The organism is Paracoccus sp. N5 (assembly GCF_000371965.1).
Lineage (GTDB): Bacteria > Pseudomonadota > Alphaproteobacteria > Rhodobacterales > Rhodobacteraceae > Paracoccus.
In genome coordinates this window covers 1,363,768-1,416,226 of sequence record NZ_AQUO01000001.1, presented here as the reverse complement: position 1 = coordinate 1,416,226, position 52,459 = coordinate 1,363,768, and the positions used below count along the sequence as shown (strand labels likewise).

The window sequence follows — 52,459 nt, the reverse complement described above, 5'->3', positions numbered from 1 at the left end:
TGCTGCCCTTGGGCGGCCGCGATGCCGAAGAGGCGCTGGCCGCCCTGCGCCGCAACGCGCCCGAGCTGCGCCACTTGGTCGCCAAGGCGATGACGCTGAAATACGCGCCGCAGCTGCGCTTCGTGCTGGACGAGACCTTCGACCGCATGGACGACACCCGCCGCATGTTCGCCGACGAGCGCGTGCGCCGCGACCTGGACCATGACGACGCCGATGATGAGGATTGAGCTGAAGCGCCGGCTGGGCCTGGCGATCGGCGCGCTGATCGCCATGACCCTGCCCGCCGTGGCCGGGATCTGCGAAAGGCGCGACTTCGACGGCCAGGGCTATGTCGTCTGCACGCTCGACGCCGCGCAGGAGCCGGGGCTGAAGCTGTGGCTGAACGGGCCCGACGGCAAGGTGCTGGGCGATTTCACCGCCGTCCGCCGCACCCTGGCCCCGGGCGAAACCTTGGCTTTCGCCATGAACGCCGGCATGTATCACGCCGATTACACCCCGGTCGGGCTTTACCTCAGCAATGGCGACAAGGCCCATGACCTCGTCACCGGCGCCAGCAACGACAATTTCGGCATGTTGCCGAACGGCGTGTTCTGCACCGGCGGCGCGCGGCCGTTTCAGGTGATCGAAAGCCGCGCCTTCGCCAAGGCGCCGCCGCAATGCCGCCTTGCCACGCAATCCGGGCCGATGCTGGTGATCGACGGCGCGCTGCATCCGCGATTCCTGGTCGATTCGGACAGCCGCTATGTGCGGAACGGCGTCGGCGTCTCGCCCGATGGCCAGACGGCCTGGTTCGCGATTTCGGACCGCGCGGTCACATTCCACGAATTCGGCCGGCTGTTCCGCGACGGGTTGGGCGCCCGCGATGCGCTTTACTTTGACGGCTCGGTCTCCAGGCTGTATGCCCCCGCGCTCAACCGCGCCGATTTCGGGCGCCGGCTGGGACCGATCATCGGCTATACGGAACAGGAATAATGGCACGGAAAAAAGGGCGCGAGATCCACGGTTGGCTGATCGTGGACAAGCCCGCGGGCGTGGGCTCGACCGACGTGGTGGGCAAGGTCCGCTGGGCGCTGGACGCGAAGAAGGCCGGCCATGCCGGCACGCTGGACCCGGATGCGACCGGGGTGCTGGCCATCGCGCTAGGTGAGGCGACCAAGACCGTGCCGATCCTGACCGAGGCGCTGAAGGCCTATGACTTCACGGTGACCTGGGGCGCCGAGACCGCCAGCGACGACGCTTCGGGCGCGGTGCTGAAAACCAGCGACATCCGGCCGGATGCGGCCGCGATCCGCGCCGCCCTGCCGGCCTTCACCGGCGAGATCATGCAGGTGCCGCCCAATGTCTCGGCCGTCAAGGTCGATGGCGAGCGCGCCTATGACCTTGCCCGCGAAGGCGAGGCGGTCGACCTGGCCGCCCGCCCGCTGTGGGTGGAATCGCTGGAACTGCTGGGCACGACGCCCGACACGGCCGAGTTGCGCATGGTCTGCGGCAAGGGCGGCTATGTCCGCAGCATCGCCCGCGACCTCGGGCGCAAGCTGGGCTGCCTGGGCCATGTCGCCCGGCTGCGGCGGATCTGGTCCGGCCCCTTCGACGCCGAGGACGGCATCGGTTTCGACCGCATCGACCGCGCCAACCAGGCCGAGATCGAGGCGGCGCTCTTGCCCCTGCAAGCCGCGCTCGCCGACCTGCCGCAGCTGCAAGCGACCGAGCTTGGCGCCACGCGCATCCTGAACGGCAACCCCGGCCAGGTGCTGGGCCATGCCGAATTCGGCGAGGAAGTCTGGGTCAGCCGCGAAGGCCGGGCGCTGTGCATCGGCCGCTACATGGGCGGCGAGGTGCATCCCAGCCGGGTCTTCAACCTTCAGCCGAACTGATAGGTCGCCGGCACATAGCGATAGCTGCCGGCGCTGTTCGGCGCGATGAAGCCCAGTGCCGGGAACGGCATGTGATAGCCGACAAAGGGGATCATCTCGCTGGCAAGCCGCACCAGCACCCGCTTGCGGGTCGCGGCACCGGCCTCCTTGTCCACGTCGAAACGCACATGCCATTCGGGCCGTTCGACCGAATAGACATAGTGGTTGAAACTGTCCCCGGTCAGCAGCAGCTTTTGCCCCTCGCTCTCCAGCAGATAGGTGGTATGGCCGGGCGTATGGCCATGCGCCGCCTCGGCACGGATGCCGGGCAGGATCTCGCCATCCTCCTCAAACAGCCGCGCCTTGTCGATCAGCGGCTTCACCTTGGCATTATAGGCATCGCCCGGATTGGCCGCCCAGTAATCCGCCTCGGGGCGCGAGGCGACCAGTTCGGCATTGGCAAAGACCGGCGTCTCGCCGTCCATCAACCCGCCGATGTGGTCGCCATGCATATGCGTCAGCACGACATGGGTGACATCCTCGGGCTTGACCCCGGCCACGGCCAGCGAGGCCACGGTATTTGCGGGCACCATGCCGGTGTCGAACAGCACCAGCGCATCGGCGGTGCGCAGCAGCGTGGGCGTATAGGACCCGCCCGTGCGGTCCGAGGGAATGAAATTCGCCTTGCTCACCGCCTCGAACTCGGCCGGCTCGGCATTCACCCCGAAGGTCGCGATCGGATTGTCGCTGCTGCCGGTCCCGCCCAGCACGGTGGTCAGTTCGAACCCGCCCAGGCGAATGCCATGCACCCGGCCGGCAAAGCTCGGCTTTTCTGCCTCGGGCGCGGTCTGGGCGGCGGCGGGCAGGGCCATCAGCAAGGGCAGCCCACCCCCCGCCAGCAAGGCTCCGCGACGACTGAAGCGCACTCTGTCCATCTCGCTCTCCCTTTGCTGACTGCCGTTCAACCCGCAGCGGCAGGGCCGGTTCCCACCGCCCGTCACTTTCACCGTTTTCCAAATACCCGAACCGGCCGTGCCACAGGGGGCAAGCGGCTCAGAAGGGGACAGGCGCGTTGAAGCCCAGCATCACCCCGCTTTCGGGATGCTTGAAGCGCAGGCTCTCGGCATGCAGCATCAGCCGGGGGAAATCGGCGGCGGCGCCGGTCGCGTAAAGCGGATCGCCCAGGATCGGGTGGCCCAGCGCCGCCATATGCACGCGCAGCTGATGGCTGCGCCCGGTCAGCGGTGTCAGCCGCACCCGGGTCTCGGCATCCGAGGCCTTCATCACCCGCCAATCGGTCTGCGCCGGCCGGCCCTCGGCATGGTCGACCTTCTGGCGCGGCCGGTTCGGCCAGTCGACGATCAGCGGCAGATCGACAGTGCCGGATTTCGGCTCGAGCCGGCCCCACAGCCGGGCGACATAGGTCTTTTTCGTCCGCCGCTCCTCGAACTGCTTCGACAGGTGCCGCTGCGCATGCGGCGTCAGGCCGAAGACCATGACGCCCGACGTGTCCATGTCCAGCCGATGCACCAGCAGCACGGTCGGAAAGGCGCCGCGCAGCCGCTCGATCAGGCAATCGGCGCGGTCCTCGCCGCGGCCCGGCACGGACAGCAGCCCGGCGGGCTTGTCCACCACCAGCACCTCGTGATCGGCATGGATCACGCGGGGCTGCGCCTCGGTCGGCTGATAGACGAAGCTCATTTCCAGACCAGCCGCAGCGCCAGCCCGGCGAACAGGACCGAGGCGAGGCGGTTCACCACCCGCATCCGCGCCGCCATCGCCCGGCCGGCCAGCCCGGCGGCCATGCCGTAGCCCATGGTGACCAGCGTGCCCGAGCAGACGAAGATCAGCCCCAGCGCCAGCACCTGCTGGCCCACCGGCCCGTATTCCGGCCGGGTGAACTGCGGCAGAAAGGCCAGCAGGAACAGGATCGGCTTGGGGTTCAGCAGATTGGCCAGCGCCCCGCGCCCGACCAGGGCGCCGGGGCTGCGGGCGGGTTGCGCGGCGCTGTCAAGCGCCGTCGCGTGCCAGCTTTTCCAGGCCAGGATCAGCAGATAGACCGCGCCCAGAGACTTGATCGCGGCCAGCGCGCCGGGTTGGGCCGCCACCAGCGCCCCCAGCCCCAGCGCGCAAAAGGCCACATGCACCGACCCGCCGATGCCGACGCCCAGGCCCGCCAGCGCACCGGCCCTGGGCCCGTCCTGGATGCCGCAGGCGCTGGCGAAAAGCACGTCCTGTCCGGGCGTCAGGTTCAGGACCAGCGCCCCGGCCATGAAGGCCAGCAATTGCTGCGCGGGAAATTGCGCCAGCGTGTCCCAGATCATCGTTCAGCCTCGCTTTGGCGCGGATATGCTATGCGGGCCGGGCGGCGTCAATTCTCGCCCGGATCCTGCGGCAGGCCGTCGGCGATGGCGTAGTAATCGCCCTTGTCGGCGGTGAAGATATGGCCCTGCAATTGCAAGCCGGTCGGGGCGTCGATGGCCCCCGCCGCCACGTCGATCACCTCGGACCCGTCGCGCTGCCAGAACAACGACGACCCGCAGGTGCCGCAAAAGCCGCGCCGGGCGAAATCCGAGGCGCGATACCACAGCGGCTCGCCCTCGATCTGCAGCGATGTCGGCAGGATCGCGGCCCAGACATGGCCGGACCAGCGCCGGCACTGGCTGCAATGGCAGGCCTTCAGGTCATGCGTCGCGTCATAGGTGCCGCGAAACCGGACCCTGCCGCACAGGCAATGGCCGGTGAATTCAACTGCGTCCGAAGCACTCATCCAGGATCTCCCGCAGCCGCTGGGCGTCTTCTGCCGTGAAAGCGTCGGGCTGGTTGCTGTCGATGTCAAGCACGCCGATCAGCCGCTCGCCGGGGCCGAGGACCGGGATCACCAGCTCGGACCGGGTCGCGCTGGCGCAGGCGATATGGCCCGGAAAGGCATCGACATCGGGCACCAGCTGGACCTGCCGCGTCCGCGCCGCCGCGCCGCAGACCCCGCGCGAGAAGGGAATGACCAGGCAGCCGTGGCCGCCTTGGTAGGGGCCGATCTTCAGCGTCTCGGGCGCGGTGACGCGATAGAAGCCGGTCCAGTCGAAACGGTCGTCCGAATGGTGGATCTCGCAGGCGAGCGTCGCCATCAGCGCGACCTCGTCGGTCTCGTCGTGGGTCAGGGCGCGGATGCGGGCGGTCAGGTCGTCGTAATCGGGCATGCGCCGAACCTAGCCTTGCCGCGCGGCGCTGTCACCCCGCGACGCGCCAATAGCTGCTGGGCGTGTGCATCAGCGGCAGCAGCGCAAAGCCGGCGGCCGCGAGGCACATCAGCGCGCTGAGGTTCAGACCGGCGAAACGGGCCGCGAAAAGCTGGCAGGCCATGAAGAGACCGCATCCGGCCAGCATCGGCGCCCAGCCCTCGCAGCGCGAGCGCAGGGCCAGGACCGCGCCCAGAGCCGCCAGCGCCAGCATGGCCCAGGACAGGGCGGAGATCCCCGGTTGCAGCCGGTTCAGCGGCAGGCCGCCAAGCGAAAGGGCAAGGAGATAGCCGGCCATGACGGCAAAGGACAGGCCGCAAAGGATCGAAAGCACGCGCATAAGCAACAAACCTCGTGCAGGGAAACAACATGCTCTTGTACGGGCTTTTTCTGGCGCAGGACCGCCGACCGGGCAAGGGTCCCGACGATTTTAATCCAATTTGTCGGCGATTTCTTTCTTAGGTTGTATTTGCGCAACAATGGCCGGCAGATCCCGGCGCAGCAGGGACAGGCCGCCGGGGCGCCAGCCCAAGGCCTGCAAGCGTCGGCTCAGCGGCCGGCGCAGCGGACGCGGGTCGCCGGGCGGCGGCAGCGGGGTGGTGCAGCCGGTCAGGCGCGCGACCTCGGCCAAGAGGCCGCGGCGGTCCAGAACCAGGTCGCCCACATTATAACTGCCTGACATCGCGGGATCTTCCAGCACGGCCAAGGCGGCGCGGCCCAGGTCGGCGCCATGCACCTCGGTCGCGACAGCGGGGGCGGGGGTGGTGCCGGCCAGGAAATCCGCGATCAACCCGGCCCATTTCTGCGGCAGGCCGGGGCCATAGACTCCGGTCGGGCGCAGGCTGGCGGTGCGGAAATCGGAGGTCGCGAGGGCGGCCAGGGCGGTTTCTGCCTGGGCCTTCACTTCGCCGTAAAGGCTTGTCGGCGCAGGGGAAAGTTCATCCGGCAGGTCCATGCCGTCGGGGTGGCCGTCGTGGACGGCGCGGCTGGAGAGGAACAGCACGCGGGCGACGCCTTGCGCGCGGGCGGCCTGGAACAGCGCCAGCGAGCCGTCGAGATTGGCGCGGATGAAGCCTTGCGGATCGTCGCCCTCGCCGCCGCGATAGCGGCCGGGGATGTGCTGGAAGGCGGCGTGGATCAGCGCATCTTTTCCTGACAGATCAACGGGCTGGCCCAGGCGCCAGCCGGGCAGGGGGTCGAGGTCGTGGCCGGCCTCGACGGCGGCACGGGCGATCCAGCGGCCGACGAGGCCCGAGGCGCCGGTCAGGGCGAGTTTCATGGCTGCGGCGGGTCCGGCAGGTCGCGCGGATCGGGCACCGGGCCGTCGCCGGCATGGGCCTGCCAAAGCTCGATCAGGGGGCGCAGCGCATCGGCCTTGGCGTGGTTTTGCCAAGGTTTTTCATACTGATAGTGCAGGACGCGGATGTCCTGCCAGCGCCAGAGTCCGGGCAGGTTCAGCCAGACATATTGCAGCATATTGTCGAAAACCGGCAAGCCGTGCCAGTTCGGGAAGAAATCTTCGAGGAAAGTCTGGTCGGTGCGGCGCCAGAAGCGGCCGGGCTGGTCGAGTTCGGACAGCATCCGCGCGAAGGTTTCCGGCGACGGGCGCGCCGTGAACACCCCGGAATTCAGGCGGTGGAAATCCGCGAGGCTCTCGTAAACATTTGGCGCGGCTGAGAATTCCGGATAGTCGAATAGCCGGTCGATGTTTTGCAAGACCAGCGCGTCGGCGTCGATGAAGACCACGCAGGCATAGTCGAGCTGCCAGAGCCGCAGCTTGACGAAATTGTCCAGCGGCGTGTGGAAGGGCGGCTTTTCGCCCTTGGTGAAGGGGGCGATGCCATGCACCCGGTCGCGGGCATGCAAGGCGTTGAAATCGCTGGAAGTGGACAGCAGATCCGCGTGCACCGCGCGTACACCGAGCGTACACAGATCGTCGATCAGATTTTCCGGCAGCTCGGTATAGAGCAGCACCAGGTCGGCCGTGGTGCCGGTGCGGATCAGCGACTTGAACAGCGCCCGCGCCCCGGTGACGTAATCCGGGTTGGTCGCCAGCGTGACAAAGGCGCGGTCGGACCGCGCCTTGCCAGTGAGGTGCAGGCCCTCGGTCATGGGCGGGCTCACGATACGGAACGCAGCCTGCGGCCCTCGGGATCGTGCTCGACGCGCTTGGCGATGTCGCGGGTCCAGGCCGAGACCGCCGGCACGCGCGAGCGGTCGATGCGATGGGCGTATTTCTTCGCCACCTCGACGACCTCGGACAAGAGCCCCTCGGCCAGGGTGATCGGTTGCAGGCCCAGCGCCAGGAACTGGTCGTTCTTGACGATCAGGTCGTTCTCCTCGGCCTCCTTGCGGGGGTTGGGCAGATAGGCGACCTCGGCCCTGGTCAGGCGGGCGACCAGCTCGGCCAGGTCGCGGACGCGGTGGGTCTCGGTCATCTGGTTGAAGATCCGCACCCGCTCGCCCGCCACGGGCGCGTCCTTCAGCGCCAGCTCGATGCAGCGCACCGAATCCTGGATATGGATGAAGGCGCGGGTCTGGCCGCCGGTGCCATGCACGGTCAGCGGATAGCCGATGGCGGCCTGGATCAGGAAACGGTTCAGCACCGTGCCATAATCGCCGTCATAGTCGAAGCGGTTGATGAGCTGTTCGTGCCGGCGGGTCTGGTCGGTATGCGTGCCCCAGACGATGCCCTGATGCAGGTCGGTGATGCGCAGCCCGTCGTTCTGGGCATAGAACTGGAACAGGATCTGATCGAGGCTCTTGGTCATGTGATAGACCGAGCCGGGCCGCGTCGGATACAGAATCTGCTGCTGGCGCGCGCCGGCGGGCGTGTCGATCTGCACGTCCAGATAGCCTTCGGGGATCGGCGCGCCGACCGAGGAATAGCCATAGACGCCCATGGTGCCCAGGTGGACCAGATGCGCATCGATGCCGGTTTCCACCAGCGCCGCCAAGAGGTTATGCGTGGCGTTGGTGTTGTTGTTGACGGTATAGACCTTGTGGCGGTCGGTCTTCATCGAATAGGGCGCGGCGCGCTGCTCGGCGAAATGGATCACCGCGTCGGGGCGGATGTCGCTGAGCCAGGACTTGAGACGCTCATATTCCGTCGCCAGGTTCAGCAGGTGGAAATGGATGCGCCGCCCGGTTTCCTGATGCCAGATCCGGCAGCGTTCCTGGATGGAATCCATCGGCGTCAGCGACTGCACGCCCAGCTCGGTGTCGATCCAGCGCCGCGACAGGTTGTCGAGGATATGGACCTCGTGGCCCAGGTTCGACAAATGCAGGGCGGTGGGCCAGCCGACGAACCCGTCTCCACCCAGAACGGCAATGCGCATGGTGATCTCCCCTTGGTGCTGCGCGGCAGGAATGCGCGGCCAATGTGTCAAAACTATGACTTTCTGGCGAAGGTTCCATGGCGATGCCAGAGGGGCGCGCGAAATCTTGCCGAAGAGATTGCATGATGTGGCGGGCAAGACTAAGGATTCGTTATGATCTCGCAGAAGACGAAATACGCCATCAAGGCCCTGCTGGCGCTGGCCGACGAGGTCGCCGCGGGCGGCCATGCGCTGACGATCGAGGAGATCGCCCAGCGTTCCGGCGCGCCGAAGCGTTTTCTGGAGCATATCATGCTGGAGCTGCGCAACGCGGGCTATGTCGGTTCGCGCCGCGGCCGGGCCGGCGGCTATGTGCTGATCAAGCGGCCGAAGGAGATTTCCATCGGCGAGCTGCTGCGCCAGGTCGACGGGCCGATCGCGCCCCTGCCCTGCCTGTCGCGGCGGTCCTATCAGCGCTGCGAGGATTGCGAGGACGAGGCCAGCTGCCGGCTGCGGCGCATGTTCGGCCAGGTGTTCTGGTCCTATCTGCTGCTGATCGAATCGCTGACGCTGGAGGACCTGGTGGCCGAGGGCGACCTGCCCGAGATGGGCGCGATCTGAGGCCAGGCACAGCCGGGGGTTGCATTCCTGCCATGGCGCGGGGACGGCCGGGGCGATACGTCTTGACCCCGGCTCGGGCCATCTGCACTTGTCGGTTCAACAGGAACCGGCCGGGGTCCGCGCGCCCCGGTTGCCAGACGCGCAAGGTAGGCCATGCCCGAGACCGACTCCGCCGCCCCCCGCAACACGCCGCTTGCCGCGGTGCTGGGCTGGCCCATCGCCCATTCCCGCTCGCCCCGGCTGCACGGGCATTGGTTGCAACGCTATGGCATCGCCGGGCATTACGTGCCCTTGCCGGTGATGCCCGAGCATCTGGCCGAGGTGCTGCGCGCCATGCCGCGCATGGGTTTCGTCGGCGCCAATGTCACCATCCCGCACAAGGAAAGCGTGCTGGCGCTGGCCGATGTTGTCACCGACCGCGCCGCGCTGATCGGCGCCGCGAATACGCTGATCTTTCGCCCCGACGGCAAGATCCATGCCGACAACACCGACGGTTACGGCTTCATCGCCAATATCCGCCAGATGGCGCCGGACTGGATCCCCGACCTGGGGCCGGCGGCGGTGATCGGCGCCGGCGGCGCGGCGCGGGCCGTGGTCGCCTCGCTTCTGGAAAGCGGCGTGCCCGAGTTGCGCATCGCCAACCGCACCCGCATCCGGGCCGAGCAGATCAAGGCCGAGTTCGGCGCCAAGGTCGTGGTCTATGACTGGGCGCAGGCCGGCAACATGCTGGAGGGGGCGCTGACCGTGGTGAACGCCACCTCGATGGGCATGGCGGGCAAGGAGGCGCTGCGGGTGCCGCTGGACGCGCTGTCGCCCGACGCGCTGGCCACCGACCTGGTCTATACGCCGCTGATGACGCCCTTCCTGGTCGAGGCGCAGGCGCGCGGCTGCCGGGTGGTGGACGGGCTGGGGATGCTGCTGCATCAGGCCGCGCCGGGGTTCGAGCGCTGGTTCGGCCGCCGCCCCGAGGTGGACGACGCCCTGCGCGCGGCCGTGCTGGCATGAGCTTCCTGCTGGGCCTGACCGGCGGCATCGGCATGGGGAAGTCCACCGCCTCGGCGATCTTTCGCGCGCTGGGGCATCCGGTCTGGGACGCGGATGCGGCGGTGCACCGGCTTTACGCCCCGGGCGGGGCGGCGGTGGCCCCGGTCGCCGCGGCCTTTCCCGGCGTGCTGCGCGACGGCGGCATCGACCGCGCCGCGCTGAAGGCGCAGCTGGCGGCCGACCCGGACGGGTTCGCCCGGCTGGAGGCCATCGTGCATCCGCTGGTCGCCGCCGACCGCGCCGCTTTCGTCGCCGCGCAGGCCGATGCGCCCATCGTGGTGCTGGACATCCCGCTGCTGTTCGAGGGCAACTCGCACGCGCAGATGGACGGGGTGGCGGTGGTCTCGGCCCCGCCCGAGGTGCAGCGGGCGCGGGTGCTGGCCCGGCCGGGCATGGACGCGGCGGGGCTCGCGATGATCCTGGCCCGGCAGATGCCGGATGCGGAAAAGCGCGCGCGGGCCGATTGGGTGATCCCGTCCGAGACGCTTGACGGCGCGCGGGCGGCGATCATGGACATCTGCGCCGAGATCATGGCAAGACGGCCGCATGCGTGAGATCGTTCTGGATACCGAGACCACCGGCTTCGACCCCGACAGCGGCGACCGCATCGTCGAGATCGGCGCGCTGGAGCTGATGAACCACCTGCCCACGGGCCGGACCTTCCATGTCTACATCAACCCCGAGCGCCCGATGCCGCAGGAGGCCTTCGAGGTGCATGGGTTGGGCGACGACTTCCTGCGCGACAAGCCGCGCTTTGCCGAGGTGGCCGCCGATTTCGTCGCCTTCATCGGCGAGGACGCCCGGCTGGTGATCCACAACGCCCAGTTCGACATGAAATTCCTGAACTGGGAGCTGAAGGCGGCGGGCTATCCGGCGATGCCCCACAGCCGCGCGGTGGACACGCTGGAAATCGCCCGGATGCAGTTCCCGGGGGCGCAGAACTCGCTGGACGCCTTGTGCCGGCGGTTCCGGGTCGACAATTCGGGGCGGACGCTGCACGGCGCGCTGCTGGACAGCGAGCTGCTGGCCGAGGTCTATCTGGCGCTGCGCGGCGGCCGCCAGCCCGGGCTGGTGCTGGAAAGCGCCGGGCAGAGCGTGGTGGTCGCGAACGCGGTGGCCGCGCCCCTGGCGCCGCGCGGGCCGCGGCCGCGGGCGCTGGCGCCGCGCCTGACCGCCGACGAGGCCGAGGCCCATGCCGCCTTCGTCGCGAAACTGGGCGAAAAGGCGGTGTGGCTGCGCTACAGCGCCGGCGAAAACCGCTAGGATCCGGAACCTTTCTGGCGGCCCGGGCGGTTTTCCTGCCAGGATGGCCAGGACGCGATGCGAGGACGGGAATGTGATCAGGGATTGGTGGCTGTTCCTTCAGGCGATCTTCGAGCGCATGGACAAGATCCACATGACCCTGATCGCGGCGGGCGTGGCCTTCTATGCCATGTTCGCGGTCTTCCCGGGCCTGGCGGCGCTGTTCGCGCTGTGGGGGCTGTGGTACGACCCGCAGCAGCTGGAGCAATACGTCCATGCCACCGACGAATTCATCCCCTCGGGCGCGGCGGATATCATCTATGGCCAGATCAATTCGCTGATCGCCGCCGGGCGCACGCAGCTGGGCTGGACCACGGCGATTTCCTTCCTGATCGCGACGATCTCGGCCCGGCAGGGGGTCGGAGGGCTGATCCAGGGGCTGAACGCGGCGCATGGCGTGCGCTCGCACCCGACGATCTGGGGCTTCATCCTGGCCTATCTGCTGACGCTGGTCATCGTCGGCGTGATCGCGCTGGGGCTGGCGACGATCATCGTGGTGCCCATCGCCTTCAACTTCCTGCCCGACGTGCCGCTGCGGAACTGGCTGATCGGCTCGGTGCCCTGGATGGCAATCTTCTTCATCGTGCTCTTGGTGATCGGCATCATCTATCGCTATGGGCCGAACGTGAAGACGCCGCGCACGCCGATCTTCACCTGGGGTTCGGTCTTTGCGGCGCTGGCTTGGGCGGGGGTGTCCTATGGCTTCTCGGCCTATCTGGCGAGCTTCAACAGCTACAACCGCATCTATGGCTCGATCGGGGCGGTGATCGCGCTGCTGATGTGGTTCTACCTGGGCGGGTTCACCGTGCTGTTGGGCGCCATGCTGAACCTGGAGCTGGCCCGGCGGCGGCGGTTCCTGGCGGCGCGGAAGCTGCGGCAGGCGGCGAAAGAGGCGGCGGGGGAGTGAGGGCGAGATAATGACGACTCAGAGCCTTGCTTCACTGGCTCCGCTGCTCAAAGAATTGATTGCGCAACCCTAGGTCATGTTGACAAATGGCGGAGCCAGAGGCGGATCGACGTGATGTCGATGAAGCCCAGGAAGCTTTCGGCGGTCTTGTCGTAGCGGGTGGCGACGCGACGGGCATTGTTGAGCTTGTTGAAGCACCGCTCAACGAGATTGCGCAGGCGGTAGAGCCTGCGGTCAACGGCGACCCGTAGCTTCCGGGTTTTGCGCATGGGGATGACCGGCACCACGTCGCGCACCTCCATGGTCTTGCGGATGTTGTCGGAGTCGTAGCCGCGGTCTGCGAGCAGAACGCTTGGCTCGGGCAGGTTGTCAGCCATGACCAGATCGAAGCCGAGGTAGTCCGATGTCTGCCCGGCCGTGATCTCGGTTCTCATGGGCAGGCCTGCCGCATTGACCCGCAGATGGATCTTGGTCGTGAAGCCACCTCGCGAGCGGCCGAAACCTTGGCGCGGAGTCCCCCTTTTGCGCCCGCTGCCTGATGATGAGCGCGAACCACGGTGCTGTCGATCATCTGCAGCGCATCCGGCACGATCCGGCTCTCGTTCAGCGCCTCCAGGATCTGTTCCCACAGCCCCGCCAACGTCCAGCGCCGGAACTGCCGATAGACAGACGACCATTTGCCGAACTCTTCCGGCAGGTCGCGCCAGGGCGACCCCGTTCGGGCGATCCAGAAAATCCCATCCAGAACAAGCCGATGGTTCGTGGGCTTGCGGCCGTTCGGAGAACGGACAGCCAGGATGAAGCGTTCAAAGAACGCCCACTCGTCGTTCGACATCAGGTTTCGTGCCACGCTGGTCTCCATTGCAGATACCAGCTTGAATCACGATCACCGCGCCCGGTGAATCCCTTTTGTCAACACGCCCTAGAGGATTCGACATTAATCAATAGACACTCCGTATAGTTTAAGTGACCAAGGTAAAAAACAACTTCCTTGGGTTTCTTCCTTAGAACACCATTGAGTTGTCAGGTTTTTTGAATCTTTCAATCGGATTTCCACACCGCTCTCCTCGCCAGGCTTAACAGTTACATTGATAGAGTCTTCCCAAACAAGCCCAAAAGAACTGTACTCTATCTTGGTCTCTGCGCGAGTTACATAAAATTCGTAGGATTTGTTGACAACTTTGAGATAAGCCTCAGTATCAAAAAATTGATCTGGACGAAGTTCCATAGTGCTAGTTATGGTAGACGATTCTAGAAGTTGTTCGTGCTGCTTCATGCAGTAATTCGCCAATTCTTCTTTGGTTTCATCATTGATTTTGTTAATTTCGACGCAGTTATAGACCCCGCGAATAGTTCCCTTGTTCATGAAATCATTGTAGTAATTTTGACCAGCTCTAGGCCCTACGATAAAATAAACGGCGGCTAGCAAAATTGTACCGCTTCCTACAGCCCCTACGATAAATTTTGCCTGTGTCATGTTGAGCTTTCAAATACGGTTCAGCAATTAACTCGCCACCAATAGGCAAACTTGCGCCTGCAAGTCAATGCTGCCAAGATAGGTTCTTGGCAGCATTGTGGCCCGCTACCTCACCACACCCATAGCGGGTACTGTAACGGTGCTTCTAACCCCATCTCCGGTCTCGGGAAGTGGCCCAGGCGACCATGGAGAGCGGCTCCCAATAGCGAATCATCCGCCACCATCTGGACCCCGGACGGTGGCCCAATCCCTCATGCATCATAAATGCTGTCGCCTGCCTATCAAATGTGACGCAAGACACTCCCATGGGCCCCCTAATGCCGCGCCCCCGGGCGCGAGGCCGAGGTCAGCACCACCGCGCCCGGCGTGCCGGTTTCGCGTTTTGCCAGGTTCTCGACCCGGAAGCGCAGCCGCAGCAGGTAGTGACGGTCGTCCGCCTCTTGCGTCGCATCGCCTTCCAGCTGCATGGCGAAGGCCTCGATCAGCTGGCTGCCGAGGCCGGTGCTTTCGGCAAGGCTGGCGGCGCCGACCGAGTTCTCGACCTCCAGCACGGCGTGCTGCGGCCCGTCCATGCCCAGCCGCACCCGCACCCAGGGCCGGGACTGCGGATCGGCCACGCCGGAATATTTCAGCGCATTGGTAAAGGCCTCGGTCGCCAGCAGCGTCAGCGGCACCGCCTGGTCGGGCATCAGCACCAGGGGCTCGAGCTGGGTCTCGATGCGCAGCCCGCCGCCGGGCCCGACCGAGGCATTGGCCATCTGGTTGATGATGTCGCTGATCAGCCGGTCGGCCTCGACCGAATCCAGGTGCTCGGCCTGGTAGAGATTGCGATAGATCGTCGCCAGCGACGCCACCCGGTCCTGGACCGAGCGCAGCACCCGGCGCGCGTCGTCGTGGTCGATCATGCGGATCTGCATGTTGATGATCGAGGCGATCAGCTGCAGGTTGTTCTTGACCCGGTGATGCACCTCTTTCAGCAGCACGGTCTTTTCGTTGACCGAAGCCTCCATCGCCTCTTCGTCGCGGATCAGGATGCGGGCCATGTTGTGGAAGGTCTGGCTCATGTCCTCGATCTCGGCCGGGGCGTCGGTCAGCACCGGCGGCGGGGCCGAGCGGTCGCCGATGGCGAAGCGGCGCATCTGGCCGCGCAGTTCGCGGATATGGCGCAGCACCAGGCGGTAGACCGCGAAATAGGCCACCACCAGCGAGGCCGCCCACAGGATCAGGGGCAGGATCAGCGCCGTGCGCCGGGTGATGTCGATGCCGGCGATGCCGCTGTCGGCACGGTTCCACGAGCCCAGCGCATAGACCAGGCCCGGCACCACCGGCACGACGCTGAACACCCGCCGCTCGCCCGCGCTGGTATAGTCGCGGAAGGTGGTCTCGCTGCGCGACAGAAGCGAGGTCAGCGACTTGTCGCGCGGCAGCACCTCGTCGAAATCCGCCAGGGGCTCGCTGTCCGAGGACAGCACCTGGCCCTGGTTGTTGAAGGTCAGGATGCGGGCGCCGTCGGTCCCCAGCTCGGCGACATGGGTCGAGCGCAGCATGTCATGCGACAGTGAGACGCTGATATAGCCCAAGAGATCGACGCCGCGATAAAGCGGCTGGATCACCACCACCACCGGCAGGCCGCTGACCGCGCCCACCGGGCTGCTGGTGACCAGGGTGCCGGGGCTGTCGCGGAACTGGCGATAGGCCGGATCGTCCGAGACGTCATGCACCCCCGGCACCGAGGAGCATTCCGTGACCCCGTCCAGCCGGGTGAAGCTGGCATAGACGAAGCTGACCGTGCGCTGCACGAAGCCGCGCATGATGTCGGAACAGGCCTGCGGCCGGTCCATGGTTTCCAGCACCGCCGGGCCCAGCGCGTCGGCGGTGCCGAGCGCGCCCTGCAAAAGCGCGCGTTCGCCGGCGGCGGCGGTGGCGGTGCGGCCCAGCAGCGCGATTTCCGAACTGCGTTCGTATTCGCGCGACAGGTGCAGGGTCTGGATGACCGAGATCAGCCCGATCGGCAGGATCGCCACCGACAAAAGGCCGCCCAGCCGGAAGCCCAGGCCCTTGGTGAATTCCATCCGGTCGAACAATCGCCGCAGCACGGGCGGGGCTCAGCGCAGGACGGGGTTGTTCTGCGCCATCACCGCCAGCGTGGCGCGGTCGGTCATCTCGAGCTCCTCGCCCTCTTCCAGGTGCAGCAGCTCGGCCAGGCGGCGGCGGCCGCGGTTGGCGCGCGACTTGACCGTGCCGACGGCGACGCCGGTCATCGAGGCGGCTTCCTCGTAGGAAAAGCCCGAGGCCCCGACCAGGATCAGCGCCTCGCGCTGCTCGTCGGGCAGCTTCTCGAAGGCGTGGCGGAAATCGTTCAGGGCCAGGCGGCCGTCATGTTCGGGCCGGGCGGCCTGGCGGGCGGCATGGATGCCGTCGGTGTCGCTGACCTCGCGCCGGGTCTTGCGCCGGGCGGAATAGAAGGTGTTGCGCAGGATGGTGAAGAGCCAGGCCCGCAGGTTGGTGCCGGGCTGGAACTTGTCGATATGGGTCCAGGCCTTGACGATGGTGTCCTGCACCAGGTCGTCGGCCGAGGCGCCCTCGCGCGTGAGCGACAGCGCAAAGGCCCGCAGCGCCGGCAGATGGTCCACCAATTCGTCCCGAGGGTCGCCATGGCCTTCGGAGCGGGCGGCTTTCGCCGGTTTCTGAAAGGTCATGCGGATTACTCCTGCTCGCGCAATTTGTCGAGCAACTGCAAGAACTTGTCGGGGATTTGCTGGGTGGCTTCCTGTTCATAGACACGCCGCAGATTCTCGTCGATCTGCTTCTCGATCGCGGCCCGCCTGCGTTCTTCCCGCCTCGTATTCATTTTTTAGTTATTCCCGAAAATCTTGTGCGCACCTTGCCTAACCGCTACGTATCCGGTCAAGTTCCAAACAGGAACGTATTTTTCGAGGAAGCCATGTCCGCAGCGGATCTCGCCCAATCCATCAGCCGAGAGCTGCCCTATCTTCGCCGCTATGCGCGTGCGCTGACCGGCAGCCAGACAGCCGGCGACAATTATGCCGCCGCCACGCTCGAGGCCATCCTGGCCGACCGCAGCGCCATGCAGGGCGATGACACCCGCATCGGCCTGTTCCGCACCTTCCACGCCATCTGGCAAAGCTCGGGCCAGCCGGTCGAGGCCGAGGCGCAGACCCCGCGCGAGGCCCGCGCCCAGGCGCATCTGCGCGGGTTGACGCCGAATTCGCGCGAGGCGCTGCTTTTGCGCACCATCGAGGAGCTGCGCTATGACCAGATCGCGCAGGTCATGCAATGCCCGCAGGCCGAGGCCGAGGAGCTGGTGCAGATCGCGCTGAGCGAGATGAGCCAGACGCTGTCCGGCAAGGTCATAGTGATCGAGGACGAGACCATCATCGCCATGGACCTGAAGGGCATCGTCCAGGCCATGGGCCATGACGTGACCGGCATCGCCCGCACCCACAAGGCCGCGGTCGAGCTGGCGCATCAGAAGCGGCCGGACCTGATCCTGGCCGATATCCAGCTGGCCGACGGTTCCTCGGGCATCGACGCGGTGAACGAGCTGCTGGCCGACATGGGCGACATTCCGGTGATCTTCATCACCGCCTTCCCCGAGCGGCTGCTGACCGGCGACCGGCCGGAGCCGGCCTTCCTGATCTCGAAACCCTATTCCGAGGAGCAGGTGCGCTCGGCGGTGTCGCAGGCGATGTTCTTTGCCTCGACCGAGGGGCTGGCGGTCAGCTGAGCCCTGGGCGCCGGTTGCGGCGTCGCCGGGGTATTTGAAGAGCAAAGAAGCCGCGGGCCCTGGGCGCGCGGCTTTTTGGGTATTTGGGACGGTGAAACGCGCTTAGTCGGCGCAGAGCGCGCGGCGCGCGGCGGCATATTCGGTGGCCAGGCGGTCGATGAGTTCGGCGGCGGGCCTCACGGATTTCACCGCGCCGATGCCCTGGCCCGAGCCCCAGATCTGGCTCCAGGCCTTGGGCTTGCCGCCCGAGGTGGCCTTGTCGAAATCCATCGCCGTGGCATCGGCCGTCGCGAGGTTTTCCGGGTCGAGCCCGGCCGCGCGGATCGAGGGCGCGAGGTAATTGCCCGAGACGCCGGTGAAGAGGGAGGAGGTGACGATATCCTCGGCGCCGCTTTCGGCGATCATGCGCTTGTATTCCGGCTGGGCGCTGGATTCGGTGGTGGCGATGAAGGGGCTGCCGATATAGGCGAGGTCGGCGCCCATGGCCTGCGCCGCCAGCACCGCGCGGCCGGTGGCGATGGCGCCCGAGAGCAGCAGCGGGCCGTCGAACCAGGCCCGGATCTCCTGGACCAGCGCGAAGGGCGATTGCGGGCCGGCATGGCCGCCGGCGCCCGCCGCCACCGCGATCAGCCCGTCGGCGCCCTTGTCGATGGCCTTGCGGGCGAAGCTGTTGTTGATCACGTCATGCAGCGCGATGCCGCCGCAGTCATGCGCGGCGGCGTTCACCTCGGGCCGGGCGCCCAGGCTGGTGATCCAGATCGGCACCTTGTGGCGGTGGCAGATCTCGATGTCGCGTTCCAGCCGCGCGTTCGAGCGATGCACGATCTGGTTCACCGCGAAGGGCGCGGCCGGGCGGTCGGGATTGGCCTGGTTGTGGCGGTCGAGTTCCTCGGCGATGCGGGTCAGCCAGGCGTCGAGCAGCGGGGCCTCGCCGGGTTTCTCGCGGGCGTTCAGCGCCGGGAAGCTGCCGACGATGCCGGCCTTGCATTGCGCGATGACCAGGTCGGGCCCCGAGACGATGAACATGGGCGAGGCGACGACGGGGATGCGCAGGTCGGCAAGGATGGGCGGCAGCATGGTTTCTTCTCCGGTCGGGACGCGGGCAGATTGCCCGCCCCCGGCGGCGCTGCCAACGGTTCCGTCGCGTCGGCTCAATAGGGCATGGGATGGGCGCGGTGCAGCCGGTCGATGCGGCGCAGCGCCTCGTCGGACAGCACCAGGTCCAGGCCGGCGAGCAGGTGGTCGAGCTGCGCCGTATCGGTGGCGCCGATGATCGGGATCGACGGGAACGGCCGCTGCCGGGTGAAGGCGATGGCCATGTGGACCGGGTCCAGCCCCAGCTCGGCCGCCAGTTCCAGCCATGCCGCGACCGCCTCGATGGCCCGGTCGGTGCGGCGGCCGCCCAGGTTGCCCTGGCCGCCGGTCCCGGCATCGACCGCCGCGCGGCTGCCCGGCGGGTTGCCGCCATCCTGGTATTTGCCGGTCAGTAGCCCCGCCGCCAGCGGCGAATAGGCGAGCAGCGTCACCCGTTCGTTCACCGCAAGCTCGGCCAGGTCGGTGTCGAAGGCGCGGTAGAGCAGGGAATATTCGTTCTGGATCGTCGCCACGCGCGGGGCGCCCAGCCGCTCGGCGGTGTCGATCCAGCGCGCCGTGCCCCAGGCCGATTCGTTGGAAAGGCCGAAGGCGCGGATCTTGCCGGCCTTGTTGAGATCGGCGATGGCCTCGAGCACATCGGCCATGTGGTCGAGCGTCTGCTGCCGGTCCTGTCCCGAGGGATCGTAGCGCCAGTTCTGCCGGAAGGCGTAGCTGCCGCGCTGCGGCCAATGCAGCTGATAAAGGTCGATGCAATCGGTGCGCAGGCGCTTCAGCGAGGCCTCGACGGTCTGGCGGATGATGGCGCCGTCATAGCCCTGGGGCCGGACCATGCCGCTGGGGCCGGTGACCTTGGTCGCGATCCGCACCCGGTCGCGGTTGCCGCGCGCCGCCAGCCAGTCGCCGATGATTTCCTCGCTGCGGCCGACGGTCTCGCGCCGGGTGGGGTTGACGGGATACATCTCGGCGGTGTCGAGAAAGCCTATGCCGGCGGCGAGGGCGCGGTCCAGCTGGTCATGGGCGGCGCGCGCGTCGGTCTGGTTGCCGAAGGTCATCGTGCCGAGGCAGATGCCGCTGACAGTCACGCCGCTGTCACCCAGGTCCAAGCCGTTCATCCGTCACCTCTTTGGATTTGGCGGAACAGAGTGTCCGCTTCCGCCATATCCGGCACGTTCCACTATGTTCCGCATCAAGTTGATTTTATTGACAAGTGTTCGCTTCTGTGTTCCGCTATGTTCCGCCAATGTTCACGGTAATCTCGTGCCGAATGGGGGACGCGATAATGGGCAAAAAGGTTATACGGAGGATTGCATGAGAAGGCCAGCCAAGGCGCTGAGCGCGCGCTTCGTGCAGACCGTCAGCGAGCCGGGAAAGTTCTTCGACGGGCACGGGCTGATCCTCCGGGTTGATGCCCACGGGAACAAGTCCTGGGTGCAACGGATCGTCATTCAAGGCAATCGTCGGGAGCTGGGACTGGGCAGCGTCGATTTCGTCTCGCTGGCTGAGGCGCGGGCGGCTGCCTATGAAAACCGAAAGCTCGCTCGATCCCGCGGCGACCCATTGCAGGACCGGCGCGCTCAACGTCAGATCCAGACCTTCGAGGAAGCGGCCCGCGCCATCTATGAGATGCTCAAGCCGACCTGGAAGAACGAGAAGCATGCCAGCCAGTTCATCGCCACCCTTGAGACCTATGTGTTTCCGACCATGGGCAGGACTAAGGTTTCGGATGTGACCAGCGCCCAACGAATCAGTAAGGTCATGAAGTGGGGCATCGCTCAGGGCTGGCGCAAGGACAACCCGGCCATCGGCATATCCGATGCGCTGCCCAAGCAGACGGCGCCCAGGCAGCGGCGCAAGGCCATGGACTATCCCGATGTGCCAGCGTTCCTCTCGGCGCTGCACAGGTCGAAGGCGGGGCTGTCGACACGACTGTGCCTTGAATTCCTGATCCTGACCTGCGCCCGCTCGTTGGAAGCCCGTGGCGCCTGCTGGGACGAGATCGACCTCAATGAGAAGGCGTGGAACGTGCCGGCTGACCGGATGAAGATGAAGCGCCCGCATCGGGTGCCGCTGTCCCGCCGGGCGCTAGCCATCCTCAAGGAAGCCGAGGGGCTGAAAGAGGGGGCCTTCATTTTCCCCGGCACCAAGGCCGGCAAGATGCTCAGCGACATGACCCTTTCCAAGCTGGTGAAGGAACTCGGCTTTCCCGTGGACGTGCACGGGTTCCGCACCAGTTTCAGGACCTGGACGCAGGAGCAGACGAACTTCCCGAACGACATCGCCGAACGCGCCCTGGCGCACATCGTCGGGACCGATGTGGAGCGCGCCTATGCCCACTCCGACCTGTTCGAGAAGCGGCGCAAGATGATGGAAGCGTGGGCCGGGTATCTGGCCGAGAAACGAGACAATTTCGTGAGGATTGGGTGATGTATTCGAGTGTTGATCATGTCTCCCTCGGGGAGGTTCTCGAGATTTCAAATTGAATCCAATTCAGAACTACGAGCAAAAGTTGAAGCATCACAGGAGAAGGATGCGGAAAGGCTGGCACTGGAAAGCACCTTGCGAGACGAGGAGAATAAACTGGAAAGTTTTACGCCATTTTTCACAGCAACCTTCTTTTTCCGCGTGCTTGCCACCAGGGAGGGTTGTGAGACTTTCCGAGAATTTTCTACGCCTTTCCTCCCCTCAAGATGGTGGGTATTTCGCATTTCACCCGTGTCTATCCGCTTGTGGGTATCTTAGCACCGACAAAGTTAATATATTGATAAAAAAGTAGAAGAATACTGGCCGAGGCCTTCGTCATTAATCGCATCTGCTCAACTACAGCACATGCGATCAGTCATTGCGCCACTAGACGGCGCTTCTCTCCAAGTCAATATTCGCCATAGTATTAGGTCTCTCGATGATAGGTGGCGAACCTGACCTTTGCTTCCCGAGAGGAGTCTCATATCTAAAATTATTGAGCTTTCGGATCAAGGTATGCGCCGCGACGATATAAAGAGCCTCCTTTGCCCCACTTTACCCATTGATCCTTGGCGTGCCATTTGGAAGGAGGCCGCCAAGATGAAGCCAGAAATAAAGCGATCCGGACCAAAGCCGCGACGTTCTATTCGTAACTGAAACAGGTTTGTTTCACGAATTCCGCCGGCCATTCTGCCCCCATGTTCCATATTCAACATGAGGGTGCCGCCATGGCAGACGCTGTGTATCGCCGGCCAGCGGCTGAGAAAATGACCGCGCTCAGCCGCAGCTCGATCTATGATATGATGAAGCGGGGCGAGTTCCCCCGCCCAATCAAGATTACCGGCAAGGCAGTGGCGTGGCGCGAGAGCGACATCAGCGCTTGGCTCGCCAGCCGCCCCCAGCCCACCTACTGATCCCGCGACCCTGATGCCTATCGGAGAGTCGCGTATGCGCATGGAGCGCATTTTATTGATCATGTCAATGTTCCTCCCCGCCTGCGCGCGGTGAAGACATCCAAGGTGATGACCTTGCTTGCCAGCATCGAGCAAATCGGCCTGCAAACCCCGATCACAGTCTGGGCCAAGCCCGACGACGCCTTCCAGCTTGTGGCGGGCGCTCACCGACTGGCCGCCGCCAAGCATCTGGGCTGGGAGACCGTTGATGCCTTCTTCATGAAGGGCGACGATATCGACCGACAGATCTGGGAGATTGACGAGAACTTGATGCGGTCGGAACTGACCCCGACACAGTTCTCCGAGCATCTCGCCAAGCGAAAAGAGCTTTGGGAGGCCGTCAATCGGGACAAGTTGCCCCGATTGAAAGTAAAAGAGATAATGGGCGCGGTCATAGGCAGACCGAGTTTGCCTCAGAGACGGCCAACGCTACCGGGGTAGACAAGCGCACCATCAACCGCGCCGTGTCTCGGGCCGACGGGGTTTGCCAGGAAGCGCGCGACCTCCTGCGCGGAACCCGCCTCGATACCGGCGTCTACCTGGACCAGATCAAGAAGCTGGAACCGGCCGAGCAGGTTGCCAAGGTACAGGCCGATCTGGCGGCGCCGGCGAAGCCGAAGCTGAAGCCTGAGGCAGCGGCAGAGGGCGAGCCCTCGATGCCCCCCACCACCGAGACTATAGAGCCCGTAGACAGCCCGGAAGTCGCCAAGCTGCGCAAGCTGTTCCGCAGCCTGACCCCCGAGGCGCAGGAAGACGAATATCTCGGTCTGCACGCCGATCTGGCCGACCTGAAAGCCCAAATCAAGGATCTGAAAGCCGAGCGCGACGGACTGAAATCGCAGCTGTCCGACCTCACCGCCGACGACAAGGACGAGGTGATCAGGCGCCTGACCGCTAGCGTCAAGACTGCCGAGAACGCGAAATGGCGCGCGACAGAGGAACAGGGTCGCGCCATGAAGCAGGTCTACGCGTTCAAGAAGCGCGTCGAGGAACTGGAACAGATGGGCGTGGTGAAGCTGTGACCACGATCCTCGACCGCATCCGGGCCAATGGCGGCGAAGTGATCCGCGACAGGTGGAGCATCACCATTCGCCCGGGGCGTCTCCAGCCCGAGGCTTTGGCGTGGGTGCGCGAGCGCAAAGACAACCTGCTGCGCGAGATATAGCCCGAGTTTGACGAGTGGGCCGAGCGCGCGGCGATCCGAGAGTTCGACGGCGGCCAGTCCCGTGAAGATGCGGAAGCCGCCGCATATGCCGAGGTCATGGGATGCTGAATTTCACGCCGGCAAAGATCATCAACCTTCGCGACTACCAGGAGGATGCCGTTGAAGCCCTGCGGCAGGGCATCCGCATTGGCACCAAGCGGCAGATCCTTTGTGCCGGCACCGGAGCGGGAAAAACGGTCATGGCGGCACACCTGCTGCGCCAGGCGCACGAGAAGGGCAGCTATGCGCTGTTCCTCGTGGACCGAGTCGAGCTGGTGAAGCAAACCAGTCGCACGCTGGACGAATACGGCATCCCGCACGGCATCGTGCAGGGTGAGCACCTCCCCGAAAATCGGACAGTGACGTAAGCTCTGATCTTCCGTCTGCTGGTCTCCAAGAACGAGGAGAACAGACGATGTCGAAACGCAGGAACCATGACGCGGGCTTCAAGGCTCGCGTGGCGCTGGAAGCCGTGAAGGGCGAGCGCACCGTGTCGGAGCTGGCCGCGGAATACGGCGTGCATCCGACGATGATCCACCAGTGGAAGAAGGCGCTGCTCGAGGGGGCATCGGACATCTTCGAACGCGGCAGGAAGAAGAAGGCCGAGGTCGACGAGGAGACGGTGCGATCGCTGCACGCCAAGATCGGAGAGCTGGCCGTCGCCAACGATTTTTTGTCACGAAAGCTCAAGCCCTGGACCGGCAGGTGAGGCGCGGGATGATCGAACGCTCTCACCCCACGCTGTCGGTCGGGGCGCAATGCCGTCTGCTGTCGATCTCGCGGTCGTCGTTCTACTACGCACCGCAGGGCGAGACCGAGATGAACCTGGCGCTCATGCGGCTGATCGACCGTCAGTTCCTGGAAACCCCCTTCTACGGCGTCCAGCAGATGACCTGGCACCTGCAGAACGAAGGGCACCCAGTGAACATGAAGCGCATCCGGCGGCTGATGCGGCTCATGCGTCTGATGCCGATCTACCAGAAGCCCAACACCAGCAAGCCTGCGAAGGGGCACAAGACCTACCCCTATCTGCTGGGTGGCCTGCGGGTCGATCGGCACAACCATGCCTGGTGTGCCGACATCACCTATCTGCCGATGCGACGAGGCTTCCTCTACCTGGTCGCCATCATGGACTGGTTCACCCGCAAGGTGCTGGCCTGGCGCATCTCGAACACGCTCGAAGCCGACTTCTGCGTCGAGGCGCTGAACGAGGCGGTCCACCGCTTCGGCCCGCCCGAGATCATGAACACCGATCAGGGCTCGCAGTTCACGTCCTTCGCCTGGACCGACCGGCTGAAACGGATCGGCACCCGGATCTCGATGGACGGCAAGGGCCGGTGTCTCGACAACATCTTCATCGAGCGCCTTTGGCGGTCCCTGAAGTATGAGTGCGTCTATCTGCACGCCTGGGAGACCGGCTCGCAGGCGAAGGCGGGCGTTGGCCGATGGATCACCTTCTACAACCACCAGCGGCCCCACGCCGCCCATGGCGGACAGCCGCCCGCCGTGGTCTACTTCAACCAGATCGAAACCGATCAGCAGGGGCAGAGAGTAGCTTAAATCATCCCGGAAACTGTCCAAGAGATGGGGAGTAGCTCAGGGTTCGCGATACGCCACTTTCCGCGTCTCTCCTTTGGCGGTTCCGGCGCTTGAGCTTGCTGCGAGACCCATAGGCCGCCGATTTACCAGGGCCGATGGCCGCAATGACCGGCGCCGCTTCTTGCGTCAGGCCGCGAAGGAACTCGTCCAGGTCCTCGGGGCTTCGGCAGGAAAGGCAGTCGTCATCTGATCACGACATGCCTCTGTGAACCCGGGCAACGCCTAGTTGCGTTCGCAGGAGCAGTGAGCCGTTGCACGCCCGTTCCTCTTGGACAGCCTCAGCAACCCAATCCGGTGCCAAATGCCCGTCGTTGACCCAGATCTGCACTCCGCTGGGCACACGCAATTTCTTTTGGATGGTCATGTGTAACCTCATTCCAATGTAGCGCGCTGAACTGCGCGCAGAGAGGTTACGCCCGCGTCGAGAAACGACCGATGCGGCACAAACGCATGCCACCGCCCCGAGGGGCAGGCTTGACCTTTTCGGCATGTCGGGTGTAGCGTGGTCAGTGGGTGTGGAAACCCTGACTGTGATAGACCGCATACCTTGGCAGGTTGAGCATCCGTTGGCGCGGAAGCTCGCGGTCGAAATGACGGATGCCTTGGCGGGCATCTGCGTCCCGACCTTTATAGGCCGGGGGCGGATGCTATGTCCAGAGGGAAACCTTAAAGTCGTCCGACCTGTCTCACAGCAGGTTTCCAACCCCCGGCCGCTGGTCCGCAACCAGTGACGGCTGTGGAAAGCCAGAACTGTGAGAACTGAAATGAACATCCAACCGAATGAACCGCGTATGGTTGGGGCGCCCGCCGTCCCGGCCCCCAGCATGTCGCTCGCGGACCTCTACGAATTGGACGACAGCCTGTCGCTGGCGCTCGACGTGAGCCACAAGGACAGCGGTGATTACACCCAGCGGGAAAAGGAACTGCGCCGCTACCTTCGCGCCGCGAAGCGCTACACCGTCAGCCTGATCGGGGGTGCGGCATGAGCGCGCTTACCCGACATATCCAAGACCAGCAGACCATCATGGGGCGGCTGTGCGATCTGCTGGAACTTCTGGAAGCCTGCGCGCTCGATGGCGTGGTCCCGAACGCTCAGCCGACCCTGGTGCAACTCGCCAAGGAAATGGCGCTTGAGGTGAACAACAATCTCGACAGCATCAACCTGCCGAAGGAGGGCGAGGCATGAGCTATTTCAAAGCGCATAGCGAAACCGAAGCCGAGCTTCATACCATCGGGGCGCTGCTGTGCGTCCTTGATGAAGTGGCCCTCGACCACCTGACGCAAGACGACGCGCCCATCGCCTCGGGCATCATCAACCTGATCCAAGTGGTCGCGGATCGCGTCAAGAAGGCGCAGGAGCTGCTTGAGGCCGAGTATCAGATCCAGCGCAAGGAGGCCGGACAATGAACCGCCGTGCCCTTCTGAAAGCCCTGCCTGCGGCGGTTGTCGCGGGTGCGGCGCCGGCTGCTGCGCTGTGCGTGGTCGACCTGGCTGAGACGCCGGTCATGCGGATGTTTCGACAGTGGGTTGCCGAGGAAACCCGACTGAACGGCGAAGAAGGCCGCACGATGCCCGAGAGCCAGTTTAACGCCGACCTGTTCGCTCAGAATGAGTTGAGCAATCGGATTATGGAAGCGCCCGCAGAGGATGCGCGCGACATGATCGCCAAGGCGCTGGCGTGGACGAGCTACGGGACATTTGAATTGCCGAATGACGATCATGCTTTCTGGGCCGAGGCCCGAGCGCTCGTTGCTTGATACCAACGCCCCTGGCTTCGGCCGGGGGCAAATCCGTCATTCTGGCCAATTCCGCGTGGGGGATGCATTGGCGGGACGCCGCTGTGATGCCAGGATATAATTTAGCAATAACAACCAGTTAAATGGGCATTTTGGCGGAAGAGAGTGGGAGTCGAACCCACCCGGGACAGGCTGACTGCCCCAACCGGATTTGAAGTCCGGCCGCCCCACCGGGGACGCTTCTCTTCCATCACCATCGTTTCCAATGGTTTGTTCGCTGCATCCGTGCCCCCGATTTGGGCCGTTCGCAACAGCTTCTCAACTTTCACGTTTCGCACCTGTTCTGTTCGCGGCGCGACTGCGCCTCCTTAGCACGGGGCTTCTGGCTAGCGGAACCAGTATAGTGCTTCACCATCCCCAGGTTCGTATGCCCCGTGATCGCCTGGATCAGTTCGCCCGAGCAGCCGGCCGCAGCCAGCTCATGCGCCGCGGTGTGGCGCAAGGCGTGAATGTCGAAGGCCTCGGCGCCGATTTCCTTTCGAATGGCCATGATCATGGCATGCGCACCGTCGTAGCTGGTCGGGCTGCCGTTCAGCTGCGCGCAGATGGTCAGTCCGGCCTTTGGCGTCGCGCCCAGCGCCTCGCGCAAGCCGCTGGTCAGCGGTATCCACAACTCCGCTCCTGTCTTGCCCTGTCGGACATTCACCCCGCCTTCCTCGAGGTCGTTCCACCGCATCTTGAGCACATCACCAATGCGCTGGCCGGTGCCCAGCAGAAGCTCGAAGATCAACCTGCCGCGGGTCCCAAGGGGCGCAGCCTCACGGAACGCCGTGATTTTCTCGGGCGGCCATGGCAAGCGGGGCGGCCGACCGCTTTTCAGCAGGCGAACGCCTTTGGCTGGATTGTCGTCACGCCAGCCCTGATCGATCCCATGCTCGAACATGACGCGAAGCACCTGGACGATGTAGTTGGCGAAGCGCACCGCGTCCTTGTTGGCCTGCTGTGCCCGGATCACGTCCTTGCGCTGCATTCTGTCGGCCGGCAGGTGGCCCAGCTTCTCCTTCACATAGTCCAGCACGCGCAGATAATCCTGCCGCGTTCTAGGCGCCAAGCCCGTGAAGCGGTCGCTGAGCTGGTAACTGATCGCCAATGCCTTCAGGGTTCGCCCTTCGGGCACCGGCGCGCGGCCGCGCAGGATCAGGGCATATTCCGCAGCGAACTCCGAAGTGCCCGGTTCGCTGATGAAACGGACCGTCTTGAAGCCGCGGCGCTGAAAATAGACCTTGCCGCCCTTCTTGCGATAGACGTGTTTCGGCAGTTCCTTCTTGGTCATCGGCGCATATCCGTCGCGTCGAATTCGTCTGCGGGTTCCTGCGGGCCGCAGCGCACTTCGATTTCCCCCTGCGGCCCTATCCTGACTACGGTCACCGGCAGGCCGGCCTCTCTGGTCGTGCGAAGCACCTTCTCTAGGTCGGCTTGGCTGAACTTGGTACGGACACCCATGGCTCACGCCCTCTCGGAAAGCGCGGCCCAGCCCTCGGCGCGCGCCTGGGCGGCCGTGGAGGCGGCAAAGTCGGACAGATCGCCCCAGAGGCCCGCCCAGTCGAACTGCGGGGCCAACAGGGCGCCCAGCGCCGCGGCGCCGAAGGCCAAGAGAAGGGCAGCATAGCCGGCGAAGATCAGCGTCTGGTGCCGGAGCGGCGAGGAGGGATGGACAAGCCGGGTCATGGTTCACCCCCGATCTGCCGGCCCATCTGACGGGCGATTTCGGCCAAGCCCTTTTTCGTGATTCGCGCTTCAAATGCCCGAACAACGACCGGCCGATTTTCCATTAATCCGGCTTTGACAGCCCACTTGTTCGTGAAGATCAGGTCTGGCCCGTCAAGCGGCTTGCCTTGCGTATCCACCTGAATGATGCGGGTAATGCTCATTGTTCACCCCCGATCAGTCGGCGAAGGGTGAGCACCTCCTCGAGCGGCGTGGCGAGGTCGCGCATGTCGGGGTCGGAATGCCCGCGCAGCCATTCGACCACGCGGCGCTGGTAAGGGGCGGTCAGCGCATAGACGCGGCGCAGGATCTCTTCAGCCTGGGCGTCGGCCTCCGTCTGGTCGTTCGCGGCGCGTTGCAGGTCGCGCGTCATCATGGCTGGTTTCCTTCGATGAAGGCGCGCACCTCGTCCAGCCGGACAAAGGTCGCTGCGCCGCGCTTGTGAATGGTGATGTGGCCGGCATTCGCCCAGCGGTATAGCGTTGCGCGATGCACGCCGAACATCTGCTGCGCCTTGCCCGGGCGGATATAGATCGGCTGCGGGACTGCGGGCGTTGCCATAACCTCCTGCTTCGCCGGGCGGTGGTGCGCAGCCTTTTGGTTAGCGCCGTCATGCGCATCTGCGATCAGGCGGGACACCTCTCGTTGCAGAACGGCTTCTATCTGGTCGCGTGCCGTAGCCATGATGGCGTCGATGTGCTGGCGCGCGGACGCGGAAAGCGAGAAACGCGCCACGGTGGGACGGCGGCTCATTGCGCACCCCCGATCATGCTGCGCGCCTGTTCGACCAGGGCGCGGCCCAGATCGCTGGCATTCTCGATGGCGCCGCCATCGTCGGCGCTCAAGACCTTTATCGCCCAAGCCTCGGGCGTGCAGGCCGGTGCCGCGGCGATCCGGTCCTGAAGATGGATGAGCTGCGCCATGCCGGCATCCCAGGCGACCGGATCCTCGGCGCGCTCGGTCGCCTCGAGGCGGTCATTCAGCGCTTTCGCATGCTGCCACAGCGCCCGCAGGGAAACCGGGGCGATTGCAGCGCCCAGCGCCGGCGCAGGTGCGAAGGCGACAGCGGCCGGCAGGGCGATCAGATCGCGGCGGTTCATTGCGCACCCCCGATTTGGCGCAGCTCATCCAGCGCGACCTCGAGACCGAGGACGGGCAGCGTGATGCGCTGGGCAGTCAGCACAGCGATATGGTCCTGGATCAGGCTGGCGGCGCGGCTGACGCGCTTTTCGGTGGCCTTGCGCTTGGGCTGGCCGGGCCGGCGGCGGGGCGCTGGCGAAACCGGCAGGTTGCCTTTGCAGGGATTTTCAGGGATATTCATGGGGAAATGTCCTTTCTCGGGGGCATCAAGGCCGGTGTCAGCGGTGCAACGCTGCCCGGCCGCTTTCATTTCAGGATTGCGGGCGCTGGGCATCGGCGGCTTCGAGGGTCGGGCGCAGACGCTGCACGATCTCGGCGTTCATGCTGCGGCCGTTCACGGCGGCGGCGATCTTCAGCGCACGGCGCCAACCGTCGGGTAGGCGCAGCGAGATCTGCTCATATTTTTCCATCTGGGTGCTCTCCATCAACTACCATTGGTAGTTAGTTACCATTGGTATGTATTTTCAGTCAAGGAAAAATTGGTTACCAATGGCCGCTATGGCTGACTCTCGAAAATACCCCACCCGCCTGGCACCCTATGGCTTGCGCATCCCGCCGGCCTTGAAGGAGTTTATTCAGGAGGAGGCTGATCTGCATGGGCGCAGCCTTCATTCAGAAATTCTGATGGCGCTCCAGAAGTATTACGATTGGCATGACGAAGATCGCCCCAACACGGTCGGCGATATGTTGGCAAAGCATGAAGAAAGCGGGGAGCCTGTAGCAGCCTTGGATCGGCAGAGTGAGGGCATCGGCGATGCCCTGAAGGGGGTGCCAGATGTCGGGAAAATGCCGATCGGACAGGTATTGAGAAAGCTGCGGGCTGCAGATGACATTGAGAGCTTTGCCAACCTGCTGGCAGACAAGCTCGCCCAGCGCCTGAAGCCCTGACCGCCAATGCCTTTGTCGACCATGTTCCTATCTGTCGCTGACAAGGGCTATGCCGGGCATATCATAGATTTCACCCCGCCCGCGCACCTAGACGCGGAACAAGAGAGCATGGAAATATCCCTGCTATTGACCCACTACTGTCCCGATGTGCTGGCGTTGTGGGGCGTGGTCGAGGGGGCAAGGGTCGCCTTCATTGTTCGCGGCGGAGCGGTGAACAAGGTGGAGCATGTGATGCACGGAGTGATCACCGCCAAAGAGACCGAACCCTGGATACCGGGATGGACGCCTCCGCTGATTATAAGCTTGCGGCTGGGTTGCTATCATGCCCTCCCGCAGCTTCTGTTGCCGCGCAGACGCCGCAAGCGTCGCCTCAAGCCCTGACCACGACTTTCCGTTACTACAGATATTGACGCCCGCGCCCCTCATAATTATTGTTACTACATGAAATGCACCAGCGACCCGGCGAAGCGCGCCAAGACCCTTGCAGAGCGGGGGATCGATCTTGAAGCGGACGGCGCCGAGGTTCTGGCTGGCGCGACACTGACGTTCGAGGATGATCGCTTCGACTATGGCGAAACCCGCCTCATCAGCATCGGCTTCCTGCGCGGCCGCATGGTGGTGATGGTCTGGACGCCGCGCAGCGACACCGCCCACGTCATCAGCATGAGGAAGGCCAATGACCGCGAACAGAAAGCCTATGCCCCCCGATTTTGACGACGACGCGCCCGACCTGGCGACGCCCTATTGGGAAAAGCGCGCCGCCAAGGCCACGGTCCAGCGCGGCCGGCCGAAGCTGGAAAACGCCAAGGTCAGCACCACCATCCGGCTTAGCCCCGAGGTGATCGCCTATTTCAAGGCCGGCGGCCCGGGCTGGCAAAGCCGCATAGACGACGCCCTGCGCAAGCTGGCCGGGGTCTGATCCGCCTGGCGAGCCCCATGGGGGTTGTCGCAATGATCCGCCCTCAAAGCGAGGATGAAGGACGTTCGCGCTCTGCCCGGCGCGGATGTCGTCCACCGCCGGTGGAACACCTCTGGCAAGCTGGCCGGGGTCTGACGCCCTCACATTGATGACGTCCCCCAATGGGGAGTGTGGTAGAGATGCAACATCCTGCATTGCAGGTTGAACAACCCGGCGCGCACGTCCGCCAATGGCAGGTGTGCCATGGCACGCCGCTGGCGCAAAGAGAAAGCCCCGGCCAGCATGTGCTGCACCGGGGCTGTGGCGCCGCGCCGACAAGGCCACGGCCGCGCCATGTCGGGGTTATGGGGCACTCGCCGACTTGCCCGGTTGCTTCGGCCCATGGATAAAAGCCAGGCGCATCCCGCCCCGTCTGCCCGGCGCGCCCCATGAACAGCGCGCCGGGTATCCCGATGCTATTCCCCGGCTGAAGGCTTGTTCCGCTGGCTGGCACGCCACTTCAGATCATGCAGGAAGTTCCGGATGAATATTTCCGTGGCCTTCGGGAAGATTTCATCCTCGATGATCGGGTCCACCACATCCTTGATCTCGACGTTCTGACCGACAATCGGCAAACGCGCACGACCCTTGCGGCGGAACATTCCGGCATGCGTCTGTCCTGGCATGGTTGCCAGGAATCGGCCCTTATATTCTCTGCCTTGAAAGCTCACGCCTTTGCCGGTTTGTACGGGCCGGCCCTTGAAGGCCGAGACCGGCATCCTGGACAGCCCGAACCACAAGCCAATCACCTGTTCGGCGTCCTTGCCCTTGGCCCGTACCTTCATGGTTTTCAGCCGTTTGCGCAGGTCCATTGCGCGGCGCAGCTGAAGTTCGGGAACCAGGCGCTTGGATGACATGACGCGCAAGGCGCTGGCGGTGCGGCGCAGTGCTTTGGATAGGGACGCGCCGACCTCCTCCTTGGTACTTTTCAGCTCATCAATCACCATCTTGACCTGGCGGAGATCGACCTCGATGGAAACCTGCGGGCCGGGAATACGGCGGCTCCATCGGCTCATTGGCGCCGCTCCGGGTCCAAGAGCGGGATCGTCACGCCCGGCGCGGGCTTGGCGCGGCCGTTGGCGATCAGGTGCCGCGCAGTCGCCCAGTCCACGCTGATGCGCTCGCCGGCAAGGCGGGCCTGACCATGCAGGATGATCCCTGCCCGCGGTGCGGGGCGCAGGGGCGAGGCTGGCCGGTGCTGGCCGATGATCTCGATTTCGAACATCATTTGCGCGCATCCGGGTTGAAGCGGGGCAGCCTGACGCCCTCGGCCAGACGGGCACGGCCGCGCGCGACCAGGTCATGCGCGACGGCCCAGCCGGCCTCGACCGTGTCGCCGTCAAAGCAGGCCCTGCCATCGACCATGACAGCCTGCCCGCGTTTCGGTTTCAGCACCGGCTCGATCTCGATCCTGCCGCGCGGGATAGCAAGGCCGCGCTCGACCAGGGCCACGGCCGTGGCAAGGTCAACCTCGACCCTCTGGCCGTCCTGCAACGCGCGCCCGTCCACGATGATGGAAGGCGCAACCTGGGCGGCTTCCCCGATGATCGTCAGCTGATAGCGTGTCGCCATCACAGCACTCCTTTGGAAAACGGCCAGCCGATCAGCCAGCCCTTGCGCGCCAGCCGCCGAACCCGGCGGGCGCTGGGGTTCTTGCCCTTGGGCGGGGGTGTATTCTCGACCGCCAGCGCGGCCGTGGGCTTGGCGAGGCGGCGCAGAGACGCGGGCAGCGGCTTGCGCGCCATCACCAGTCCCAGACCCAGCTGCGCCGGGGTTGCCCGCGCTGCAGGCTCGCAATGGCCGCGTCGCCCACCGCCGCCTCGATCAGCTGCGCGGCGCGGAAGCACTGGGCGGGCGTCAGCTCGGGCCAGGCATCCGAAATGCGGTCGGCAGCCTTGTCCAGATCGACCCAGCGGAACCGGCCCAGCGCCGGCGCCGTCACATGGATGATCGGGCTGCCCTCGGCATCCGGGCGGTTGGCGTTGCGGATGCTTGCCGCCTGCACCACAGCCACGACCTCGGCCGGCAGCATGTTCCCCGGCGCCGCGGGTGCGGGCCGATGCGCGCCGCGGGGGCTGAACCAGTCCCGCAGGCCCATCACGGCATCTCCGGAGTAAAGCGCCAGGCAAAGCCCGGATCGGGCAGGACAGCCTTCATCGCGCACCAGCAGGTGGCAGTCAGGCTGCCATCCACGGCGGTGCGATCGATCAGCAGCCGGATATCGCCGCCGATGGCCAGACCAAAGCGATCGAAAGCGCCGATCACCGTCCGCGCGGCAGCGGCACACAGCTCGGCCGGGATCGAATGCACGAACAGCTGGCCGGGCTGGTCGCCATAGCCCGGGCCGAAATCCGACCCGCTCACCGGCTCATCGGTGCCGACGATGGCGCGCAGTTCGTGAAAGCGCACGCCCTTGGCCGCGGCAGCGCCCAGGCTGAACGTCCCCGGATCAGCCGCCAGGATCGCGCCCAGAAGCTCGGCATCGGCCGCCTGGGCCAGACCCAGCGTGATGGAATGCAGCAGAGCGGCCAGCAACTCGCCGTCGTTGCGATCTTTCTGTTCGCGCCGGGTCAGCGAGACCCGGATCGCATAGTTTTTCAGATCGTCGGGCCTTTCGATCCGTGCGCCGGCCAGAATTGTATCGAGCGGGATCAGCGGGGCCGTGCCGGGGTTTTCCGGATCATCGTCGCCATCCGGGTCCGTCACCACCGCGAAGGGCGCGGCCCGCACCACCTCGAGGCCCATGGGCACCACCTGCAGCGCGGGCACGCCGGTGCCGGTCTCGATGACGCGGCCCTTGGGCTCGATCAGCAGTCGCGCGCCGGCTTGGAAGGTGCGGGCATGGGTCAGCAGGCTTTCGGCCAGGGTCATGGCCTCGCTGGGCTGGTTGCCCGCGGGGGCATCGAAGACGGGCAGATGGTCAGTTCCGATATTCAGATGAACCATGCGCGCTGCGGGCATCGGAATACGCATGATGCGGTCGAGGTCGCCGCCCGGCGCATGCTCGGCAAACGGCAGCGCGCGGCGCGCCTGCGCGACGGCATCGGTGAGCCGCTCCATAGCCGGGGTATCCGCGACCTGGCCGGCATGCCCCGAGGCCGCCGCCGGCGTTGACGGGCCAAGCGACTGGACGCGGCTGGCTTCCTCATGCGCCAGGCGCAGCAGGTGCATGGCCGCGCTTTCGGCGGGCTGCTGGTTGCGGGTCAGGTATTGCCCGACGACGCTGCGATTGCGGCTCTGGCTGCGGTCGAAGGGGGCATTGTTCTTGAAACTCATGGCGGTTCCTAGCTGGAAAAATCAGCGAGCGCGGCGCGGCTGCATGGGCGGCTTGGCCCCGTCGCAGGGCGAGGCCGGCAGCCCCCGGCGCAGGACGGCGGCGATAACGGAAGCGAGCGACACCTTCGGCAGCCCGGTTTCAGCCGCGATCCGCTCGCGTTCTGCCTCGACGCGTTGCGCGGTCTCGCCGTCGATCTCGATGGTGGTTTTCAGGCGCGGCAGCATGGCAAAGCCTTTCCTTGTGGTGGCTTACCGGACGTTACGGGGGTATCCCGTGCCGTTCCTCTGGCGGGATTTCATGGGGGGGTCGTCTGCGGGCAATCCAGCCATCGACCGACGCCGGGTCAGCCATATGAAAAATCAAAGGATATTCCCGGTCAAGCAGCAGGTCCACATTGGCCACGGCGGCACCCCAGGAAGTAATAAAAAAGTGCCGCCCGAAAGGGCACGCACATGCGAATATTTGCGGGGATACGCCCCTCGCATGGCGTGGGGGCCTCGGAAGAACCTACGAAAAGGGGGGGTGCCAGGCGTCCCCCAGCCCCGGCGGCGTGATCGTCCAGCCTGCAATGCAGGACGTGCCGCGCAAGGCCATCGGCGGCGTCTGCTCTCTGCCGCGCGCCAGCTCCAGCGCCGCAAACCCGACCGCCACAGGGCAGGTCGGGGGCTTTTCGCTGCGGCCGGCAGCGCCAGCGCTCATGTCGACACCCCGGCGCGCCGCAGATCGGCCGGTGCAACCAGACCCTTTTCGAGCATGTGCCGCGCCAACGCCGGGCTGATGGCCGAGGACGGGACATATCCTCCGCCGGCCACCTTCGGCGCCCACAACGCGGCCAACCCGTCCAGATCGACCTTGCCCGAGTTCGCGGCCATCGGAACCGCCTCGCCTCTGCCCGGCTGCCTGCGCGTCGCCGGCGTCAGCGGAACCTTGCTCGCCTCGAGGCTCGCGCTCAAGCGCTGCATCTCGGGGGTGAAATAGGCCAGGCAGTGAATTTGCCTGTCGCCTTTCCGGGCTATGACCACGCGGATCTGCTCGCAAACCAGCTCTTCGGTGATATGCGGCAGCTTAAGCCAGCCCCGTGCTTCAGCCATATCCGCCGGCCCGCCAAGCGCCGTCGCCTCTGCCGGGTCCAGCCCCATCGCCTCGAGGATCATTCCCCAAAAATGGTCTGGCTCGCGCACGCGGTCATCATCATCTTGGTTCAAGGACGGTTCAAGGACGGTTTGGGTCCCGCTCTGGGACCCCATGAGGTCCCGCTCTGGGACGGGTCGGGTGAAGCATTGATGCTGGGGAGGTTTCGGATGGCGTCGAGGTTCATATCGTAATTTACCGTCGCGCCGTTGCGGCAAGGGCGGTGGCCGGACACGATCAGTATGCCCTCTGCGACGAATTCGTTGACGACGCGGATGACGGTCGAACGACCAAGCTCGGTCTCATCGGCGATTGTCTTCTTCGACGCCCATATGCCGCGGCCGTAGTCGTCGGCGCAGTCGGCGAAATAGGCCAGGACTGCCTTGCGGGCCGATGATCCGGCGCGGCGTTCATAGACGAGGGTGGCAACCTTTCGGCTCATTCCGCACCCTCCCCGAGGATGCGGTCCCGCAGGTCGCGATAGTCATTCGGGATCCATGGGCCGAGGCCGTCAGGCGACCGCCGATCAGAAGGCAGACCGTCGCAACATTCACGATGCGTTCTGGAAAGGTTCCAGCCGCTTCCGCAACTTTCCACGCCTGCAATTTCTGGTTTTTCGGGCGGATTTGAAGTCCGGCCGCCCCACCGGGGACGCTTCTCTTCCCTGCGTTCACATATCGGGCCCGTCCGGCTGGAACAGGTCGATCCGATGCGGATTGATGCGACGAAGATCGCCCCGGCGCAAGGTCAGACCCAGCCGGTCGAAGAAATCCAGGATCTGGATCGCCACCTTGCGGCCGTTCTGGACCCGGTCGCGAAAGGCGGGGGCGGTGAACCAGCCGTCCGGGGCCTGCGCCGCGACATCGCGGATGATGGCGACCATCTCGATCGTGGTGGCGCGGGCGAAGAAATGGTCATGCGCGATCTGGTCGAGGCGGCCCTGGCGTGCGGCCATGCGCAGGATGCGGCGGATCTCGGCCTCGTCGGCGCCGATTTCGGTGGCGAAGTCGCGGACGCGGGGCGGGCGGAACCGTTCGTCGCCGTCCAGGCTCGGCAGGATCCGGGCCAGCAGCGCCTCGTCCTGGTCCGAAAGCCGGGGCAGGTGGCCGGACAGGCGGACGAAGGCGCCGTCGAGCGCGATGCGGCCGGCCTCGGCCTCGGCGCGCAGAAGGGCGGTGAAATCGGGGCGCGACAGGCGGGGATGCACGGCCAGGCGCAGGCGCTCGCGGCCCAGGCCTTGCAGGTCGGCATTCTCGGCGTGGAAGGCGGTGAGCTGGGCGGTGACCCCTTGGCGCAGCGCGTCGAGCAGGTCGGGCGACAGCGCCTGCCGGGTGCCGGGGATCACGGCGGCGCCCGAAGCGGCCACGGCCTGGGCCAGACCCGGCGGCGCCAGCGCGCGGTCGCGGGCGAAGGCGTCGAGGTCCACCGCGCCATGCCGCGCCATGGCGGCCAGGGCCTCGGCCGGGTTGGGCAGGGCCATGGCGGCGAGCTGCGCCAGCCGCTCGGGGCGCGAGCGGTGGCGGGCGGGCGGGCGCAGGTCGATCAGGCTGCCGCCGCCGATGGTGCGCCGGGCCGAGGTATCGCGCAGGATGAAACGCTCGCCGAAGGCTGCGGCGACGGGGCGGTCCAGCACGATCTGCGCCAGCCCGGTCTCGCCCGGACCCAGCGGGCCTTGCAGCGGCACGATGCGGGCGCCGGTCTCGGCCGCGCCGAGGTGCAGGCGGGCGGGAAACCAGCTGGCCAGCGGCTTCGGCTCGCTGGCAAGCACGCGCAGGGTCGCGTCGATGCGCTGCGTCGGCGCGTGCAGCACCGGGTCCAGCGCCAGGTCGCCGCGGTGGATCGCCTCGCGCGTGATCGCCTCGCCGGCAAGGTTCAGGGCGCAGCGCTGGCCGGCAAGCCCCTGATCCGCCTTGCGGTTCTGCGCATGGATGCCGCGCACCCGCGCCGGCAGGCCCGAGGGGCTGAGCATCACCTGGTCCCCGGTCGCCACCCGGCCCGAGAGCACGGTGCCGGTGACGACGGTGCCGGCCCCGGCCAGGGTGAAGCTGCGGTCGATGGCCATGCGGAAGCGGTCGCCGGTGGCGCGGGCGGCCGTCTCGGCCTCGGCCCGGGCCAGGGCCTCGCGCAAGGCGGGGATGCCGGCGCCGGTCAGCGCGGAGACCGGGAAGACCGGCGCGCCGTCAAGCCCGGTCGGGGCCAGCAATTCGACGATCTCGGCGCTCAGCGCGGCCAGCCGGTCGGGCTCGGCCAGGTCGGATTTGGTCAGCGCGACCATGCCGCGTCGGATGCCCAGCAGGTCGAGGATGGCCAGATGCTCGCGGGTTTGCGGCATGATGCCGTCATCGGCGGCGACGACCAGCAGCGCCAGGTCGATGCCGCCGGCGCCGGCCAGCATGGTATGGACGAATTTCTCGTGTCCCGGCACATCCACGAAGCCGGTGACTGTGCCCGCACCCAGGTCGGCATAGGCGAAGCCCAGGTCGATGGTGATGCCGCGGGCCTTTTCCTCGGCCAGGCGGTCGGCGTCGGTGCCGGTCAGCGCCTTGACCAGCGCCGTCTTGCCATGGTCGATATGGCCGGCCGTCCCGACGATCATGCCAGGGCTTGGGTCAGCGCCGCGTCATCGGGCAGGCAGCGCAGGTCGAGGATCAGCGCGCCGTCATGGATGCGGCCGATGATCGGGGTGGCAAGGCCCCGCAGCCTTTCGGCCAGCGCCTCGGGACGCGGGGTCAGGGCGAGGCCGGCGCTGGGGATGGTGTCGGTCGGCAGCGCGCCCGAGCCGATCTGGCTGGCGCAGGGGGTCACGGTCACGGTGCAGCCGAGCGCGCGCGCGACCATCGGCACCAGCCGTTCGGCCTGGGCCCGGATCTCGGCCAGCGGGCGCGAGAGCAGGCGCAGGGTCGGCAGCCGCTCGGCCAGCCGGTCGGGGTCGCGGTAGAGCCGCAGCGTCGCCTCGGTCGCGGCGATGCGGATCTTGTCCATGCGCAGGGCGCGTTTCAGCGGGTTCCTGTTGATCGCGGCGATGATCTCGCGCCGGCCGACGATGAAACCCGCCTGCGGCCCGCCCAGCAGCTTGTCGCCCGAGAAGGTGACGGCATCGGCGCCCTCGGCCACCGCCTCGGCCACGGTCGGCTCGGGCGCGAGGCCCCAGCGGCGCAGATCCACCAGCGTGCCCGAGCCGAGGTCGTTGACCATGGGCAGGCCCGCCTGATGCGCGATCTGCGCCAGTTCGGGGGCCGGCACCTGCTTGGTGAAACCCTCGATGCGGTAGTTCGAGGTATGGACCTTCATCAACAGGCCGGTCTCGGCGGTGATGGCCTCGCGGTAGTCCCTGGCATGGGTGCGGTTGGTGGTGCCGACCTCGCGCAGCCGGCAGCCGGCCTGTTCCATGATCGCGGGCATACGGAAGGCGCCGCCGATCTCGATCAGTTCCCCGCGCGAGACCACGGCCTCGCGGCCCCGCGCCAGCGTGTTCAGCACGATCAGCACCGCCGAGGCGTTGTTGTTGACCACGGTGGCATCCTCGGCCCCGGTCAGTTCGCACAAAAGCCCGCGCAGGTGGCTGTCGCGTTCGCCGCGCCCGCCTGTGTCGAGATCGTATTCCAGCGCCGCGGGGGCGCGCATGGCGGCCACTGCGGCCTCGATCGCGGCATCGGCCAGCAGGGCACGGCCAAGGTTGGTATGCAACACGGTGCCGGTCAGGTTCAGCACCGGGCGCAGCCGGGATTGCGCCAGCCGCGCCAGCCGGGCTTGCGCCAGCGCCAGGATCGCCGCCGCATCGGGCAGCGGATCGGGCCGGGCCTCGCGGATCGCGGCCAGTTCGGCGCGCAAGGCATCAGTGACCTGCGCCCGGCCATGCTCTTCGATCAGCGCCCCGCAATCGGTCAGCAGCCGGTCGACCGAGGGCAGGTCACGCAGCGACATTCAGAACCCCGCCAGGAAGGGGTCGAAGCCGCCGCGCCGCCATTCCGTGTCGCGCATCATCAGGTCGAGACCAAGGCTCGCCACGTCGTCTGCTACAACTTCCAGGGTCGGGTTCTTGTTCTGATACAAGATCTTGACCCACTGACCGCATTCCCGGCAGCATTCGGCCTTGACCGTGGCCTCTTCGGTCTCGACCGAGCGATAGGTGATGCCCTTGGTCGAGCCGCAGCAGGTGCATTTCACCCGCACCTCGTTCCACAGCACCTGGCAGGTGGCGCAGGCGCAATAGCGCGCGCCCTCGGCACCGATGTTTTCGGTGACGAGGCTGGCGACGGGGCGGCCGCCGCAGGCCGGACAGGTGCCGGTGCGGATCGCCACCAGCCTGTCGCCGGGCAGGGCGGCGGCATGCAGGCTGGCCACGACCTGCAAGGCGGCGGCGGCAAAGACATGCGGGGCGACGCTGTCGGCGGGGATGCTGTCCGAGAGCACGTTGCCGATGACCCAGTCGCGGTCCGCATCCTCGGCCGCTTCCAGGGCGGCCAGCGCCAGCCGGGCGGGCTCGGGCATCTCGACGGCTTCCAGCCTGGGCAGCAGGGCGGCCAGCGCCTGGGCCAGCGGCGCGCGCAGCGCCTGGCGGTCCAGGGGCGGCATGCGGGCGGCGCGGGCCTGCTCGATGGTCGCATCGGGCAGGGGCGCGGGGGCGGGCAGCTCGGCGGCCAGCTGGGCCTGCGCCCGGCAGATCGCCGCCAGGAAGCGCAGATAGGGCGCCAGGTTGGCATTATGCCCGGCCAGGAAATCGAAACGCCCGGCGCGGGCGGCAAACAGCGCCTGCGGATCGGGCAGATGCACCAGCGGCACCCGGGCGATGCCGCCGATCATGGAAGGGTCGGGTTTCAGGCTTGCAGTCATGGCTTCCCTTGCGCGGGCCGGGACGGCCGGGCTGGCCCTACTCTGCCGGGCCGCGCCGCTCGCGTCCAGCCAGTTCCCGCAGCCATTTGCGGTGGTGCTTCCAGGCCCAGCCGCCGGTGACGGTGCCGCGCGTCATGGCGCGCAGCGTGCCGCGGGTCCAGAACGCCGCATAGACGTGCAGGATGAAGACCAGGATGATCGCCACCGCCGCCAGCGAATGCACCAGCATGGCCCAGCGGCGCACCGGGATCGAGACCAGCTGCGGAAAATATTGCTCCCACACCATCACGCCCGAGACGATCAGCACCACGATCAGCGCCGACATGCCCCAGAAGATGAACTTCTGCCCGGCATTGTACTTGCCCAGCTCGGGCAGCTTTTCCTCGTCGCCCTTGAGCAGGTCGCCGATGTTCTCGACCCAGGTCACGTCCTCGGCGCGCGGCAGGTTCAGGCGCCAGAGCTGCAGGAACAGGATGAAGAAGCTGAAGAACAGCAGGATGCCGACGAAGGGGTGCAGCCAGCGCGTGGCTTGGCCGCCGCCGAAAAGCCCGGTCAGGAAGAACAGCGCCGGGTGGAACAGCGCCATGCCCGACAGCAGCAGCACGATCAGGCTGCCGGCGGTCACCCAGTGGTTGGCGCGGGTAAAGCCGCGATAGCGGCTGACCGTCACCGGAGCGGTGGTTTCGATATGGTCGCCGGGTTGGGAAAAGATGCGCTTTGCCATCATGTCCTCTCGGGCGGGGGGTTGGGATCGACCAGTTCCTCGGCCTCGTGCTCGTCCTCGGCGCTGACGGTATTGGCGCGGCCCAGAAGCCCGTGCAGCACCGAGCCGACCGCGGCAAGGCCGATGGCGGCCAGGCCCAGCGTCTTGGTGACGCCCTTCCAGCCCTCGACCACGGGCGAGATGCGCGGGTTCTCGGGCAGGTTGGAATAAAGCGCCGGCTTGTCGGCATGGTGCAGCACATAGAACACATGCGTGCCGCCGACGCCCTCGGGGTCGTAGATGCCGGCGTTTTCATAGCCGCGGGACTTCAGGTCGGCCACGCGCTCTTCGGCATGGGCGATCATGTCCTCCTTGTGGCCGAAGACGATGGCCTGGGTCGGGCAGGCCTTGGCGCAGGCCGGTCCCTGTCCCACCGCCACCCGGTCGGAACAGAGCGTGCATTTGTAGCTGACATGGGTCTTCTGGCTGATGCGCGGGATGTTGAACGGGCAGCCGGTCACGCAATAGCCGCAGCCGATGCAGTTCTCGTGGATGAAATCGACGATGCCGTTCGAATATTGCACGATGGCGCCCGGAGCCGGGCAGGCCTTGAGGCAGCCGGGATCGACGCAATGCATGCAGCCGTCCTTGCGGATCAGCCATTCGAAATCGCCGGTCTCGGGGTTCTCGTATTCGGAAAACCGCATCAGCGTGAACATCTCGGGCGTCAGGTCGTGGGGGTTCTCATAGACGCCGGTGTTGTGCTCGATCTCGGGATGGGTGTCGTTCCATTCGGCGCAGGCCGACTGGCAGGCCTTGCAGCCGATGCATTTGCTGACGTCGATCAGCTTCGCCACCGGCGTCAGCTCGCGCGTGGGCGGAGCCAGGTCGGGCATGGCCGAGGCGCGGATCACGTCGCCCGCGCCCAGGTTCGCCGGCATCGGCTGGATCGGCGGATTGGCGACCGCGGTGCGCGGGCTGTCAAGCTTGGGGTCCGTGGTCATGACACCGCCTCCCCGGTTGCCGGTTCGATGTTGACGAGGAAGGCCTTGAATTCAGGCGTTTCCACATTGGCGTCGCCGACGAAGGGCGTCAGGCTGTTCGGCCCCCAGCCCTTGCGCGCCGCACCGACGAAGCCCCAATGCAGCGGGATGCCGACGACATAGACGGTCTTGTCGCCGCATTGCAGCGGCTTCAGCCGCTTCGTCACCAGCGCCTTGGCCTTGACCGAACCGCGCTTGGACCAGACCCGCACCCAGCCGCCCCGGGTGATGCCCTTCAGCGCCGCCAGTTCCTCGCTGATCTCGACGAAGAATTCGGGCTGGAGTGCCGCGTTGATGCGGTTGTTCTTGGTCCAGTAGTGGAAATGCTCGGTCAGCCGGTAGGAGGTGGCGACGAAGGGGAATTCGTCGCTGGTGGCGAATTGCTCGGCATCGTCGACAAAGACCCGCGCCACCGGATTGCCCCGCATCTCGGGGTTGAAGACGTTGGCGATGGGGCTTTCGAACGGCTCCATATGGGTCGGGAAGGGCCCGTCGCGCATCATGCCGCGGGTGAACAGCCGCGAGGTGCCCTCCTGGTTCATGATGAAGGGGCCGACCTCGCCGGGTTTCGAGGTGGGGGCGATGTCGGGCACGTCGTAGCCGGCCCATTTCTCGCCGTCCCATTCCATCAGCTTGCGGCTGGCATCCCAGGGCTTGCCCTGCAGGTCGGCCGAGGCGCGGTTGTAGAGGATGCGCCGGTTCAGCGGCCAGGCATAGGTCCAGTTCGGGAACAGGCCGACGTCGTCGGGGTCGCCGTTGTCGCGCCGGGCCATCATGTTGCCCTGTTCGGTCCAGGAGCCCGAGAAGATCCAGCAGGCGCCCATGGTCGAGCCGTCGTCGCGATACTGGCTGAAGTTCGCCAGAAGCTTGCCCGCCGGCGTCAGCAGCTTGGCGGTGTCCTGAATGTCGTGGACATCGGCCAGCGCCCGGCCGTTCATCTCTTTCGCCAGTTCCTCGGCCGTCGGTTCCTCGGGGTTGGCATAGTCCCAGGTCAGGTTCAGGATCGGCTCTGGCAGGATGCCGCCCTCGTCCTGGTAAAGTTTCCTGACGCGCTGGAAGATCTGCGACATGATCCAGGTGTCGCGTTTCGACTGGCCCGGCGGCGTGCCCGCCGCCCAGTGCCATTGCAGCCAGCGCCCCGAGTTCACCAGCGAACCGTCGTCTTCGGCAAAGCAGGTGGTGGGCAGCTGGATCACCTCGGTCTGGATCGCGGCGGTGTCCACGTCGTTGTGTTCGCCGTGGTTTTCCCAGAAGCGGGCGGTCTCGGTCTCCAGCGGGTCCATGACGACCAGCAGCTTCAGCTTGCCGAAGGCCTCGGTCAGCTTGCCGCGGTTGGGGAAGGCCAGAAGCGGGTTGAAGCCCTGGCAGAAGTAGTTGTTGACCTTGCCCGCCTTCATCAGCTCGAACATGCGCAGCACGTCATAGGTCGGCACGTCCAGCTTGGGCAGCCAATGATAGGCCCATTCGTTCCCGGCCGTGGCGGCATCGCCCCACATCGCCTTCATGAAGCTGACGAAGAACTTGGAATAGTTCTGCCAATAGCTGGTCTGGCCCGGCCGCAGCGGCTTGAAGGAACGGCTGGACATATAGGTCGCCAGGTCCGGCTCCGCCTCGGTCGGGATGTTCATGTAGCCGGGCAGCAGGTTCGACATCAGCCCGATATCGGTCAGGCCCTGGATGTTCGAATGCCCGCGCAAGGCGTTCATGCCGCCGCCGCGCACGCCGATATTGCCCAGCACCAGTTGCAGCATCGCCATGCCGCGGATGTTCTGCGCGCCCTTGGAATGCTGGGTCCAGCCCAGGGCATACATCGAGGTCATGGCCTTGTCGGGCGCCGCGCATTCGCCGATCATCTGCGCGATATGCAGGAAACGGTCCTTGGGCGTGCCGCAGACCTGCTCGACCAGCTCGGGCGTATAGCGCGAGACATGCTCTTTCAGCAGGTTCCAGACACAGCGCGGGTTCTCCAGCGTCATGTCGACCTGGGCGAAGCCGTCCTCGCCGATGACGTAATCCCAGCTCGACTTGTCATAGTCGCGCTTTTCGGGGTCGTAGCCCGAGAACAGCCCGTCGCTCCAGCCGAACTCGTCCTTCACGATGAAGGGCGCGTTGGTGAAGTTCCGGACATAGTCCCACTGGACCCTGTCGTTCTGGATCATCCAGTTGATCAGCGCCATCAGGAAGGTGATGTCCGAGCCGGGTCGGATCGGCGCGTAATAATCGGACACCGAGGCCGTGCGCGTGAACCGCGGGTCCACGACGATCAGCTTGGCGCCGCGCCGCGCCTTGGCTTCGGTCACCCATTTGAAGCCGCAGGGATGGGCTTCGGCAGCATTCCCGCCCATCACGATCACCAGGTCGGTGTTCTTGATGTCGGTCCAGGGGTTGGTCATCGCTCCGCGGCCAAATGTCGGGCCCAAACTGGACACCGTGGGGCCGTGTCAGACGCGCGCCTGGTTGTCGAATCCGACGATCCCCATGGCGCGCACCGTCTTGTAGGTCAGCCATGCGGTTTCATTGGTGGTGGCCGAGGCGGCCAGGAAGCCCGTGGTGGTCCAGCGGTTGACCGGCACGCCGAGGTCGTTCGTCAGCACCATGTTGGCGTCGCGGTCGTCCTTCAGCGCGCGGGCGATCTTGTCCAGCGCCTCGTCCCAGCTGATCTCCTCGAAAGCGGCGGCGCCGGGGCGGCGGATGCGGGGCGCGGTCAGGCGGGTCTCGGAATGGACGATGTCCTTCAGCGCCGCGCCTTTCGGGCAAAGCGTGCCGCGGTTGGTCGGGTGGTCGGCGTCGCCCTCGATATGGGTGATGACGGCCTGTTCGCCGGCCGCCACGTCGCCCTTGGAATAGATCAGGATGCCGCAGGCGACCGAGCAATAGGTGCAGGTGTTGCGCGTCTCGGTCATCGAGGCCAGCTTGAAGGCACGCACATGCGCCTGCTCCGCCGCCTCTGCCTCGCCAAAGCCCATGGCTCCCAGCGAGGTTGCCGCGACACCCGCGCCGGCCAGCTTCAGAAAGCCACGCCGCGAGAGGTCGATGTTCATCGCGCCCTCCTTTGCCTGTCGTAGAGATAGGTACGGGATCAGGATTGCGCGGTATGGTAGTGCTGTCAAGCGCAAGCACCGAAAGGCACGCCCCACCGGGGGCGCGCCTTCAACCGATCGTCATTCGTTATGCTTTAATGAACACAACGTCAAGCTCAGACTTCGACGGCGATGGCGCCCATCGGATGCGAGCAGCAGGCCAGGATATAGCCTGCCTCGATGTCGTCGTCGGTGATGCCGCCGTTGTGGACCATATGCACCTCGCCCGAGGTCTTCCTGATCTTGCAGGTGCCGCACAGGCCGAAGGTGCAGCCCGAGGGGATGTTCAGCCCGTTCGCCTTGGCCACCGCCAGCACGGTGTCGGTCTCGGCGCATTTCGCGGTGATGCCCGAGGCGGCAAAGGTGATCTGCGCGCCGGCGGCATCGTCCAGCACCACGTCGTCCAGCACCGGAGCCTCGGATTCGTTGCGGACCGGGGCGCCGAAACTTTCCTGGTGATAGCGGTCCATGTCGAAGCCAAGCGCGATCAGCATGTCGCGCACCGCCTGCATGAAGGGCTCGGGGCCGCAGCAGAACACCTCGCGCTCCAGATAGTCGGGCGCCATCAGGCCCAGCATGATCTGGTTCAGCCGGCCGCGATAGCCGTGCCAGGTGCGGAACGGGTCGCCCTCCTCGACCGTGAAGCGCAGCTGCAGGCCGGGCACGCGGTCGGCCATGCCTTCCAGGCGCTGGCGGAAGATGATCTCGCTGGGGGTGCGGGCGGCGTGGACGAAGACGATGTCCGGCATCTCGCCCGAATCCCAGGCCCAGGTGGTCATGGACATCATCGGCGTGATGCCGGACCCGGCCGAGATCATCAGGTATTTCGGCGCCTCGTGCCGCACGAAGGTAAAGATGCCGGCCGGGCCGAAGGCTTTCAGCCGCATCCCCGGCCGCAGGTGGTCCAGCATCCAGCGCGTGCCGATGCTGCCCGCCTGCGCCTTGACCGTGACCGAGATCGACAGCGGCCGCGAGGGCGATGAGCTGATCGTGTAGGTGCGCTGCACGTTGCCGCCGGGCACCGGCAGGTCCAGCGTGACGAACTGCCCCGGCTGATAGTCGAAATAGGCCCCCGAGGGCGCGCGAAAGGTGAATGTGGCGGTGTCCGATGTCTCGGGCACCACCATCACGCATTCCAGCGGCTCGTCGTCCTTCCAGGGCCGGTCGCCGAATGCCTTGACCAGGACCGCCATTATTCCGCTGCCATCGCCGGGGTGGGGGACAGGCGGCCGATCATGGTGTCGGCATACCAGTCGATGAACTGCACCACGCCCTCTTCCTGGATCGAGGAATAGGGGCCGGGCTCATAGGCCGGCGACAGGATGCCCTTCTGGTTTTCCTCGACGACCTGGCGGTCCTCGTCATTGGTGTTGATCCAGACGGTGGTCAGATCCTCGATATTGTAGTCCACGCCTTCGACCGCGTCCTTGTGCACCAGCCAGTTCGTGGTGACCTGGGTTTCGGTCGGGCTGATCGGCAGCACGCGGAAGACGATGGCATGGTCGGCCAGGAAGTGGTTCCAAGTGTTCGGATAATGGAAGAACAGCAGGCTGCCGGCGTCGTTGAAGGGCATGCTGCCCATGCGCTTCTTGACCGCGGCCTTGGTGCTCATGGTGTAGCTTTCGGCGTTGTTCAGCAGCGGGATGCGGGCCAGGCGCCATTGCATCTTGGGGTGGTTGACGAAGCGCGAGGGCAGGCCGGCCTCTTCGCAGCGCTTCCAATGCGCCAGGATGTCGGGGCTGGCGCTGTCGGGGCCCTCCATCGCGGTCATGCGCGGGTTGTCGGAATAGGTCCGGCAGAGCGAGGGGTGGCTGCCGCCGCAGTGATAGCATTCGCGGTTGTTCTCGATCACCAGCTTCCAGTTGCCGTTCTCGATGATGGTCGAGGAATGGGCCACCTTGGCATCGGCCAGCGCACTGGGCGCCAGATAGCTCATCAGCTGCTTGGCCACATCGGCGATCGCGGGCGGCACCTCGGCCAGGCAGATGAAGACCATGCCGTTCAGGTCCACGCAATGCACCGGCTTCAGCCCGAATTTCGAGGCGTCGAAATCGTCGCCCATGTCGCGGGCATAGAGCAGCTTGCCGTCCAGCTCGTAGGTCCACTGGTGATAGGGGCAGACCAGTTTCGGGGTCGAGCCGTTCGGCTTGGAGCACAGGCGCTGGCCGCGGTGGCGGCAGACGTTGTGGAAGGCCCGCACCTTGCCGTCGCCGCCGCGCACGATCAGCACCGGATAGGCGCCGACCTGCATGGTGGCATAGTTGCCGGTCTTGGGAATCTCGCAGGCCGGAACGGCGAACAGCCATTCCTTGTACCAGATCTGCGCGAGGTCGGTCTGGAAAACGCCCTCGTCGCAGTAAAGATCGCGGGTCAGCGCGAAGTTCTTCTGGCGGTTGGCGAGTTGGTTCAGGATCTCGACTGTGTTCAGCATGGCTTGATTCCGCTGGCTATGGGGACGTGCTGTTCCGAGGAATGCACCCGTTTTCGCCGCCAGCGCTCATCAAATGCGACGCATGGATGACGGAAACGGATCACGCCGCGCGCGATTTCGTGCGCGGCCCCCGAAAGCCCCGGCGGGCCGGGTTGCCAGCCCCGGCGGCGCGGCGCAAGCTTGGCGCGGGGATCCGGGCGAAAAGGACGGGCCATGCGGCGCAGGACAGGGTTGGGAATCGTCGCCGCGCTGGCGCTGCTTCTGGCCGGCACCGCGCTGGCGCAGCAGGCGGCCGACAATCCGGGGCCGTCGTTCTTTCGCATCGGCACCGGCAGCACGGCCGGCACCTATTATCCCATCGGCGGATTGCTGGCCCAGGCGATTTCGGCGCCGCCGGGGGCAAGGGCCTGCGCCGAGCCGGGCGAATGCGGCGTGCCGGGGCTGGTCGCCTCGGCCCTGGCCTCGACCGGATCGGTGGCGAATGCCGAGGCGGTGCAGGACGGTGCGCTGGAATCGGGCTTCGTCCAGGGCGATGTTGCCGCCTGGGCCTATTCCGGCGGCGGGATCTGGCAGGACAGGCCCAAGGCCGACGAGCTGCGCGCCATCGCCAATCTTTATCCCGAGGCCATCCATCTGGTCGTGCGCGACGGCGCACAGATCGAATCGGTCGCCGACCTGCGCGGCAAGCGGGTGTCGCTGGACGAGCCCGGCTCGGGCACGCTGGTCGACGCGCGGGCCATCCTGGCCGGGGCCGGGCTGTCCGAACGGGACATTTCGCCCCTCTACCTGACGCTGGACAAGGCCGGCGCGGCGATGCAGCAGGGCCAGCTTGACGCGCTGTTCTTCGTCGGCGGCTATCCGGCCGGCGCCATCGCGGAGCTCGCCAGCCAGCAACCGGTCCGCATCCTGCCCATCGACGGCGCGCTGGCCCAGAAACTGATGGAGGAGCACGGTTTCCTGGCCCGCGCCACGATCCCCGCCGGCACCTATGACGGACAGGAGGCCGAAGTCGCGACGATCAGCGTCGGCGCGCAATGGATCACCTCGGCCGACCAGCCCGAGGCGCTGATCCACGACATCACCCGGGCGCTGTGGAGCGCGCGCAGCCGCCGGCTGCTGGACACCGGCCATGCCCGGGGGCGCGACATCGCGCCCGACCGCGCGTTGCAGGGCATCGGCATCCCGCTGCATCCCGGCGCCACGCGCTATTACCGCGAGACCGGCCTGCTGAAGTAAAGGCCCGCGCGGGCCGTCCGGCATAACCCTGTGGATAAGCTGCCCCGACTCACCCGGCATGGATTGTGGAGATCCGGCCTGCCGCGCCGGCCTGTGCATGACCCCGCCGCGGCCCGCGTGAACGAAACGGGTTTGTCCCCATGTCGAAAACCGCCGGATCGCCGTCAACAGCCTGTGGACAAGAAAATCTTTCACAAACTTATCCACAGAGGTCTTTGCCGCAATGCTTTGATTTTAATTATATAATTCCTTAACGAAAGGTTAACGGGATTTTTCTCCCCAAGCGGCTGCGGCTGGGGAGATCTGCCGTGGAACAGCGCAATCCCGTCATCCACAGGCCCAACAACAACATCATCTTTCTTTATCTTCTTTCTTTTTTGTTAGAGGAGATGGCCCCGGAGGTGCCCGATGACCGATTTCCTGTCCCTCGCTTACCCTTGGGTGAAGGCGCTGCATGTCATGGCGGTGATTTCCTGGATGGCCGGGCTGTTCTACCTGCCCAGGCTCTTCGTCTATCATGCGGAACGCGGCCAGAACGGCGCAGAGCCAGCGCAATCCTTCACGATCATGGAGCAGAAGCTGCTGCGGATGATCATGAACCCGGCCATGGTGGTCAGTTGGCTGGCCGGGCTGGCGCTGGTCATGACGCCCGGCATCGTGGATTGGAGCATGGTCTGGCCCTGGACCAAGGCGGCGGGCGTGCTGGGCATGACCTGGTTTCACATGTGGCTGGCCGGGCAGCGCAAGGCGCTGCTGTCCGGGCGCGGGCTGAGCGGGCGCCGCTACCGGATGATGAACGAGGTGCCGACGCTGCTGATGGCGCTGATCGTGCTCTCGGTGATCGTGAAGTTCTGAAGAATTGACTCGCGGCCGCATTCTGCCTATGTGAGCGCTGTCCGCCGTCCGGCGGAATCTTTCCAGACACAGTTTTTCGCGCGGCCGGCTCGATGCCGGCGCTTGCGCGCATAGGCGAGACATGACCGAAGAACGTCTTAACCTGTCCGATCTCAAGGCCAAGAGCCCGGCCGACCTGCTGTCGATGGCCGAGGAATGGGAGATCGAGAACGCCTCGACCATGCGCAAGGGCGAGATGATGTTCTCGATCCTCAAGGAGCATGCCGAAGAAGGTTACGACATCGGCGGCGACGGCGTCCTGGAAGTGGTGCAGGACGGTTTCGGCTTCCTGCGCTCGACCGAGGCGAACTATCTGCCTGGTCCCGACGACATCTATGTCAGCCCCGACATGATCCGCCAGCACGCGCTGCGCACCGGCGACACTGTCGAGGGCGTGATCCGCGCGCCGGGCGAGAACGAGCGCTACTTCGCCCTGACCAAGGTCGAGCGGATCAATTTCGAGGATCCGGAAAAGGCGCGCCACAAGGTCGCCTTCGACAACCTGACGCCGCTTTATCCGAACGAGCGTCTGAAGATGGAAATCGAGGATCCGACGATCAAGGATCGCTCGGCCCGGATCATCGACCTGGTGGCGCCGATCGGCAAGGGCCAGCGCTCGCTGATCGTGGCGCCGCCGCGGACCGGCAAGACCGTGCTGCTGCAGAACATCGCGCATTCGATCGCCAACAACCATCCGGAGTGCTATCTGATCGTGCTGCTGATCGACGAGCGGCCGGAAGAAGTGACCGACATGCAGCGCTCGGTCAAGGGCGAGGTGGTTTCCTCGACCTTCGACGAACCGGCCAGCCGGCACGTCGCCGTGTCCGAGATGGTGATCGAAAAGGCCAAGCGCCTGGTCGAGCACAAGCGAGATGTGGTGATCCTGCTTGATTCGATCACCAGGCTTGGTAGGGCCTTCAATACCGTGGTGCCGAGCTCGGGCAAGGTGCTAACTGGTGGTGTCGATGCCAACGCCTTGCAGCGTCCGAAGCGGTTCTTCGGCGCGGCGCGGAATATCGAGGAAGGCGGCTCGCTGACCATCATTGCCACGGCGCTGATCGACACCGGCTCGCGCATGGACGAGGTGATCTTCGAGGAATTCAAGGGCACCGGCAACAGCGAGATCGTGCTGGACCGCAAGGTCGCCGACAAGCGCGTGTTCCCGGCCATGGACATCCTGAAATCCGGCACCCGGAAAGAGGAACTTCTGGTCGATTCCAAGGACTTGCAGAAGACCTACCTGCTGCGCCGCATCCTGAACCCGATGGGCACCACGGATGCGATCGAGTTCCTGATCTCGAAGCTGAAGCAGACCAAGACCAACAGCGAATTCTTCGATTCGATGAACGCCTGACGGCGCGGAGGATGCGGTGGACACGATCTTTGCCGAGGCGACGCCTCCCGGCCGGGGGGGCGTTTCCGTTGTTCGTCTGAGCGGTCCGCAGGCGCGATCCGCGGTGGAATCGCTTGCCGGTCCGCTGGCGCAACCGCGCCTGGCCGTTTTACGGCCATTGCGGGACGGGGACGATCTGATCGACCGCGCCTTGGTGATCTGGTTTGCGGAAGGCCACAGCTTCACCGGTGAAGAGGTCGCGGAACTGCATCTGCATGGCGCGCCGGTCATTGCGAACCGATTGACCGAGGCCCTGTTGCAACGCGGCCTTCGGCGCGCCGACCCCGGCGAGTTCACCCGGCGGGCCTTCCTGAACGGACGGATGGATCTGGCCGAGGCCGAAGGTCTGGCGGACTTGCTTTCTGCCGAAACCGAGGCGCAACGCCGCTTGGCCATGCGCGCCACCGAGGGCGAGCTGAGCAAAAAGGCGGATAGCCTGCGAGCCAGCTTGATCCGCGCCGGCGCCCTGGTCGAGGCCAGCATCGACTTTGCCGATGAGGAGGTTCCGGACGACATTCCCGACGAGGTGTTTCAAATCGTCGAGGCGGTCCAGACGGAAATCCGGCAGATGCTGGCTCGCTATCCCGCAACCGAGCGCTTGCGGCAAGGATATGAAGTGGCGATCATCGGGCCTCCGAATGCCGGGAAATCGACGCTGCTCAACCGGATCGGGCAGAGAGACGTCGCGCTGGTGTCGGATATTGCTGGAACGACGCGCGATATTCTTGAACTGCGCACCGACCTTCGCGGCCTGCCGGTCACATTTCTGGATACGGCCGGGCTGCGCGAAAGCCAGGATGTCATCGAGGCCATGGGCATTTCCCGTGCCAGAGCCCGCGCCGAGGCCGCGGACCTGCGCATCCATCTTTCGCCGGAAGGAATGACGAGCGAAATTTTGGGGCCGGATGACCTTGTGGTGCGCTCAAAGAGCGATCTTTCACGGGCTGAGGGGCTGTCAATCTCTGCAGTGACCGGGGAAGGGGTCGCAGAACTTCTCGACCTAGTTTATGATCGGTTGCGAATCCGGGCGGCTGATTCCGGCTTGATCAGTCACAAACGTCAGGCGGAAGCGCTGGAGCGCGCTCTTGATGCGCTTCAGCTGCCCATGCGGTCGCCTGAGTTCGTTGCCG

At 65.7% G+C, this 52,459-nt stretch carries 68 protein-coding genes, 1 tRNA gene and 2 pseudogenes (2 of these 71 running past the window's edge); 28 read left to right on the top strand and 43 right to left on the bottom strand.

Annotation, left to right across the window (positions count from 1 at the left end; translation table 11 throughout):
• The 3 genes in view from rbfA to truB are tightly spaced (each overlapping or abutting the next) and all read left to right on the top strand, a layout consistent with a single transcriptional unit that may run on beyond the window.
• Positions 1–227 carry the 3' portion of a 30S ribosome-binding factor RbfA gene (rbfA, locus tag PARN5_RS0107175; protein ID WP_026155241.1) on the top strand. 190 nt of this gene lie to the left of the window's left edge, so only the last 227 of its 417 coding nucleotides appear in the window; the start codon falls outside the window, past its left edge; its stop codon occupies positions 225–227.
• The gene (locus PARN5_RS0107170; protein ID WP_017999088.1) at positions 217–972 is read left to right on the top strand and encodes a phosphodiester glycosidase family protein; all 756 of its coding nucleotides are present in this window, start codon (positions 217–219) and stop codon (positions 970–972) included. The genes rbfA and PARN5_RS0107170 overlap by 11 nt, the downstream gene beginning before the upstream one ends.
• Positions 972–1,874 carry a tRNA pseudouridine(55) synthase TruB gene (gene truB, locus PARN5_RS0107165; protein WP_017999087.1) on the top strand — a complete coding sequence of 301 codons (903 nt, stop codon included), beginning with the start codon at positions 972–974 and terminating at the stop codon, positions 1,872–1,874. Before PARN5_RS0107170 ends, truB begins: the two co-directional genes overlap by 1 nt.
• Here truB and PARN5_RS0107160 read toward each other — a convergent pair.
• From PARN5_RS0107160 to PARN5_RS0107120, 9 genes are all read right to left on the bottom strand, one after another.
• On the bottom strand, positions 1,862–2,788 hold the full coding sequence (locus PARN5_RS0107160) for an MBL fold metallo-hydrolase (RefSeq protein ID WP_026155240.1): 927 nt from the start codon (positions 2,786–2,788) through the stop codon (positions 1,862–1,864). The genes truB and PARN5_RS0107160 overlap by 13 nt on opposite strands.
• A 118-nt stretch (positions 2,789–2,906) precedes the next feature.
• Positions 2,907–3,554: an RluA family pseudouridine synthase gene (locus PARN5_RS0107155; protein ID WP_017999085.1), complete on the bottom strand. Its 648-nt coding sequence runs from the start codon at positions 3,552–3,554 to the stop codon at positions 2,907–2,909.
• On the bottom strand, positions 3,551–4,177 hold the full coding sequence (locus PARN5_RS0107150; RefSeq protein WP_017999084.1) for a LysE family translocator: 627 nt from the start codon (positions 4,175–4,177) through the stop codon (positions 3,551–3,553). Before PARN5_RS0107150 ends, PARN5_RS0107155 begins: the two co-directional genes overlap by 4 nt.
• Before the next feature lie 47 nt (positions 4,178–4,224).
• Positions 4,225–4,623 carry a GFA family protein gene (locus PARN5_RS0107145; protein WP_017999083.1) on the bottom strand — a complete coding sequence of 133 codons (399 nt, stop codon included), beginning with the start codon at positions 4,621–4,623 and terminating at the stop codon, positions 4,225–4,227.
• Positions 4,601–5,053: a GAF domain-containing protein gene (locus tag PARN5_RS0107140; RefSeq protein ID WP_017999082.1), complete on the bottom strand. Its 453-nt coding sequence runs from the start codon at positions 5,051–5,053 to the stop codon at positions 4,601–4,603. The genes PARN5_RS0107145 and PARN5_RS0107140 overlap by 23 nt, the downstream gene beginning before the upstream one ends.
• A gap of 31 nt (positions 5,054–5,084) precedes the next feature.
• The gene (locus tag PARN5_RS0107135; RefSeq protein ID WP_017999081.1) at positions 5,085–5,432 is read right to left on the bottom strand and encodes a hypothetical protein; all 348 of its coding nucleotides are present in this window, start codon (positions 5,430–5,432) and stop codon (positions 5,085–5,087) included.
• A gap of 90 nt (positions 5,433–5,522) precedes the next feature.
• Positions 5,523–6,371 carry an NAD(P)-dependent oxidoreductase gene (locus PARN5_RS21775; protein WP_017999080.1) on the bottom strand — a complete coding sequence of 283 codons (849 nt, stop codon included), beginning with the start codon at positions 6,369–6,371 and terminating at the stop codon, positions 5,523–5,525.
• Complete coding sequence (locus PARN5_RS0107125) at positions 6,368–7,204, bottom strand: glycosyltransferase (protein WP_017999079.1); 837 nt, start codon at positions 7,202–7,204, stop codon at positions 6,368–6,370. The genes PARN5_RS21775 and PARN5_RS0107125 overlap by 4 nt, the downstream gene beginning before the upstream one ends.
• An 8-nt stretch (positions 7,205–7,212) precedes the next feature.
• Positions 7,213–8,430 (bottom strand): NAD-dependent epimerase/dehydratase family protein, encoded by a 1,218-nt coding sequence (locus PARN5_RS0107120; RefSeq protein ID WP_017999078.1) that lies wholly within the window; start codon positions 8,428–8,430, stop codon positions 7,213–7,215.
• A gap of 153 nt (positions 8,431–8,583) precedes the next feature.
• Here PARN5_RS0107120 and PARN5_RS0107115 point away from each other — a divergent pair, with 153 nt between their 5' ends.
• The 5 genes from PARN5_RS0107115 (at position 8,584) to PARN5_RS0107095 (ending at position 12,283) form a co-directional block, all read left to right on the top strand.
• Positions 8,584–9,030 (top strand): Rrf2 family transcriptional regulator, encoded by a 447-nt coding sequence (locus tag PARN5_RS0107115; protein ID WP_017999077.1) that lies wholly within the window; start codon positions 8,584–8,586, stop codon positions 9,028–9,030.
• Positions 9,031–9,183: 153 nt separating this feature from the next.
• Positions 9,184–10,035 (top strand): shikimate dehydrogenase, encoded by an 852-nt coding sequence (locus tag PARN5_RS0107110; protein ID WP_017999076.1) that lies wholly within the window; start codon positions 9,184–9,186, stop codon positions 10,033–10,035.
• Positions 10,032–10,628, top strand: a complete 597-nt coding sequence (coaE, locus tag PARN5_RS0107105; RefSeq protein ID WP_017999075.1) for a dephospho-CoA kinase — start codon at positions 10,032–10,034, stop codon at positions 10,626–10,628. Before PARN5_RS0107110 ends, coaE begins: the two co-directional genes overlap by 4 nt.
• Positions 10,621–11,337, top strand: coding sequence for a DNA polymerase III subunit epsilon (gene dnaQ, locus PARN5_RS0107100; protein ID WP_017999074.1), 717 nt, complete (start codon positions 10,621–10,623; stop codon positions 11,335–11,337). Before coaE ends, dnaQ begins: the two co-directional genes overlap by 8 nt.
• A 73-nt stretch (positions 11,338–11,410) precedes the next feature.
• Positions 11,411–12,283, top strand: a complete 873-nt coding sequence (locus tag PARN5_RS0107095; protein WP_157403948.1) for a YihY/virulence factor BrkB family protein — start codon at positions 11,411–11,413, stop codon at positions 12,281–12,283.
• Between the two features lie 74 nt (positions 12,284–12,357).
• On the opposite strand, the pseudogene PARN5_RS23390 reads toward PARN5_RS0107095, so the two are convergent.
• From PARN5_RS23390 to PARN5_RS0107070, 5 genes and pseudogenes are all read right to left on the bottom strand, one after another.
• A pseudogene (locus tag PARN5_RS23390) lies at positions 12,358–13,118 on the bottom strand (IS5 family transposase).
• Between the two features lie 102 nt (positions 13,119–13,220).
• Positions 13,221–13,760 carry a hypothetical protein gene (locus PARN5_RS24120; RefSeq protein WP_157403947.1) on the bottom strand — a complete coding sequence of 180 codons (540 nt, stop codon included), beginning with the start codon at positions 13,758–13,760 and terminating at the stop codon, positions 13,221–13,223.
• A gap of 314 nt (positions 13,761–14,074) precedes the next feature.
• Positions 14,075–15,856 carry a histidine kinase dimerization/phosphoacceptor domain -containing protein gene (locus PARN5_RS0107080; protein WP_017999072.1) on the bottom strand — a complete coding sequence of 594 codons (1,782 nt, stop codon included), beginning with the start codon at positions 15,854–15,856 and terminating at the stop codon, positions 14,075–14,077.
• Between the two features lie 9 nt (positions 15,857–15,865).
• Positions 15,866–16,459, bottom strand: coding sequence for an RNA polymerase sigma factor (locus tag PARN5_RS0107075; RefSeq protein WP_017999071.1), 594 nt, complete (start codon positions 16,457–16,459; stop codon positions 15,866–15,868).
• A gap of 5 nt (positions 16,460–16,464) precedes the next feature.
• Entirely contained in the window at positions 16,465–16,611 is a 147-nt protein-coding gene (locus tag PARN5_RS0107070; RefSeq protein ID WP_017999070.1) for a NepR family anti-sigma factor, read from the bottom strand.
• A 93-nt stretch (positions 16,612–16,704) separates the two neighbouring features.
• Here PARN5_RS0107070 and PARN5_RS0107065 point away from each other — a divergent pair, with 93 nt between their 5' ends.
• The gene (locus PARN5_RS0107065; RefSeq protein WP_017999069.1) at positions 16,705–17,508 is read left to right on the top strand and encodes a response regulator; all 804 of its coding nucleotides are present in this window, start codon (positions 16,705–16,707) and stop codon (positions 17,506–17,508) included.
• 102 nt (positions 17,509–17,610) lie between these two features.
• Here PARN5_RS0107065 and PARN5_RS0107060 read toward each other — a convergent pair whose 3' ends face one another.
• Positions 17,611–18,585 (bottom strand): nitronate monooxygenase family protein, encoded by a 975-nt coding sequence (locus PARN5_RS0107060; RefSeq protein ID WP_017999068.1) that lies wholly within the window; start codon positions 18,583–18,585, stop codon positions 17,611–17,613.
• 74 nt (positions 18,586–18,659) lie between these two features.
• Entirely contained in the window at positions 18,660–19,715 is a 1,056-nt protein-coding gene (locus PARN5_RS0107055; protein ID WP_017999067.1) for an aldo/keto reductase, read from the bottom strand.
• A gap of 196 nt (positions 19,716–19,911) precedes the next feature.
• Here PARN5_RS0107055 and PARN5_RS0107050 point away from each other — a divergent pair, with 196 nt between their 5' ends.
• The 11 genes and pseudogenes from PARN5_RS0107050 to PARN5_RS0106995 all read left to right on the top strand — a co-directional run bounded on the left by PARN5_RS0107050 (position 19,912) and on the right by PARN5_RS0106995 (position 26,576).
• The gene (locus PARN5_RS0107050; protein ID WP_017999066.1) at positions 19,912–21,027 is read left to right on the top strand and encodes a site-specific integrase; all 1,116 of its coding nucleotides are present in this window, start codon (positions 19,912–19,914) and stop codon (positions 21,025–21,027) included.
• A gap of 734 nt (positions 21,028–21,761) precedes the next feature.
• Positions 21,762–21,977, top strand: coding sequence for an AlpA family transcriptional regulator (locus PARN5_RS0107045; protein ID WP_346420446.1), 216 nt, complete (start codon positions 21,762–21,764; stop codon positions 21,975–21,977).
• Positions 21,978–22,067: 90 nt separating this feature from the next.
• On the top strand, positions 22,068–22,457 hold the full coding sequence (locus PARN5_RS0107040; RefSeq protein ID WP_276269673.1) for a ParB N-terminal domain-containing protein: 390 nt from the start codon (positions 22,068–22,070) through the stop codon (positions 22,455–22,457).
• Positions 22,458–22,480: 23 nt separating this feature from the next.
• Complete coding sequence (locus PARN5_RS0107035; protein ID WP_017999063.1) at positions 22,481–23,038, top strand: hypothetical protein; 558 nt, start codon at positions 22,481–22,483, stop codon at positions 23,036–23,038.
• Positions 23,035–23,181 (top strand): hypothetical protein, encoded by a 147-nt coding sequence (locus PARN5_RS24830; protein WP_017999062.1) that lies wholly within the window; start codon positions 23,035–23,037, stop codon positions 23,179–23,181. The genes PARN5_RS0107035 and PARN5_RS24830 overlap by 4 nt, the downstream gene beginning before the upstream one ends.
• 101 nt (positions 23,182–23,282) lie before the next feature.
• Positions 23,283–23,588: a DEAD/DEAH box helicase family protein gene (locus PARN5_RS0107025; RefSeq protein WP_017999061.1), complete on the top strand. Its 306-nt coding sequence runs from the start codon at positions 23,283–23,285 to the stop codon at positions 23,586–23,588.
• 47 nt (positions 23,589–23,635) lie between these two features.
• Positions 23,636–24,780: pseudogene (locus PARN5_RS0107015) on the top strand (IS3 family transposase).
• 863 nt (positions 24,781–25,643) lie between these two features.
• Positions 25,644–25,805 (top strand): hypothetical protein, encoded by a 162-nt coding sequence (locus tag PARN5_RS0107010; RefSeq protein ID WP_232419319.1) that lies wholly within the window; start codon positions 25,644–25,646, stop codon positions 25,803–25,805.
• Positions 25,802–26,005 (top strand): hypothetical protein, encoded by a 204-nt coding sequence (locus PARN5_RS0107005; protein ID WP_017999059.1) that lies wholly within the window; start codon positions 25,802–25,804, stop codon positions 26,003–26,005. Before PARN5_RS0107010 ends, PARN5_RS0107005 begins: the two co-directional genes overlap by 4 nt.
• Positions 26,002–26,226 (top strand): hypothetical protein, encoded by a 225-nt coding sequence (locus tag PARN5_RS0107000; protein WP_017999058.1) that lies wholly within the window; start codon positions 26,002–26,004, stop codon positions 26,224–26,226. The genes PARN5_RS0107005 and PARN5_RS0107000 overlap by 4 nt, the downstream gene beginning before the upstream one ends.
• Complete coding sequence (locus tag PARN5_RS0106995; protein WP_017999057.1) at positions 26,223–26,576, top strand: hypothetical protein; 354 nt, start codon at positions 26,223–26,225, stop codon at positions 26,574–26,576. Before PARN5_RS0107000 ends, PARN5_RS0106995 begins: the two co-directional genes overlap by 4 nt.
• Positions 26,577–26,708: 132 nt before the next feature.
• Here PARN5_RS0106995 and PARN5_RS0106990 read toward each other — a convergent pair.
• From PARN5_RS0106990 to PARN5_RS23385, 10 genes are all read right to left on the bottom strand, one after another.
• Positions 26,709–26,804: transfer RNA gene (locus PARN5_RS0106990), tRNA-Sec, on the bottom strand.
• A gap of 76 nt (positions 26,805–26,880) precedes the next feature.
• Positions 26,881–27,888, bottom strand: coding sequence for a tyrosine-type recombinase/integrase (locus tag PARN5_RS0106985; RefSeq protein WP_017999056.1), 1,008 nt, complete (start codon positions 27,886–27,888; stop codon positions 26,881–26,883).
• Entirely contained in the window at positions 27,885–28,058 is a 174-nt protein-coding gene (locus tag PARN5_RS24115) for a hypothetical protein (protein WP_017999055.1), read from the bottom strand. The genes PARN5_RS0106985 and PARN5_RS24115 overlap by 4 nt, the downstream gene beginning before the upstream one ends.
• A gap of 3 nt (positions 28,059–28,061) precedes the next feature.
• Positions 28,062–28,283, bottom strand: a complete 222-nt coding sequence (locus PARN5_RS0106975; protein ID WP_017999054.1) for a hypothetical protein — start codon at positions 28,281–28,283, stop codon at positions 28,062–28,064.
• Positions 28,280–28,486 (bottom strand): hypothetical protein, encoded by a 207-nt coding sequence (locus PARN5_RS21765; RefSeq protein WP_036744578.1) that lies wholly within the window; start codon positions 28,484–28,486, stop codon positions 28,280–28,282. Before PARN5_RS21765 ends, PARN5_RS0106975 begins: the two co-directional genes overlap by 4 nt.
• Positions 28,483–28,698, bottom strand: a complete 216-nt coding sequence (locus PARN5_RS0106970) for a hypothetical protein (RefSeq protein WP_017999053.1) — start codon at positions 28,696–28,698, stop codon at positions 28,483–28,485. Before PARN5_RS0106970 ends, PARN5_RS21765 begins: the two co-directional genes overlap by 4 nt.
• Complete coding sequence (locus PARN5_RS22840; protein WP_017999052.1) at positions 28,695–29,075, bottom strand: helix-turn-helix domain-containing protein; 381 nt, start codon at positions 29,073–29,075, stop codon at positions 28,695–28,697. Before PARN5_RS22840 ends, PARN5_RS0106970 begins: the two co-directional genes overlap by 4 nt.
• Positions 29,072–29,422: a hypothetical protein gene (locus PARN5_RS0106960; RefSeq protein ID WP_017999051.1), complete on the bottom strand. Its 351-nt coding sequence runs from the start codon at positions 29,420–29,422 to the stop codon at positions 29,072–29,074. The genes PARN5_RS22840 and PARN5_RS0106960 overlap by 4 nt, the downstream gene beginning before the upstream one ends.
• Positions 29,419–29,736, bottom strand: a complete 318-nt coding sequence (locus PARN5_RS21760; protein ID WP_157403946.1) for a hypothetical protein — start codon at positions 29,734–29,736, stop codon at positions 29,419–29,421. The genes PARN5_RS0106960 and PARN5_RS21760 overlap by 4 nt, the downstream gene beginning before the upstream one ends.
• Complete coding sequence (locus PARN5_RS23385) at positions 29,714–29,872, bottom strand: Arc family DNA-binding protein (RefSeq protein ID WP_017999049.1); 159 nt, start codon at positions 29,870–29,872, stop codon at positions 29,714–29,716. The genes PARN5_RS21760 and PARN5_RS23385 overlap by 23 nt, the downstream gene beginning before the upstream one ends.
• Before the next feature lie 79 nt (positions 29,873–29,951).
• On the opposite strand from PARN5_RS23385, the gene PARN5_RS21755 reads away from it, so the two are divergent.
• From PARN5_RS21755 to PARN5_RS0106930, 4 genes are all read left to right on the top strand, one after another.
• Entirely contained in the window at positions 29,952–30,350 is a 399-nt protein-coding gene (locus PARN5_RS21755) for an Arc family DNA-binding protein (RefSeq protein WP_017999048.1), read from the top strand.
• Between the two features lie 108 nt (positions 30,351–30,458).
• Positions 30,459–30,731: a hypothetical protein gene (locus tag PARN5_RS0106940; protein WP_157403944.1), complete on the top strand. Its 273-nt coding sequence runs from the start codon at positions 30,459–30,461 to the stop codon at positions 30,729–30,731.
• A gap of 60 nt (positions 30,732–30,791) precedes the next feature.
• Positions 30,792–31,064: a BrnT family toxin gene (locus PARN5_RS0106935; protein ID WP_017999046.1), complete on the top strand. Its 273-nt coding sequence runs from the start codon at positions 30,792–30,794 to the stop codon at positions 31,062–31,064.
• The gene (locus tag PARN5_RS0106930) at positions 31,048–31,269 is read left to right on the top strand and encodes a BrnA antitoxin family protein (RefSeq protein WP_017999045.1); all 222 of its coding nucleotides are present in this window, start codon (positions 31,048–31,050) and stop codon (positions 31,267–31,269) included. Before PARN5_RS0106935 ends, PARN5_RS0106930 begins: the two co-directional genes overlap by 17 nt.
• Before the next feature lie 455 nt (positions 31,270–31,724).
• Here the strand turns inward: PARN5_RS0106930 and PARN5_RS21750 are convergent, their stop codons facing one another.
• The 17 genes from PARN5_RS21750 to PARN5_RS0106835 form a co-directional block, all read right to left on the bottom strand.
• Positions 31,725–32,324 (bottom strand): hypothetical protein, encoded by a 600-nt coding sequence (locus tag PARN5_RS21750; protein WP_017999044.1) that lies wholly within the window; start codon positions 32,322–32,324, stop codon positions 31,725–31,727.
• Positions 32,321–32,536 carry a hypothetical protein gene (locus PARN5_RS0106920; RefSeq protein WP_026155235.1) on the bottom strand — a complete coding sequence of 72 codons (216 nt, stop codon included), beginning with the start codon at positions 32,534–32,536 and terminating at the stop codon, positions 32,321–32,323. Before PARN5_RS0106920 ends, PARN5_RS21750 begins: the two co-directional genes overlap by 4 nt.
• Entirely contained in the window at positions 32,533–32,880 is a 348-nt protein-coding gene (locus PARN5_RS0106915) for a hypothetical protein (RefSeq protein WP_017999042.1), read from the bottom strand. Before PARN5_RS0106915 ends, PARN5_RS0106920 begins: the two co-directional genes overlap by 4 nt.
• Positions 32,880–33,053: a hypothetical protein gene (locus tag PARN5_RS24110; RefSeq protein ID WP_017999041.1), complete on the bottom strand. Its 174-nt coding sequence runs from the start codon at positions 33,051–33,053 to the stop codon at positions 32,880–32,882. Before PARN5_RS24110 ends, PARN5_RS0106915 begins: the two co-directional genes overlap by 1 nt.
• Complete coding sequence (locus PARN5_RS0106905) at positions 33,053–33,409, bottom strand: hypothetical protein (protein ID WP_198289574.1); 357 nt, start codon at positions 33,407–33,409, stop codon at positions 33,053–33,055. Before PARN5_RS0106905 ends, PARN5_RS24110 begins: the two co-directional genes overlap by 1 nt.
• Positions 33,406–34,584 (bottom strand): hypothetical protein, encoded by a 1,179-nt coding sequence (locus tag PARN5_RS22835; protein WP_017999039.1) that lies wholly within the window; start codon positions 34,582–34,584, stop codon positions 33,406–33,408. Before PARN5_RS22835 ends, PARN5_RS0106905 begins: the two co-directional genes overlap by 4 nt.
• A 21-nt stretch (positions 34,585–34,605) precedes the next feature.
• Positions 34,606–34,809 carry a hypothetical protein gene (locus tag PARN5_RS0106895; protein WP_017999038.1) on the bottom strand — a complete coding sequence of 68 codons (204 nt, stop codon included), beginning with the start codon at positions 34,807–34,809 and terminating at the stop codon, positions 34,606–34,608.
• Between the two features lie 471 nt (positions 34,810–35,280).
• Entirely contained in the window at positions 35,281–35,790 is a 510-nt protein-coding gene (locus PARN5_RS0106885) for a hypothetical protein (RefSeq protein ID WP_157403942.1), read from the bottom strand.
• Positions 35,787–36,158, bottom strand: coding sequence for a helix-turn-helix domain-containing protein (locus tag PARN5_RS24105; RefSeq protein WP_157403941.1), 372 nt, complete (start codon positions 36,156–36,158; stop codon positions 35,787–35,789). Before PARN5_RS24105 ends, PARN5_RS0106885 begins: the two co-directional genes overlap by 4 nt.
• 228 nt (positions 36,159–36,386) lie before the next feature.
• Positions 36,387–38,312 carry a selenocysteine-specific translation elongation factor gene (gene selB / locus PARN5_RS0106875; protein ID WP_017999034.1) on the bottom strand — a complete coding sequence of 642 codons (1,926 nt, stop codon included), beginning with the start codon at positions 38,310–38,312 and terminating at the stop codon, positions 36,387–36,389.
• Positions 38,309–39,640 (bottom strand): L-seryl-tRNA(Sec) selenium transferase, encoded by a 1,332-nt coding sequence (gene selA, locus PARN5_RS0106870; protein WP_017999033.1) that lies wholly within the window; start codon positions 39,638–39,640, stop codon positions 38,309–38,311. The genes selB and selA overlap by 4 nt, the downstream gene beginning before the upstream one ends.
• Positions 39,641–40,549 carry a formate dehydrogenase accessory protein FdhE gene (gene fdhE / locus PARN5_RS0106865; RefSeq protein ID WP_026155234.1) on the bottom strand — a complete coding sequence of 303 codons (909 nt, stop codon included), beginning with the start codon at positions 40,547–40,549 and terminating at the stop codon, positions 39,641–39,643. It abuts the gene before it with no gap.
• A 37-nt stretch (positions 40,550–40,586) separates the two neighbouring features.
• The gene (locus PARN5_RS0106860) at positions 40,587–41,273 is read right to left on the bottom strand and encodes a formate dehydrogenase subunit gamma (RefSeq protein WP_026155233.1); all 687 of its coding nucleotides are present in this window, start codon (positions 41,271–41,273) and stop codon (positions 40,587–40,589) included.
• A complete protein-coding gene (gene fdxH / locus PARN5_RS0106855) occupies positions 41,273–42,256 on the bottom strand; it encodes a formate dehydrogenase subunit beta (protein ID WP_017999030.1) in 984 nt (327 codons plus the stop codon). Before fdxH ends, PARN5_RS0106860 begins: the two co-directional genes overlap by 1 nt.
• Positions 42,253–45,336: a formate dehydrogenase-N subunit alpha gene (gene fdnG / locus PARN5_RS0106850; protein WP_157403940.1), complete on the bottom strand. Its 3,084-nt coding sequence runs from the start codon at positions 45,334–45,336 to the stop codon at positions 42,253–42,255. The genes fdxH and fdnG overlap by 4 nt, the downstream gene beginning before the upstream one ends.
• 155 nt (positions 45,337–45,491) lie before the next feature.
• On the bottom strand, positions 45,492–46,568 hold the full coding sequence (locus PARN5_RS0106840) for a hybrid-cluster NAD(P)-dependent oxidoreductase (protein WP_017999027.1): 1,077 nt from the start codon (positions 46,566–46,568) through the stop codon (positions 45,492–45,494).
• Entirely contained in the window at positions 46,568–47,806 is a 1,239-nt protein-coding gene (locus tag PARN5_RS0106835) for an aromatic ring-hydroxylating dioxygenase subunit alpha (RefSeq protein WP_017999026.1), read from the bottom strand. Before PARN5_RS0106835 ends, PARN5_RS0106840 begins: the two co-directional genes overlap by 1 nt.
• A 213-nt stretch (positions 47,807–48,019) precedes the next feature.
• On the opposite strand from PARN5_RS0106835, the gene PARN5_RS0106830 reads away from it, so the two are divergent.
• The 4 genes from PARN5_RS0106830 to mnmE all read left to right on the top strand — a co-directional run.
• Positions 48,020–49,042, top strand: coding sequence for a TAXI family TRAP transporter solute-binding subunit (locus PARN5_RS0106830; RefSeq protein WP_026155231.1), 1,023 nt, complete (start codon positions 48,020–48,022; stop codon positions 49,040–49,042).
• Between the two features lie 408 nt (positions 49,043–49,450).
• On the top strand, positions 49,451–49,897 hold the full coding sequence (locus PARN5_RS0106825) for a CopD family protein (protein ID WP_017999024.1): 447 nt from the start codon (positions 49,451–49,453) through the stop codon (positions 49,895–49,897).
• Between the two features lie 121 nt (positions 49,898–50,018).
• Entirely contained in the window at positions 50,019–51,290 is a 1,272-nt protein-coding gene (rho, locus tag PARN5_RS0106820) for a transcription termination factor Rho (protein ID WP_017999023.1), read from the top strand.
• A 16-nt stretch (positions 51,291–51,306) separates the two neighbouring features.
• Positions 51,307–52,459: the 5' portion of a tRNA uridine-5-carboxymethylaminomethyl(34) synthesis GTPase MnmE gene (gene mnmE / locus PARN5_RS0106815; RefSeq protein WP_026155230.1), read on the top strand. It continues 104 nt past the right edge of the window; 1,153 of the gene's 1,257 nt are visible here — the first part of the coding sequence; its start codon is at positions 51,307–51,309; its stop codon lies beyond the right edge, outside the window.

Coding starts and splice junctions, on each gene's coding strand:
- PARN5_RS22840 (WP_017999052.1), bottom strand. CDS start 29,075: ATGAGCCGCCGTCCCACCGTGGCGCGTTTCTCGCTTTCCGCGTCCGCG.
- PARN5_RS0106995 (WP_017999057.1), top strand. CDS start 26,223: ATGAACCGCCGTGCCCTTCTGAAAGCCCTGCCTGCGGCGGTTGTCGCG.
- PARN5_RS0106940 (WP_157403944.1), top strand. CDS start 30,459: ATGGAAATATCCCTGCTATTGACCCACTACTGTCCCGATGTGCTGGCG.
- PARN5_RS0107160 (WP_026155240.1), bottom strand. CDS start 2,788: ATGGACAGAGTGCGCTTCAGTCGTCGCGGAGCCTTGCTGGCGGGGGGT.
- PARN5_RS0107025 (WP_017999061.1), top strand. CDS start 23,283: ATGCTGAATTTCACGCCGGCAAAGATCATCAACCTTCGCGACTACCAG.
- PARN5_RS0106825 (WP_017999024.1), top strand. CDS start 49,451: ATGACCGATTTCCTGTCCCTCGCTTACCCTTGGGTGAAGGCGCTGCAT.
- PARN5_RS0107075 (WP_017999071.1), bottom strand. CDS start 16,459: ATGACCTTTCAGAAACCGGCGAAAGCCGCCCGCTCCGAAGGCCATGGC.
- PARN5_RS0106930 (WP_017999045.1), top strand. CDS start 31,048: ATGCCCCCCGATTTTGACGACGACGCGCCCGACCTGGCGACGCCCTAT.
- PARN5_RS24110 (WP_017999041.1), bottom strand. CDS start 33,053: ATGGCGCGCAAGCCGCTGCCCGCGTCTCTGCGCCGCCTCGCCAAGCCC.
- PARN5_RS0106975 (WP_017999054.1), bottom strand. CDS start 28,283: ATGACCCGGCTTGTCCATCCCTCCTCGCCGCTCCGGCACCAGACGCTG.
- PARN5_RS0106920 (WP_026155235.1), bottom strand. CDS start 32,536: ATGATGTTCGAAATCGAGATCATCGGCCAGCACCGGCCAGCCTCGCCC.
- PARN5_RS0107120 (WP_017999078.1), bottom strand. CDS start 8,430: ATGCGCATTGCCGTTCTGGGTGGAGACGGGTTCGTCGGCTGGCCCACC.
- PARN5_RS24105 (WP_157403941.1), bottom strand. CDS start 36,158: ATGAGCCGAAAGGTTGCCACCCTCGTCTATGAACGCCGCGCCGGATCA.
- PARN5_RS0106840 (WP_017999027.1), bottom strand. CDS start 46,568: ATGGCGGTCCTGGTCAAGGCATTCGGCGACCGGCCCTGGAAGGACGAC.
- PARN5_RS0106895 (WP_017999038.1), bottom strand. CDS start 34,809: ATGCTGCCGCGCCTGAAAACCACCATCGAGATCGACGGCGAGACCGCG.
- fdhE (WP_026155234.1), bottom strand. CDS start 40,549: ATGACTGCAAGCCTGAAACCCGACCCTTCCATGATCGGCGGCATCGCC.
- PARN5_RS0106935 (WP_017999046.1), top strand. CDS start 30,792: ATGAAATGCACCAGCGACCCGGCGAAGCGCGCCAAGACCCTTGCAGAG.
- PARN5_RS0106835 (WP_017999026.1), bottom strand. CDS start 47,806: ATGCTGAACACAGTCGAGATCCTGAACCAACTCGCCAACCGCCAGAAG.
- PARN5_RS0107070 (WP_017999070.1), bottom strand. CDS start 16,611: ATGAATACGAGGCGGGAAGAACGCAGGCGGGCCGCGATCGAGAAGCAG.
- PARN5_RS0107115 (WP_017999077.1), top strand. CDS start 8,584: ATGATCTCGCAGAAGACGAAATACGCCATCAAGGCCCTGCTGGCGCTG.
- PARN5_RS0107065 (WP_017999069.1), top strand. CDS start 16,705: ATGTCCGCAGCGGATCTCGCCCAATCCATCAGCCGAGAGCTGCCCTAT.
- PARN5_RS21775 (WP_017999080.1), bottom strand. CDS start 6,371: ATGAAACTCGCCCTGACCGGCGCCTCGGGCCTCGTCGGCCGCTGGATC.
- PARN5_RS0107050 (WP_017999066.1), top strand. CDS start 19,912: ATGAGAAGGCCAGCCAAGGCGCTGAGCGCGCGCTTCGTGCAGACCGTC.
- PARN5_RS24120 (WP_157403947.1), bottom strand. CDS start 13,760: ATGACACAGGCAAAATTTATCGTAGGGGCTGTAGGAAGCGGTACAATT.
- PARN5_RS0107150 (WP_017999084.1), bottom strand. CDS start 4,177: ATGATCTGGGACACGCTGGCGCAATTTCCCGCGCAGCAATTGCTGGCC.
- PARN5_RS0107145 (WP_017999083.1), bottom strand. CDS start 4,623: ATGAGTGCTTCGGACGCAGTTGAATTCACCGGCCATTGCCTGTGCGGC.
- PARN5_RS21760 (WP_157403946.1), bottom strand. CDS start 29,736: ATGCCCAGCGCCCGCAATCCTGAAATGAAAGCGGCCGGGCAGCGTTGC.
- PARN5_RS0106970 (WP_017999053.1), bottom strand. CDS start 28,698: ATGATGACGCGCGACCTGCAACGCGCCGCGAACGACCAGACGGAGGCC.
- PARN5_RS0106860 (WP_026155233.1), bottom strand. CDS start 41,273: ATGGCAAAGCGCATCTTTTCCCAACCCGGCGACCATATCGAAACCACC.
- PARN5_RS0107010 (WP_232419319.1), top strand. CDS start 25,644: ATGTCGCTCGCGGACCTCTACGAATTGGACGACAGCCTGTCGCTGGCG.
- PARN5_RS0107055 (WP_017999067.1), bottom strand. CDS start 19,715: ATGAACGGCTTGGACCTGGGTGACAGCGGCGTGACTGTCAGCGGCATC.
- PARN5_RS0107045 (WP_346420446.1), top strand. CDS start 21,762: ATGTTCCATATTCAACATGAGGGTGCCGCCATGGCAGACGCTGTGTAT.
- selB (WP_017999034.1), bottom strand. CDS start 38,312: ATGATCGTCGGGACGGCCGGCCATATCGACCATGGCAAGACGGCGCTG.
- fdxH (WP_017999030.1), bottom strand. CDS start 42,256: ATGACCACGGACCCCAAGCTTGACAGCCCGCGCACCGCGGTCGCCAAT.
- selA (WP_017999033.1), bottom strand. CDS start 39,640: ATGTCGCTGCGTGACCTGCCCTCGGTCGACCGGCTGCTGACCGATTGC.
- coaE (WP_017999075.1), top strand. CDS start 10,032: ATGAGCTTCCTGCTGGGCCTGACCGGCGGCATCGGCATGGGGAAGTCC.
- PARN5_RS0106960 (WP_017999051.1), bottom strand. CDS start 29,422: ATGAACCGCCGCGATCTGATCGCCCTGCCGGCCGCTGTCGCCTTCGCA.
- PARN5_RS0107155 (WP_017999085.1), bottom strand. CDS start 3,554: ATGAGCTTCGTCTATCAGCCGACCGAGGCGCAGCCCCGCGTGATCCAT.
- PARN5_RS24115 (WP_017999055.1), bottom strand. CDS start 28,058: ATGGGTGTCCGTACCAAGTTCAGCCAAGCCGACCTAGAGAAGGTGCTT.
- PARN5_RS0107110 (WP_017999076.1), top strand. CDS start 9,184: ATGCCCGAGACCGACTCCGCCGCCCCCCGCAACACGCCGCTTGCCGCG.
- PARN5_RS0107140 (WP_017999082.1), bottom strand. CDS start 5,053: ATGCCCGATTACGACGACCTGACCGCCCGCATCCGCGCCCTGACCCAC.
- PARN5_RS0107005 (WP_017999059.1), top strand. CDS start 25,802: ATGAGCGCGCTTACCCGACATATCCAAGACCAGCAGACCATCATGGGG.
- PARN5_RS0106830 (WP_026155231.1), top strand. CDS start 48,020: ATGCGGCGCAGGACAGGGTTGGGAATCGTCGCCGCGCTGGCGCTGCTT.
- PARN5_RS23385 (WP_017999049.1), bottom strand. CDS start 29,872: ATGGAAAAATATGAGCAGATCTCGCTGCGCCTACCCGACGGTTGGCGC.
- dnaQ (WP_017999074.1), top strand. CDS start 10,621: ATGCGTGAGATCGTTCTGGATACCGAGACCACCGGCTTCGACCCCGAC.
- PARN5_RS21750 (WP_017999044.1), bottom strand. CDS start 32,324: ATGAGCCGATGGAGCCGCCGTATTCCCGGCCCGCAGGTTTCCATCGAG.
- rho (WP_017999023.1), top strand. CDS start 50,019: ATGACCGAAGAACGTCTTAACCTGTCCGATCTCAAGGCCAAGAGCCCG.
- PARN5_RS22835 (WP_017999039.1), bottom strand. CDS start 34,584: ATGAGTTTCAAGAACAATGCCCCCTTCGACCGCAGCCAGAGCCGCAAT.
- PARN5_RS0106985 (WP_017999056.1), bottom strand. CDS start 27,888: ATGACCAAGAAGGAACTGCCGAAACACGTCTATCGCAAGAAGGGCGGC.
- PARN5_RS21765 (WP_036744578.1), bottom strand. CDS start 28,486: ATGAGCATTACCCGCATCATTCAGGTGGATACGCAAGGCAAGCCGCTT.
- PARN5_RS0107170 (WP_017999088.1), top strand. CDS start 217: ATGAGGATTGAGCTGAAGCGCCGGCTGGGCCTGGCGATCGGCGCGCTG.
- PARN5_RS0106915 (WP_017999042.1), bottom strand. CDS start 32,880: ATGGCGACACGCTATCAGCTGACGATCATCGGGGAAGCCGCCCAGGTT.
- PARN5_RS0107000 (WP_017999058.1), top strand. CDS start 26,002: ATGAGCTATTTCAAAGCGCATAGCGAAACCGAAGCCGAGCTTCATACC.
- PARN5_RS0107125 (WP_017999079.1), bottom strand. CDS start 7,204: ATGACCGAGGGCCTGCACCTCACTGGCAAGGCGCGGTCCGACCGCGCC.
- PARN5_RS0107135 (WP_017999081.1), bottom strand. CDS start 5,432: ATGCGCGTGCTTTCGATCCTTTGCGGCCTGTCCTTTGCCGTCATGGCC.
- PARN5_RS21755 (WP_017999048.1), top strand. CDS start 29,952: ATGGCCGCTATGGCTGACTCTCGAAAATACCCCACCCGCCTGGCACCC.
- truB (WP_017999087.1), top strand. CDS start 972: ATGGCACGGAAAAAAGGGCGCGAGATCCACGGTTGGCTGATCGTGGAC.
- PARN5_RS0107060 (WP_017999068.1), bottom strand. CDS start 18,585: ATGCTGCCGCCCATCCTTGCCGACCTGCGCATCCCCGTCGTCGCCTCG.